Origin of the sequence: Azospirillum sp. A23 (assembly GCF_042938965.1) — a bacterium.
GTDB classification, from domain to species: Bacteria; Pseudomonadota; Alphaproteobacteria; order Azospirillales; family Azospirillaceae; genus Azospirillum; species Azospirillum melinis.
On record NZ_CP170666.1, the window covers coordinates 342121 to 397500 of the forward strand.

The window sequence follows — 55380 nt, forward strand, 5'->3', positions numbered from 1 at the left end:
AACCCGCCCGGATCGACTGACGTGCAGACCATTTCCCAATCCGATTTGAAGTCCGCCATGGCGGAGATCGCCCAGGCCGTCGAGATGAAGATCGGCGCCCTGCTGCCGACCACCGACCTGGCCGAGGCGCGCGTGTTCGACGCCATGCGCTATGGCTGCCTGAACGGCGGCAAGCGTCTGCGCCCCTTCCTGGTGATGCAGTCCTCCGCCCTGTTCGGGGTGAACCCGGACTGCGCCATCCGCGCCGCTGCGGCGGTGGAGATGGTCCACAGCTATTCGCTGGTCCACGACGACCTGCCGGCGATGGACGACGGCGAGCTGCGGCGCGGCCGGCCGACCTGCCACCGCCAGTTCGACGAGGCGACCGCCATCCTGGCCGGCGACGGGTTGCTGACGCTCGCTTTCGAGGTGCTGGCCGATCCGGCGACGCACGAGGACCCCAACATCCGTTGCCAGCTGGTGACGGCGCTGGCCAAAGCGGCCGGCGGCCACGGCATGGTCGGCGGTCAGATGCTGGACCTGATCGCGGAGCATGAGACGTTCGACCTGGGGACCACCACCCGGCTGCAGCGAATGAAGACCGGCGAGATGATCGCCTTCTCCTGCGAGGCCGGCGGCATCCTGGGCAAGGCGAACCCGCCGCAGCGCACCGCCTTGCGCGCCTATGCCCACGATCTCGGCCTCGCCTTCCAGATCGTCGACGATCTGCTGGACGTGGAAGGCACGGCGGAGGAGACCGGCAAGACCGTCGGCCGCGACGCCCAGGCGGGCAAGGCGACCTTCGTGTCGATCCTCGGCCGCGACCGTGCCCGGGCCCAGGCGGAAATGCTTGCCGATCAGGCTTCGCAGCACTTGGACATTTTCGATGGGCGTGCCGATATGTTGAAGGCCGTCGCCGACTTCGTTGTCGCGCGCCGCGCCTGACCAGAGCTTTGAGGACCATCACGACGTGACCGCCACCAAGACCCCGCTGCTCGACCTTTGTCCGACGCCAGCCAAGCTGCGGGCCCTCAAGCCCGAGCAGCTCCGCCAGTTCGCAGACGAGTTGCGCACCGAGACGGTGGATGCCGTTTCGGTGACCGGCGGCCATCTCGGCGCCGGTCTGGGTGTGGTCGAGCTGACGGTGGCGCTGCATTACGTCTTCGACACGCCCTACGACCGGCTGATCTGGGACGTCGGGCACCAGTGCTATCCGCACAAGATCCTGACCGGGCGCCGCGACCGCATCCGCACGCTCCGTATGGGCGGCGGCCTGAGCGGCTTCACCAAGCGGTCGGAGAGCGAATACGATCCGTTCGGTGCCGGCCACAGCTCGACCTCCATCTCCGCCGGCCTCGGCATGGCGGTCGCCAGCAAGATCAAGGGCGAGCAGCGCAACGTCATCGCGGTGATCGGCGACGGCTCGATGAGCGCCGGCATGGCGTACGAGGCGATGAACAACGCAGCCTCGACCAAGTCGCGTCTGATCGTCATCCTCAACGACAACGACATGTCCATCGCCCCGCCGGTCGGTGCGATGAGCGCCTATCTGTCGCGGCTGATCTCGTCCAAGCCCTATCTGTCCCTGCGCCATCTGGCGAAGGAGATCGCCGACCAGCTGCCGCGCCCGCTGCGCAATGCCGCCCGCCGGGCGGAGGAATATGCCCGCGGCATGGTCACCGGCGGCACCCTGTTCGAAGAGCTGGGCTTCTACTACATCGGCCCCATCGACGGGCACAATCTGGACCATCTGCTGCCGGTGCTTCAGAACGTCCGCGACGCCGACGACGACAAGCCGGTGCTGATTCACGTCGTCACCAAGAAGGGCAAGGGCTACGGCCCGGCGGAGGAGTCGGCCGACAAGCTGCACGCCGTCGCCAAGTTCGATGTGGTGACCGGCGCCCAGTCCAAGCCGAAGTCCAACGCCCCGACCTTCACCCGCGTCTTCGCCCAGAGTCTGATCGCCGAGGCGGCCGTCGACCCGACCATCGTCGGCATCACCGCCGCCATGCCGTCGGGCACCGGGCTGGACCTGTTCGGGGAGCGCTTCCCCGACCGCTGCTTCGACGTCGGCATTGCCGAACAGCATGCGGTGACCTTCGCCGCCGGCATGGCGACGGAGGGGTTCAAGCCCTTCTGCGCCATCTATTCCACCTTCCTCCAGCGCGCCTACGATCAGGTCATCCATGACGTGGTGCTTCAGCATCTGCCGGTGCGCTTCGCGCTGGACCGCGCCGGTCTGGTGGGCGCGGACGGGGCGACCCATGCCGGGTCGTTCGACACCGCCTATCTCGGCTGTCTGCCCGACATCGTCCTGATGGCGGCGGCGGACGAGTTGGAGCTGATGCACATGGTGGCGACCCAGGCCGCCATCGACGACCGCGCCTCGGCTCTGCGCTATCCGCGCGGCGAGGGTGTGGGGCTGGAACTGCCCGACCGCGGCAGCATCCTGCCCATCGGCAAGGGCCGCATTCTTCAGGAAGGCACCAAGATCGCCATCCTCAGCTACGGCACCCGGCTGGGCGAGGCCCGGCGCGCGGCGGCGGAGCTGGCGGCGCGCGGACTGTCGACGACGCTGGCCGACGCCCGCTTCGCCAAGCCGCTGGACGAGGATCTGGTCCGCCGCCTTGCGCTCGATCATGAGGTGCTGATCACCATCGAGGAAGGATCGGTCGGCGGCTTCAGCAGCTTCGTTCTGCACTTCCTGGCGACGGCCGGGCTGCTCGACGGCGGGCTGAAAATCCGGCCGATGGTTCTGCCGGACACCTATCTCGACCATGACTCGCCGGCCAAGCAGTATGAGGCGGCTGGCCTGAGCGCCCAGCACATCGTCCACACCGCGCTCCAGGCGTTGGGGATCGAGAGCGCCGCCGCCCGAGCCTGACCCTCAATGGCAGTACGCCTTCCGAACGTCGTAATGCCATTTGTCTAGCAAGGTTTCGGGTTGTTGGACTGGTGCGGAGCGCGAGCCACGCCTTACACTGTCCAGGCTGAAATGGTAGCCCACCGACACCGGAGGGAAAAGCCAGCGGCAGGATGGCTACGGGGTCAGGGGCGATGGCGCATATCATGGCGGTCACGGCATTCCGTAACGCGGAGTTTGGCACCGATCCGGGACCAGGACGGGTGGTCGGCACCGATGTTGCGGCCGGCGGTGCCGGCATCGATGATCCTGCGATGCTGCGTTGTCTGCTGGATCAGACGCCGACGCCCACCGCACTGGTGGAGGGGGATGCTGATCACTGTGTCTTCGCCAACGCCGCGTTCCGGGCGCTGGGGGTTGTTGCGGGGACCGGCCTGACGGAGCGCTTCCCGGCCCTGGCGGCCTCGCTGCTCGCCGAGGCGCGGCGGACCGCACAGCCCCAGCGCAACCGCGCCGCCGGCGACCGCTCGACTGAGGGGGAACGATTCTGGGATGTCCGCGTCACCCCGATGCTGGGCGTCAACGGCGTCGTCCGCGCCCTGATCGTCACAGCGGAGGAGACGCCGGAGTCGGTGGCCGAGCACGACCGCCGCCTACGCGACGTCAGCCACCGCCTGAAGAACACCTTGCAACTGGTCTCCAGCCTGCTGACACTTCAGACGTTGTCGAGCAAGGATCCGGAGGTGCGGCGGGCCTTGCAGAGCGCCGGCGGCCGCGTCGGTATCGTGACCCAGGCCCATCAGCGCACCCACGGCTCCCTGCGCGCCGGCACCCTCGACATGGCGGTCCATCTGCGCGAGCTGTGCCAGGAGCTTGAGGCGACGCTGCCCGGTGCCCACCGCGTTCAGGTCACCGCCGACTCCACCGAAATGCCGACCGAGGCGGTCATTCCCTTCAGCCTGATCGTCAGCGAGCTTGTCAGCAACGCGGCGCGCCATGCCTTTCCCTCCGGCACGCCTGGGGCCATCGACGTGCGGCTTGGCCGCAGCGAAGGGGGCAGCATCCGGCTGGAGGTGGTCGACCGCGGCGCCGGCCTGCCGCCCGGCCTCGACCTGTCCCGCGCGACCACGCTGGGGTTGAAGGTGGTGCGTGCCTTTGTCGGCCAGCTGCGCGGGAAACTGACGGCGGACAGCAGCCCCTACGGCACCCGTGTGGCGGTGGAGTTCCCGCCCGCCTGATCCTTGCCTGACGTTCGCTCCCAGGAAGCGGGGCTTGCCCTTCCGGCCGTTCCGCGTCAGGAATGCGCCATTGCGGGATTGCGAAGGGCGGCGGCATGGCACGGGTAAGGGTTGATGTGGCGCTGGTGGAGCGTGGGCTGGCGGAGAGCCGAGCCAAGGCGCAGGCGCTGATCCTGGCCGGGCTGGTCTATTCCGACACCAGGCGCATCGACAAGGCCGGCGACCAGATCGCGGCGGAGGCCCCGCTTGCGGTCAAGGGGCAGGACCATCCCTGGGTGTCGCGCGGTGGGTTGAAGCTGGTGAAGGGGCTGGATGTCTTCGCCATCGACCCCACCGGCCTGACCGCGGTCGATGTCGGCGCCTCCACCGGCGGCTTCACCGATGTGCTGCTGACCCGCGATGCCGCCAAGGTCTATGCCGTCGATGTCGGCCACGGCCAGTTGGCCTGGAAACTGCGCACCGACCCGCGCGTGGCGGTTCTGGAAAAGACCAACGCCCGCCACCTGACCGCCGCCGAAATCCCCGACCCCATCGACCTCGTGGTGTGCGACGCCAGCTTCATCGGGCTGGAGATCGTGCTGCCGGCTGCGCTCGATCTGGTGGTGCCGGGCGGCCGGCTGGTCGCCCTGATCAAGCCGCAGTTCGAGGTCGGCAAGGGGCGTGTCGGCAAGGGCGGCGTCGTGCGCGAACCCGAACTGCACCAGGAGGTTTGCGACCGCATCCGCGGTTGGCTGGACTCGCTGCCGGGCTGGCGGGTGCTGGACATCACCGAAAGCCCGATCACCGGGCCGGAAGGGAACAAGGAGTTCCTGATCGGCGCGGTGAAGGACCGGGGCTGATTCCGCTTGCCAAGCTCTGTCGCGTCGGCGGGTCTTTCGGTCGCGGCCCCGTTCAGCGCGGGGAGGTCTCCAGCTGATGGTCCAGGAAGAAGCGCAGCATTTCCGCCGTCGCGTCCGGACCTTGCGGGTCGGTGTAGGAGCCAGATGGACTGCCGCCGGCCCAGGCGTGCCCGGCGCCGTGGATCGTCCAGTGCTCGCACAAGGTCCGCCCATCGGGATCGCGGAGGATGTTGCGGTTGTAGGCGTGGCCGCCCGGGCTTTGACCCTGCTGCACCTCCGGCCGCAGATTGGAGCCGGTGGTGGCCTGTGCGATAACGCCGTCGCCGTTGCTGGGATGGACGACATGGTCGCGGTCGCCGTGAAAGACGATGGTGGGTACCCTGCGGTTGCCCCGAATCGCCGCCCGCGGGCTTCGGCTGCCACCCTGGCGCATCGCGGCGAGGGCGGATGGTAGGTCCTGCGCGGCGCCGGCCGGCAAGCCGGAATGCACGCCGACCGCGGCGTAGAGATCCGGATAAGCCGCCGCCATATTCGCTGCCGCCGCACCGCCGGCTGACAGTCCGGCGATGTAGACTCGTTCCGGATCGACCCGATGGTCACGCATGATCTGTCGCGTGATGCCGGCAAGCAGCGAAGGTTCGCCCTGGTCGCGCCGCTGGTCTTCCGGTTTGAACCAGTTCCAGCAGCGCTGTGCGTTGGCCGAAGCCGGCTGTTCAGGGTAGGCGACGAGGATGCCGTGCCGCTCGGCGAAAGCGTTCATCCGGGTTCCGGAGGCGAAATCGTCGGGCGACTGGGTGCAACCGTGCAGCATCACCACCAGCGGGCGCGGTCGGTCGTCTGCCGCGGCTGGCACATAGAGCTTGTAGGCCCGTGTTCCGGCCGGCCCGCTGTACGAGAGCGTTGCGAAGGACGCTCCGTCAGGCAATGGGGCGGGGGCCGGTCGCGGGGTGCCGCCATGAAGACCGTTCGGAGTGAAGCGTGCGGCGAGGCCGCGCAGGGTCTCGCCCAGTCCGGTGCGCGGCTTGGCTCTGGACCTCTGCCCCCCACTGTCGTTGGCGGGCTGCGGGCCGGCGTCCTTCGCCGAAGGCGTGGGGTCGAGCCTTACGAACTCCCCCTCCAGGGTGGCCCCAGGTGCGGTTGTGTCCGGTGCCGGCGCCGGCTCGCCCTTGCCGTCCCCCCGCAGCAAGCGCTGGAGGAGGGTCGTCGCCTCGCCGAGCTTGCCGGCCCGTGTCAGGCGGGCAGCTTCGGCCATGCCGGGAAGCATGCCGGGTAGTGTGGTGTGGCGCATGTCCATACTTTCCTGGTTCGCATCGGGCGCAGGCGGTGGCCCGCGCCGAAAGACTTTCAGCGGATGCGGTCGGCGAGGGCCGCCTTGACCGCGGTCGGCGCATGCAGCGCGCCCAGCACGCTCAGCGAAGCGATGGCGGCACGGGCCAGCTCGGGGGTCACGTCCTGGGCGATGGTGGCGAGGCCGAGGACACGGATATCCAGCATCTGTCCCGCTGCCTGAGCCGCTTCGAGATCCGCCCGGGTGAAGTGGCGCAGGCCGAGATCGACGCTTTTGCGTGCCACCGTCTGCCGGACGACGTCGGCGTGCCGGTCGACCTGATTGCGGATGGCGGTGCGGATGAAGTCGGTGCGGTTGGAATAGAACCCTTCCTCGACCAGCAGGTCGATGTGGCCAAGGTCGACATAGCCGAGATTGATCGTGATCTTCTCGCTGTCGCCGGTTTTCGATTTCAAGCTCTGTTCAGTCTCGGCCATCGCTTTGCCATCCATAAACCATCCGTGTGGATGGTATATAGATGGCGCTCGTGACTCATTCAAGAGCGCGCCCGCCAATTCGGCAGACTGCTGCCCGGTGTCAGCCACAAAGGCGGCAATAAAAAAGCGCGGTCCTGAAGGACCGCGCTTGATCGGATCGTTATGCTCGGAAGCGACCGGCTGCAATCAGCCGAGCAGCCCGATGTCATGGGTAGGGATGTGGTCGAAGCCCAACCCGTACACCGCGGAGTCCGATGCCAAGCTGAAATCGTGCGCACCCGGATTGACGAAGCTCGGGTCCAACTGCACCGAACCGCTGTCGTAGCCGGCGGCCTTCCATTCCGCCAGATCGCCCTTGCCGCCGCCCGACATCACCTGCGGCCACACATCGAACATATCCTTGGAGGCGTCGAGGTTGCTGTAGAAGTTGTTGTGGATGTTGCCGACATTGGCCGGGCCGTAGATATGGACGGCCGTGCCGTCACGGACATCGACGACGTTGCCGGAGATGTCGTTGCCGCTCATCTGATGGCCCTGCCAGCCGCTCCAGGCGACCGGCTGCTGAAGGCCGATCTGGGCGCCGCTGTTGTCGGCGATCACGTTCTCGGTGACCTTGTTGTCCCAGCCGCCATGCAGGAACACGCCCCCGATGTTGCCGTGGACGATGTTGCCCTTCACCGTGGCGCCGCTGGTCCAGTCGTCCAGATAGATGCCCCAGCTGGCGACGTCGCCCGACGGGTTGGTCGCGGTGGTGCCGGTCACCTCGTTGTTGACCACGGTATGGTCGGTCAGATCCTGCTGGCGGTTGATCAGATAGATGCCGCCGCCGTCGTTGGACTCCAGATTGGCGTCGACCACCTTGTTGTTGGCGATGGTGACCCGGTGGGTGGCATCGCTGCCGTCCGTCTGGACCGAGCCGACGGCGATGGCCTTCTCCGGCGAATCCTCGACGAGATTGTGGGTGACCTGCACGTCGGAGCTGCCGTTGATCCAGATGCCGGCGTCACCGCGGTCGGCAGCGTTCGGGTGGGTGATGTGGTTGTCGGAGACGACCGTGGCGTTGGAGCCGGCCTTGACGAAGATGGCCTCCGCGCCGGTGCTGTCGAACTGGTTGCCGATGACCTTGCTGTCGGCGCTGTTCTGCACAGTGATGCCGTAACCGCCGCCCTTGACCGCATTGTTGGCGAAGGTCAGGCCGGACGCATTGTCGGCGAAGACATAGTGGCCGCCCACCACGCCATCGGCGAAGGTCAGGCCTTCGATGGTGACGTTCTTGGCGCCGCCGAGGCCGAAGGACACGCTGGCGTTGGAGCCGCCGTGGATCACCGCCTTCTCGCTGCCGTAGCCGGTGAAGGTCACACCGGAATCCTGGCCGTCCAGCCACATCCCGTTCTGGTGATAGTCGCCGCCGCGGATATAGGTGGTGTCGATGTTGGGGTCGGCGCGCATCGCGGCTTGCGCCTTTTGCAGCGAGGCGAAGGGGCCGTCGGTCCCGTCGGCATTCGGAGCCGCAAGCTTGCCCGACCAGCTGTCGTTGCCGTTGGTGGCAACATAGAATCCCGGATCGGTCGGCTTCGGGACGGTCGGCGCCGGCGTGGACGGCGTCGGGTCGTTCGACGGCGCTTCGCTGACCGGTGGGATGGTGGGGGGCGTCACGCTGGAGGTGGGGAAATAGCTCTTGTCGGCATCGACGACCAGTGTGCCGTTCCACCACATGCCGGCCTGACCGTCGGCGACGTCGTGGCCGTCCAGGGCACCCTTGTCATAGGTAACATGGTCGTCGGTCGGCAGGACCGACTTGCCGTTGATCGTGATCTCGTTGACGATCAGGTTGCGGTCGGTCCCGTGAAAGATACCATCATTGTCGTACTGGACCTGCACCTTGTGGCCCTGGCCCTCGACGATGTCCGTCTTGAAGACGAAATCCTTGGCCGTGGCATCCGTGGTGCCCTCACCGATCTTCTTGCCGTCGACCAGCAGGTTGAAATGCGCGTCGAGGGTGCCCTTCGCGCTCACCGTGATGGTCGAGTTCCCGGAGGTCGTGGCCATTGGTCCGTATCCTTAGCGGTTTTGATGCGGCGCCAAGATGGTCAAGTCGGCTGGGGCAATAGTGAGGCATTTTCCATGGAATGGACGAATAAGGGGTAAAATCCGTTACAATCCTGCGACCAAAGATAAAGTATCTTTGGGTATAATACGCATAAACCTGTCTTCATTCAGTATGTGGTGCCACCGCAGACGGTGGAATGCCATCATTTCTCTGAGCAACAATGTGCCTTGAATAACGGCTGTCTGCCAGATTGCTTGAAAAGATGATCCGGCGGAGGCCGGCGAGGCAGCTTTCCTCTGTCGAATGCTGCTTGCCGCCGGTTCCACTGGACCCCCGGTGACGTCCCTTAAACGCCTTCCCCCTGCTGTCCCTGCTGGGTCAAGGTGGCGATGAAGCGCTGGGTGCGTTCACGGGTTGGATGGGTGAACAGCGTTTGCGACGGTCCGGATTCCACCACCTGTCCGGCGTCGAGGAACACCACCTCATGCGCGATGCGCGATGCGAGACGCAGATCGTGGGTCGCCATCACCATGGTGGTGCCCTCGGCCGCCAAGGTACCGAGCACCTCCACCACTTCGCCCGACAGTTCGGGATCGAGGGCCGAGGTGGGCTCGTCGCACAGCAGGACGCGCGGCGACGGAGCAAGCGCGCGGGCGATGGCGACACGCTGCTGCTGCCCACCCGACAGGGTCGCAGGCCAGGCATCGGCCTTGTGGTCCATGCCGACCTTGCGCAGCAGAGCCATGGCACGGTCGCGCGCCTTCTCCGCCGGCCATTTCTGCACGGTCACCAGCCCTTCCATCACATTCTCGACCGCGGTGCGGTGCGGGAAAAGCTGGAAGTTCTGGAACACCATGCCGGTCTGGCCGCGCAGCCGCTGGATGTCCTTCCATCCGGGCTTGCCGCCGGGCTGGAAGGACAGCTCCTCCTCGCCGATGCGCACGGTGCCGGAGGTCGGGATTTCCAGCAGGTTGATGCAGCGGAGCAGCGTGCTCTTGCCACCGCCGGACGGACCGATCAGGGCGGTGACACGGCCTTCGGCCACGGTGACCGACACGCCCTTCAGCACGGTGAGGTCGCCGAAGCGCTTTTCGATGTTCGACAGCCGGATCACGACTTGGCCTCCAGGAAACCGCCATACTGGTTGAGCCGCCGTTCCAGCCGGACCTGCAACGCCGACAGGACGGAACTGAGCGCGAGATAGATCAGCGCCGCCTCCACATACAGGATCAGCGGTTCGTAGCTGGTGGCGACGATGCGCTGGGCGGCCTGGAACAGCTCCGGCACGGTGATGGCGGCGGCGAGCGAGGTGTCCTTCACCAGCGAGATGAAACTGTTGGACAGCGGCGGCACGGCGACGCGGGCGGCCTGCGGCAGGATTGTGCGGCGCATCGCCTGCGACCAGCTCATGCCGATGGAATAGGCGGCCTCCCACTGGCCCTTCGGCACCGAGCCGATGACGGCGCGGATGATCTCCGAGGTGTAGGCGCCGACATTCAGCGTGAAGCCGATCAGGGCGGCCGGGAAGGCGTCCAGCACGATGCCGGCGCTGGGCAGGCCGTAGAAGATCAGGAAAAGCTGCACCAGCAGCGGCGTGCCGCGGATGATCCAGACATAGAAGCGGACGATGGCGGCCAGCGGAGCCGGCCCGAACAGCCGGACCACCGCGGCCACCAGGCCGACGACCAGGCCGAGCGCGAAGGAGGCCAGCGTCAGCGGAACGGTGAAGACCAGCGCCGCCCACAGCAGCGACGGAAGCGAGTCCGCCATCAGGGTAAGCCAGTGCAGCACGGGGAAGGTGCCTCTCGTGAAGATGGAACGACAATGCCCCCGGCCCGGATGGGGCTGGGGGCATTGTGGCGGGCGTTAACGTGAGACGGGAAACTAGTCTGAAAACGTCACTTGGAAACGTCGGCGCCGAAATACTTCTGCGAAATCGTCCCATAGGTGCCGTCGGCCTTCATGGCGGTCAGCGCCTCGTTGATGGCGGAGACCAGCTTGGCCTCGCCCTTGCGGACGATTATGCCTGACTGGTCGGCATTGTCCTGGGTCGCGGCGATCTTCACGTTGGCGTCGGGCTTGTGCTTCTTGAAATCCAGGAAGGACAGGCTGTCGTTGACCGTCGCATCGGCCCGGCCGTTCAGCACCAGCTGGATCGACTGGTCGAAACCGTCGGTGCCGACCAGCTGTGCACCGGATGCCTCGGCCAGCTTGCCGAAGTTGCTGGTCAGCGACTGGGCCGACTTCTTGCCCTTGAGGTCGGCGAAACTTTTGATCGCGCTGTTGTCGCCCTTCACGATCAGCACGGCGCGGCTGGTGATGTAGGGGTCGGAGAAGTCGTACTTGGCCTTGCGTGCCTCGGTGATGCCGACCTGATTGATGACGGCGTCATAGCGGCGTGCGTCCAGGCCGGCGATCAGCCCATCCCACTTGCCTTCCAGGAACTCAGCCTTCACGCCGATGCGCTTGGCGATCTCGCGCCCGATCTCCACATCGAAGCCGACGAGTGCGCCCGAGGCGTCGTGGTAGGTGAAGGGAGCATAGGTGCCCTCCGTGCCGATCTTCAGCACGCCGTCGGCCTTGATGCGGTCAAGGTCGGCCTGAGCGTGGGCGGCGGCGACGGCGGCGACCTGCATAAGGCCGGCGACGAGAAGCGATTTCAGCCATTTCATCGGTTGATGCCCGGTGTTTCTTGAATGGGTTGGGTTGGTTCGCCGCCTTCGGCACGTTGCGGCCGACGCTTGTTCCGGCGTTGGACGGCTCGGGTCACGCTACATGAATGAATACTCTCTAACAAGAGTATATCATATATATTTAGCGCATAACAACTGTACATACTGCGTACCGCGTTCGGGTTCCGGAGGGAAATGAGCGCCGAACGATGCATGCCCTCTGCCATGGTTCCTGAACTGGCATCGGGGAAGGCGCCGCCCGACTGTCTTCGGAGCGGTAACGCGAACGGGGTGGCGGATATGACCATTGGGTCACACGCTGCCCTGTCTCCAGTTGCCCTGACGCTTCATCCCCTTATGATCATCGGCAATGACCGCCTGGACGGTCTCCCAAGATGAGGGGTCAGGACATGAGTGACGCAACGGCTGCCGGCTGGATCGAACTGACGGCGGCGGACGGCCACCGGATGCGCGCCTATCGCGCGCCGGCCAAGGGCGAGGAGATCGGGCGCCTGATCGTGGCTCCGGAAATCTTCGGCATCAACCATCACATCCGCAGCGTCTGCGACGGCTTCGCCCAGCAGGGCTTCACCACCGTGGCGCCCGACCTGTTCGACCGGGCCGAGCGCGGGGTCGAGCTGCCTTATGACGATGCCGGCATTCAGCGGGGCATCGTGCTCAAGGGAGCGGTGGCGACCGCCGACGCCTTGCAGGACATCGCTGCGGCGCTGGCCCATCTCGGCGGTGACGGGGCCGCGGCCATCGTCGGCTATTGCTGGGGCGGCAGCATCGCCTGGGCATCGGCGGCGGCGCTGCCGGTGCGCGCCGCCATCGGCTATTACGGCGGCGAGATCGGCAAGTCGCTGGACAGCGCCCCGCGGGTTCCGACCCTGCTGCATTTCGGCGAGCAGGACCACGCCATCCCGCTGTCGGTCGCCGAGGGGGTCAAGGCCCGCTATCCGTGGGTGCCGGTGCATGTCTATCCGGCCGGCCACGGATTCAACTGCGACGAACGGGGGAGCTTCCATCCGGAAAGTGCGGTGCTGGCGCTTCGCCGGACCGTGGGGCTGCTGCGGGCCGTGTTCTGACCGAGGCTTCCTTCCGTCGACCGTCCTTCCGCTGCCCGAGCCGGATCGGCCAGCGGCGGAAGGCGAGCAGCCCGACACAGATCAGCGCATAGACGAGCGGCGCCGTCTGCCAGCCCTTCACCAGCATGATGAAGTGCAGGCAGCCGGCCAGCCCGGCGACGAAGACGGCCTTGTGCAGCGCACGCCAGCGCTTGCCCCCCAACCGCTTCACCATGCCGTCGGAGGAGGTGGCGGCCAGCGCCGTCAGGATCAGGAAGGCCCCCATGCCGACCGTGATGTAGGGCCGCTTGACGATCTCCTTCCAGATCGCCGGCCAGTCGAAGAACTGGTCCAACCCGACGTAGGTGGACAAATGGACGGCTGCATAGAAGAAGGCGAACAGTCCCAGCATCCGCCGGAATCGCGCCAGCCCGGCCACCCCCGTCAGCATGCGCAGCGGTGTCAGCGCCAGCGCGATCAAAAGGAAACGCAAGGCCCACAGCCCACTCGCCTTGACGCTTTCCAGCACCGGCTCCGCCCCCAGCTCGCCGGTGTAGGCGAGCCAGACGGTCCAGACCAGCGGAACCAGGGCGATGGTGAAGACGACGGGCTTTGCCCAGCGCGAGGTGAGGGCGGCGTTCGCGGCGGCGCGTACATCGACGCCGCCAGCGGAGGCGAGGGGGGCGGCCATGGTCAGTAATTCGCCTTCAGGTCCATGCCGGCATAGAGCGACGCGACCTCTTCGCCATAGCCGTTGAAGGGCAGGGTCTTGCGGCGCGAGAATTCACCGACCCGCCGCTCGGTCGCCTGGCTCCAGCGCGGATGGTCGACGTCCGGATTGACATTGGAATAGAAACCATATTCACGCGGCTGCGACTTGTTCCAGGCGGTCGCCGGCTGGTCCTTCACCAGCGAGATCTTGACGATCGACTTGATCGACTTGAAGCCGTACTTCCAAGGAACCACCAACCGGATCGGGGCACCGTTCTGGTTGGGCAGCACCTCGCCATACATGCCGACAGCCAACATGGTCAGGGGATGCATCGCCTCGTCCAGCCGCAACCCTTCGGTATAGGGCCAGTCCAACACCCAGGAACGCAGGCCCGGCATCTGTTTTGGGTCGTTCAGGGTCTGGAAGGCGACATATTTTGCGTTGCCGGTCGGTTCCACCCGCTTCAGCAGTTCCGCCAGCGGGAAGCCGACCCAGGGAATCACCATCGACCAGCCCTCGACGCAGCGCAGGCGGTAGATGCGTTCCTCCATCGGGACCTTCAGCAGATCCTCGATGCCGATGGTCATCGGCTTGCCGACCTCGCCGCCGATGGCGATCTCCCAGGGGCGGGTCTTCAGCGTGCCGGCATTCTCGGCCGGATCGCTTTTGCCGGTGCCGAACTCATAGAAGTTGTTGTAGGTGGTGGCCGACTTCATCGGCGTCGTCGGATCGAATTTCGGATCGGCCGGCTTGATCGTGGTCGCCGCCTGGAAGGGGCCTGCCAGCGCGCTTCCGCTCCACACCGGCAGGCTGCCCAGCGCCATGGCGGCGGCGCCACCGGCGATCAGGCTGCGGCGCGACAGGAACAGCTCCCGCGGCGTCACCTCATCTTCGCGTGCCTGCGACGCGGTGGGAAACTTGAACAGCATCGACCCTCTCCCGAACGGACCATTCCTGCCACTAACCATAGGGCTGCGGCCGGCCGTCGGCAAATCACAGGGTCTACACAATTGCGTGAACGGATCTGCGCACTACGCGATCAGCGCCGGCCGAGCGGGATCACCACGGCCGGACCGCTGAAACCGCCGCCACGCGCCGTGCGCCGTGTGCGAAAGGGCAGCACGTCGGCCGGTGGGCGCGGCGGGGGCAGGAGCGGCATTCCGGTGAAGGAATGGGCAAGGGCAGCTCCCTGCTGGCAGGCGCGCATCCAAGAGAGCATGCAGCACATCGAAGCCTGCATGGAAAACGTCCAAAGATTCATCGCCAAGCCCCAGCTTGTAATGTGTCGGGTCGTCTTGCCCTGCGGAAGGCGGCCGGCGCCGAAATATCCCGCCATGACTGGATCCATAACGATGTCCGCCATCGAATCGTTCCGAAGCCTGAGCTTCGCATTATGGACGGTCAACTGAGTTAAGCCGGTGTCAAGGCCGGCTAAGGTCAAGAAAATGCTCACTTCATCCTAAGTTATAGGCATAGTCCTTATGCCGGAAGGCGGAGTGCCTACGAAAGGCCAAGTTGACCCGAATAGCCTTTACTTCATCGTGCGGGGCTGTAGGACTGCGCAGTCACGCTCCGGATGAGGATGGAGTGCGCACACTGTCGGTGCGGACGTTCGGAATCCCGGTTGTGTTGGCCTACGTTTTCTTCGACCGCGCAGTTGAGCGGTCCTGGGGATGGGCAGAGCGCGGTCCATGGTGGGCACGGCGCGCGGATTGGGGAACGGCATGACGGCGATGGTCGAGACGGCGGACGCGTTGGATCCGAAGGTTCTGCTGATGGCCTTGCGGCAATTGCGCAAGGGTGAATTCTCGGTGCGGCTGCCGCTGGACCTCACCGGAATCGACGGCGAAATCGCCGCCGCCTTCAACGACGTGGTCGAACTGAACCAGAACCTGACCGCCGAGGTCAGCCGACTCAGCGTCGCCATCGGCAAGGAAGGCCGCATCAGCCAGCGCGCCAAGCTGAACAATGCGTCCGGCGGGTGGGAAACCTGCGTCGACAGCATCAACACGCTGGTCGGCGACATGATCCAGCCGACGACGGAAATCGCCCGCGTCATCGGCGCGGTCGCCAAGGGCGACCTGTCCAAGACCATGGCGCTGGAGATCGAGGGCCGGCCGCTGCAGGGTGAATTCCTGCGCACCGCCCGCAACGTCAACACCATGGTGGACCAGCTCGTCACCGTCACCACCGAGCTGACGCGCGTGGCGCGCGAGGTGGGGATCGAAGGCAAGCTGGGCGGTCAGGCCCAGGTCAAGGGCGTTGCCGGCACCTGGAAGGATCTGACCGAGAACGTCAACGTGATGGCGGCCAACCTGACCGGTCAGGTCCGCAACATCGCCGAGGTGACGACGGCGGTCGCCAAGGGCGATCTGTCGAAGAAGATCACCGTCGACGTGAAGGGCGAGATTCTTGAGCTGAAATCCACCATCAACACGATGGTGGACCAGCTGAACAGCTTCGCGTCGGAAGTGACGCGCGTTGCGCGCGAGGTAGGCTCGGAAGGCAAGCTGGGCGGTCAGGCGAAGGTCGAGGGTGTCGGTGGCACCTGGAAGGATCTGACCGATAATGTGAACATGATGGCGGAAAACCTGACCGGTCAGGTGCGCAACATCGCCGAAGTGACCACCGCGGTCGCCAAGGGCGACCTGTCGAAGAAGATCACCGTCGATGTGAAGGGCGAGATCCTCGAGCTGAAATCGACCATCAACACGATGGTGGATCAGCTGAACAGCTTTGCCTCGGAAGTGACGCGCGTGGCGCGCGAGGTGGGCTCGGAAGGCAAGCTGGGCGGTCAGGCGAAGGTCGAGGGCGTCGGCGGAACCTGGAAGGACCTGACCGACAGCGTGAACATGATGGCGGCCAACCTGACCGGTCAGGTCCGCAACATCGCCGATGTGACCACCGCGGTCGCGACGGGTGACCTGTCGAAGAAGATCACCGTCGACGTGAAGGGCGAGATCCTCGAGCTGAAATCGACCATCAACACGATGGTGGACCAGCTGAACAGCTTTGCCTCGGAGGTGACGCGCGTGGCGCGCGAGGTGGGCTCGGAAGGCAAGCTGGGCGGTCAGGCGCGAGTGGAAGGCGTCGGTGGGACGTGGAAAGACCTGACCGACAGCGTTAATCTGATGGCGGCGAACCTGACCGGTCAGGTTCGTAACATCGCCGACGTGACGACCGCCGTCGCCAACGGCGACCTGTCGAAAAAGATCACCGTGCCGGTGAAGGGCGAGATCCTTGAGTTGAAGAACACCATCAACACGATGGTGGACCAGTTGAACAGCTTTGCCTCGGAGGTGACGCGCGTTGCGCGCGAGGTGGGTTCGGAAGGCAAGCTCGGCGGTCAGGCCCAGGTGAAGGGTGTCGGCGGCACTTGGAAAGACCTGACCGACAGTGTGAACGCGATGGCGACCAACCTGACGGGGCAGGTGCGCAACATCGCGGAGGTGACGACGGCGGTCGCGAATGGCGATTTGTCGAAGAAGATCACCGTCGACGTGAAGGGCGAGATTCTTGAGCTGAAATCTACCATCAACACGATGGTGGACCAGCTGAACAGCTTTGCTTCGGAGGTGACGCGCGTTGCGCGCGAGGTGGGTTCGGAAGGCAAGCTGGGCGGTCAGGCCCAGGTCAAGGGCGTCGGCGGTACGTGGAAGGATTTGACCGACAACGTGAACGCGATGGCGACCAACCTGACGGGGCAGGTGCGCAACATCGCGGAGGTGACGACGGCGGTCGCGAATGGCGATTTGTCGAAGAAGATCACCGTCGACGTGAAGGGCGAGATCCTCGAGCTGAAATCCACCATCAACACGATGGTGGACCAGCTGAACAGCTTCGCGTCGGAAGTCGCCCGCGTGGCGCGCGAGGTCGGCATCGAGGGCAAGCTGGGCGGTCAGGCCCAGGTCAAGGGGGTTGCCGGCACCTGGAAGGATTTGACCGACAACGTGAACATGATGGCGGCCAACCTGACCGGTCAGGTCCGCAACATCGCCGAAGTCACCACCGCGGTCGCCAAGGGCGATCTGTCGAAGAAGATCACCGTCGATGTGAAGGGCGAAATTTTCGAGCTGAAATCGACCATCAACACGATGGTGGACCAGCTGAACAGCTTCGCGTCGGAAGTGACGCGCGTTGCGCGCGAGGTGGGCTCGGAAGGCAAGCTGGGCGGTCAGGCGAAGGTCGAGGGTGTCGGTGGCACCTGGAAGGATCTGACCGACAATGTGAACATGATGGCGGCCAATCTGACCGGTCAGGTGCGCGGCATCGCCAGCGTCGTCACCGCGGTCGCCGACGGCGACCTGAAGCGCAAGCTGGCGGTGGACGCCAAGGGCGAGATCGCGGCGCTGGCCAACACCATCAACGGCATGATCGACACGCTGGCGACCTTCGCCGATCAGGTCACCAACGTGGCGCGCGAGGTGGGCATCGAAGGCAAGCTGGGCGGTCAGGCCCGCGTGCCGGGCGCCGCCGGGCTGTGGAAGGATTTGACGGAGAACGTGAACCAGCTGGCCGCCAACCTGACCACCCAGGTGCGCGCCATCGCCGAGGTCGCCACCGCGGTGACCAAGGGCGACCTGACCCGCTCGATCACCGTCGAGGCGATGGGCGAGGTCGCGGCGTTGAAGGACAACATCAACGAGATGATCCGCAACCTTCGCGACACAACGCTGAAGAATGCGGAACAGGATTGGCTCAAGACCAACCTCGCCAAATTCACCCGCATGCTGCAGGGCGAGCGCGATCTGGTCACCGTCTCCAACATGATCCTGTCGGAGATCGCCCCGCTGGTGAACGCCCAGCACGGCGTGTTCTATGTCGCCACCCGCGACCGCGACGAGCCGCTGCTGGAGCTGGTCGCCAGCTACGCCTTGAAGGAACGCAAGAACCTGTCCAACCGCTTCCACCTGAAGGAAGGTCTGGTCGGGCAGTGCGCCTACGAGAAGAAGCGCATCCTGCTGACCAACGTGCCGCGTGACTATGTCTCCATCAGTTCCGGCCTGGGCGAGGCGCCGCCGCTGAACATCATCGTCCTGCCGGTGCTGTTCGAGGATGACGTGAAGGCGGTGATCGAGCTGGCGAGCTTCGGCCGCTTCAGCGAGACGCACCAGAGCTTCCTGGAGCAGCTGACCGAGAGCATCGGCATCGTGCTGAACACGATCGCCGCCAACATGCGCACCGAGGGCCTGCTGAAGCAGTCGCAGCGCCTGACCACCGAGCTGCAGAGCCAGCAGGAGGAGTTGAAGACCACCAACGAGCGGCTGGAGCAGCAGGCCGCCTCGCTGCGCAAGTCGGAAGAGCTGCTGAAGGCCCAGCAGGAAAAGCTGACCACCACCAACGAAGCGCTGGAGGAGAAGGCCGAGCAGCTCGAGAAGCAGAACATCGAGGTGGAGCGTAAGAACCGCGAGGTCGTGTTCGCCAAGGCGGCGCTGGAGGAGAAGGCCGAACAGCTTGCCCTGACCTCCAAATACAAGTCGCAGTTCCTGGCGAACATGAGCCATGAGCTGCGCACGCCGCTGAACAGCCTGCTGATCCTGTCGAAACTGCTGGCCGACAACCCCGACACCAACCTGTCCGACCGTCAGGTGGAGTTCGCCCGGACCATCCATTCCGCCGGCTCCGACCTGCTCGGCCTGATCAACGACATCCTCGATCTGTCGAAGATCGAATCCGGCACGGTGACGCTGGAGATCGGCGAGGTCGTGCTGGGCGACCTGCGCAACCATGTGGAACGCACCTTCTCGCAGCTGGCGCAGGAGAAGAAGCTGAACTTCGCCATCGAGATGGACGAGGCGCTCCCCGCCAGCATCCAGACCGACGAGAAGCGGCTGGCCCAGGTGCTGAACAACCTGCTGTCCAACGCCTTCAAGTTCACCGAAAGCGGCGGCATCACCTTCCGCGTCGCCCCGGCGACGGAAGGGTGGAGTGCCGCCCACCCGACGCTGGACGCCGCATCCTCGGTGCTGGCCTTCACCGTCATCGACACCGGCATCGGCATCCCCGAGGACAAGCAGCGCATCATCTTCGAGGCGTTCCAGCAGGCCGATGGCACCACCAGCCGCAAATATGGCGGCACCGGCCTCGGCCTGTCGATCAGCCGCGAGATCGCCCGTCTGCTGGGCGGCGAGATCCGCGTCGCCAGCACGCCGGGCAGGGGCAGTGCCTTCACGCTGTTCGTCCCGCGCAGCTACGACATCGTTGCGGAACCGGTCGCGCAGCTCGGCACGCCCGTCATCGCCGCGGCCAGCGCCGCCATGCCGCCCACCGCGCTGCTGCCCAAGCGGACCGAGACGGCGACCCGCCCGGTGGTGGCCTCCGGCCCGCAGGAGGGGCTGGCGCTCCTGGACATGCAGCAGCCGGCCGGCGACGACCGCGAGCGCCTGCGGCCCGGTGAACCGGTTGTGCTGATCGTGGAGGACGACAACACCTTCGCCTCCATCCTGATCGATCTGGCGCGGGAGAAGGGCTTCCGCACCATCCTGTCCAGCGGTGGCTCGGCGGCGCTGCCGCTGGCGCGTAAATACCGGCCGGATGCCGTCCTGCTCGACATCGGGCTGCCGGACATGGATGGCTGGGCGCTGCTCGACCTGCTGAAGCGCGATCCGCAGACCCGGCACATCCCGGTCCATGTCATCTCCGCCAAGGACGAGCGGCGGCGCGGTCTGGCGATGGGCGCCTTCGATTATTCGGAAAAGCCGGTGGAGCGCGAGGCGATCTTCGACGCCCTGAACCGGGTCAAGAGCTTCCGGGAGCGCGACCACCGCAGGCTTCTGGTGGTGGAGAAGGACAGCCCGCAGCCGGGCGGCGTCGCCGCCCTGATCGGCAACGGCGATGTGGAGACGCACACCGTCACCTCGATCGAGGCCGCGATGGCGGCACTGAGCGCCGACCATTTCGACTGCATGGTGCTGGATCTGTCGAGCCCGACCCTGGCCGGTCCGGTGACGGTGGATTTCGAGCTGATCGAATGGCTGCGCACCCGCGACACGCTCGCCTGGATGCCGGTGGTGATCTATGTCGCCGCCGACATCGCGGCGGAGGACGAGGCGCGGCTGCGCCGGCTGGCCGAAACCGTGGTGCTCAAGAGCGCCCGGTCGCCGGCCGGGCTGCTGGACGAAACCGCGCTGTTCCTGCACCGCGCCGTCGACCGGCTGCCCGACGAGAAGCGGCGCAGCATCCTGGACCTGCGCCAGCACGACCCGTCGCTGGCCGGCAAGCGGGTGCTGGTGATCGACGACGACATCCGCAACATCTTCTCGCTGGCCAGCGTGATGGAGGCCCACAAGATCGAGGTCCTGCATGCCGAGAGCGGACGCGAGGGCATCGAGCGGCTGCGTGCCGACCCTGGCGTCGACGTGGTGCTGGTCGACATCATGATGCCGGAAATGGACGGCTATGAGACCATGCGCACGATCCGCAGCATCGACGAGTTCCGGACGCTGCCGATGATCGCCGTTACCGCCAAGGCGATGAAGGGCGACCGCGACAAGTGCATCGAGGCCGGCGCGACCGATTACATCGCCAAACCGGTGGACATCGACCATCTGCTGTCGCTGTTGCGGATCTGGACCGCCAAGAACAACCGGCAGCAACAGCGCGGTGGGGTGCAGGCATGACCCGGCGCAAGCTCCAGCCCGTTCGGGCGGTGCGGCGCGCGCCGTTCGTCCCGTCGGCCGCCAGCCCGGTGCCGGCGGCCCGCCGGTCGCGCCTGCTCGGCACCGCCAGCGCCCAGCCGGCCGGCGTCGACGCCGTCTGTAAGCCACCTCTGCCGCCGGCGGCAGCCGCGGTGGAAGCGGCGCCGGCCCCTGCGGCTGTTCCTCCCGCCACTGTGACGCCACCGCCGGCCGCCGTTCCCGCGGGATGCGAAAGCGGAACCATGACCACCGACTCACACCCGCAGCCCGACAAGGCGGACGTCGCGATCCTGATCGTCGACGACGACCCGCGGAACCTGTTCGCCGTGCGGGAGACGCTGGAGGATCTGGGGGCGCAGCTGGTGCTCGCCCGGTCGGGGGAAGAGGCGCTGAAGCATCTGCTGCGCCAGGACTTCGCCCTGATCCTGCTGGACGTGCACATGCCGGGGATGGACGGCTACGAGACGGCGGGTCTGATCCGCCTGCGCGAGAAGTCACGCCATATCCCGATCATCTTCCTGACCGCCATCAACAAGGACGAGACGCACATCTTCCGCGGCTATGCCACCGGCGCCGTGGATTACATGTTCAAGCCGGTCGACCCGCAGATCCTGAAATGCAAGGTGTCGGTCTTCGTCGACCTCTACCGCAAGACGGAGGAGGTGAAGCGCGAGGTCGAGGCCAAGCAGCGCCTGCTGGACGAGAACGAGCGGGTGCGGCGCGAGATGCGGCAGGCCGAACAGGCGCTGCGCCGGTCGGAGGAGCGGCAGGCGATGATCCTGGGCCAGCTTCCCATCGTGCTCTACACCGCCGACCTGACACCGGGCATTCCGTTCCGCTACCTGTCCGACACGACGCAGACGGTGCTGGGCTGCCCCGCTGCCCGTTTCATCGAGGATCCGAATTTCTGGGAATCCGGTCTGCATCCGGACGACCGCAACCGCGTGCTGCGCCAGTTGGCGTCGATCCACGATGCCGGGCTGACCACGGTGGAATATCGCTGGCGCGGTCCGGACGGCGGCGAGCGTCATCTGCTGGACCAGGCTGTTGTCGTGCGCGACGAGGACGGCCGGCCGGCCGAGCTGTTCGGCACCATCATGGACGTGACCGAGACGCGCCAGGCCCAGCAGCAGCTCGCCCACGCGCAGAAGATGGAGATGGTCGGCCAGCTGACCGGCGGCATCGCCCACGATTTTAACAACATGCTGATGGTGGTGATCGGCAGCCTGGAGCGGCTGGTTCCCGGCCTTGCCGACGATCCCAAGGCGGCGCGGCGGGCGGAGATGGCGCTCCAGGCGGCGCTGCGCTGCTCCGACATGACGCGGCGGCTGCTGACCTTCGCCCGGCGCCAGCAGCTTCACCCGGAACCGGTGGATCTCGGCGATCTTGTCGCCGGTATGGGCGAGCTGATGGAGCGCACGCTGGGCGGCGGTGTCGCCATCGCCATCGAAGCGCCGCCGGCCGATGCCGAACCGCTGTGGATCGCCTCAGTCGACCGCTCCCAGGCGGAATCGGCGTTGTTGAACCTCGTCATCAATGCCCGCGACGCCATGCCCGGCGGCGGCACTCTGCGGATCAGCACGGCGAACACCCGGTTCACAGAGCCGCAGACCGGAAACGGCATGTCGGTGCCGGCCGGCGACTATATCATGCTGTCGGTGGCGGACAGCGGATGCGGCATGCCGGCGCACGTGCTGGAGCGGGCCTTCGAGCCCTTCTTCACTACCAAGGAGACCGGGAAGGGCACCGGTCTGGGCCTTGCCATGATCCATGGCTTCGTCAAGCAGTCGGGTGGACTGATCGGTATCGACAGCAAGCCCGGCAGTGGCACCGTTTTCCGCCTCTACCTGCCGCGGGCGGCGATGGACAGCGCCCATGGCGTGTCGGCCGACGAGGATGACGGCCATGAAGCCTTCGCCGGCCGTGGCGAGACCGTGCTGGTGGTCGATGACGATGCCGATGTGCGGTCGGTCGCGGTGCAGGCGGTGTCGGCATTGGGGTATCGTGTGCTGGAGGCCGACGGTGCCGAAGCGGCGCTGACCCTGCTGGACCGGCAGCCGGTCGATCTTCTGTTCACCGACATCGTCATGCCCGGCGGTCTGAACGGGCGCGAGCTGGCGCTGGAGGGGTTGCGCCGCCATCCCTCTTTGCGGGTGCTGTTCGCCTCGGGCTATGCCAACGGAACCTCTGCGCCGGGACCGGAGGCCGGCGCGTCCACCGACGCCGGCGGCACCGCCGATCCCGGCGCCGTTCTGGGGGCTGTGCTGAGCCGGGCGGAAACGCTGTCCAAGCCATACCGTGACGGCGATCTGGCCCGTGCCCTGCGGCGCGCGCTGGATCTGCAGGCCCCTCTCGCCCCGGCGGAGGCCGTCCGGGGGTGATGAGGGGGATCGAGGGCGGCGTTACCCCACGCCGCCGGTTGTGCATATCAGGTCAGGTTCTGGTTCATGGTTTTGTCCGATGATGCGCTTACCCTGTTGCGAGGTTCGATCCGGTCTGTCTGGGCGTTGGAGCTTCTTCTTCTTCTGCGGCGGACTCCCGACCGGGACTGGTCGAATGGCGATCTGGTCAGCGAGTTGCGTGGCAGCGACGTGGTGGTGCAGGAGGCGCTGGCCGGGTTCCTCGGCGCTGGCCTGCTGGTGGCACAGACCGACGGCCGCCACCGCTACCGGCCGGCTTCCCCGCTGCTGGACCAGTGGGTGGAGGAGATCGAGCAGGCCTACGCCACCCGTCCGTCCGCCATCATCCGGGAGATCTTCGCGGCTCCCGGCAACAAGGTGCAGATCTTTGCCGATTCCTTCCGCTTCCGCCTCAACGATTGATCTCAGTGAATGAAATGACTGCGGACTACCTAGTCAGGAATGCGTGCCGTCCTCTGCGGGGGGAGAGCGGGGTGGGAGCAGCGACATGGATGTCGTGAAGTCGGCGGTCTATCTGCTGTGCTTCGCCGCCAGCCTGCTGTGCATGGTCCTGCTGCTGCGCAGCTATTTGCGTTCCCGCAGCCGGCTTCTGCTGTGGAGCACGCTGTGCTTCGTCGGGCTGGCCGTGAACAATCTGCTGCTGTTCATCGATGTCGTCGTTCTGCCGACGCAGGTCGACCTGCTGCCACTGCGCCAACTCTCCGCCATGGCCGGCGTGGGCGTGCTGCTGTACGGCTTCATCTGGGATGCCGAGTGATGCTGCCCACCACCTCCAGCTTCTTCACCGGCGTGCTTGCGGCGCTCTATGCGGTGGCCGGGCTGTTCTTTCTCGGTTTCTGGAAACGGACGAGGGACGCGCTGTTCGTCAGCTTCGCACTGGCCTTCCTGCTGCTGGCGCTGAACCAGATCGTGCTGGCGCTCGGCGGGCTGGAGCGCGAAGAGCAGAGCTGGGTCTATGTGCTGCGCCTGCTGGCCTTCCTGCTGATCATCGGCGCCATCGTCCGCAAGAACCTGGAGGGGCGGCGGCGCTGAACCCTATTCGGACGGCTGCCTTCTACTTGCGGCCGTCACCGAAGCGGCGGCAGTCCCGTTCGTCGGTCCCGGCTTCGGCCCGCCCGCCATTGGAGGTGCGGTAGCGCGAATCGTCGCATTGGCCGTTGCCGGCATAGCGGTTGTAGCCGCCGCGGCCCTCATAGCCGCTCGCATAGCCATTGCCATAATAGCCGCTGTTGTCGTAGCCGCCGCGATGGCGCTGATGCCGTCCGCGGTTGCGGTCGCCGTCGTCGTCGTCCCCGCCGGCGGTGGCGGCCAGCACGCCCAGCCCGACCACCGCGGCACCGATCAGCAGGGCGCCGGCCATGTCGTCGTTGCCGTTGCCGGCACAGCCCGGCAATGCCAGCGAGCCGGCCAGGCAAACGGCCATCAGGGTCCTGCCGCCGAAGAACCCGCGCCTTGCTGCCGCTTGTGTGGTCGTTGCCATTGTCGCCTCCCGAAACAGGGGTTCATTTACGCATGAACACATGAGCGGAGTTTTTCATCCGCTACCATTATAATTTCTTTTTAGAAATATTTATGCAGCCTCGCTTCCGCTTGGCGGCTGCATACGGGGGGCTTACGGCGGGGCTTGGCCCGGCTGGCCGGAAGCCCTATGGTCGGTCAGCTGTCGCCAATATCGCCAGCTGTCGCCAATATCGGGAGTGCGTCGATGTTCACCGCCAGGATCCTGCTGCTCGGCTCCGGGGAGCTGGGCAAGGAATTCGTCATTGCCGCCAAGCGGCTGGGCTGCGAGGTCATCGCCTGCGACAGCTACGCCAACGCGCCGGCGATGCAGGTCGCCGATCAGGCGGAGGTGTTCTCCATGCTGGACGCCGACGCCCTGCGCGCCGCCATCGCCAAGCACCGTCCCGATTATATCGTGCCAGAGGTCGAGGCGATCCGCACCGAGGTGCTGCACGAATTCGAGGATGCCGGCACCATTGTCGTGCCGTCGGCCCGTGCCGCGACCATGACGATGAACCGCGACCGCATCCGCGAGGTCGCGGCGACGGAACTCGGTCTGCGCACCTCACGCTACCGCTATGCCGAGAGCCTGGAGGAGGTGCGCGCCGGGGCGGAGCACACCGGCTTCCCCTGTGTCGTCAAGCCGGTGATGTCGTCGTCCGGCAAGGGGCAGAGCACGGTGCAGGACGCCGCCGGGCTGGAGGCCGCCTGGGATTATGCGGTGGCGAACATGCGCGGCGACCGCCGCAAGGTGATCGTCGAGGAGTTCGTTCCCTTCGAATATGAGATCACGCTGCTGACCGTTCGCACCCGCGACGGCATCCTCTATTGCGAGCCGATCGGCCACCGGCAGGAGCGCGGCGACTATCAGGAATCCTGGCAGCCGGTCGCCATGCCGCAGGCGATGCTGGACGATGCCAAGGCGATGGCGGCGCGCGTCGTCGACAATCTCGGCGGCTACGGCATCTTCGGCGTCGAGTTCTTCGTCACCGCCGATGAGGTGATCTTCTCCGAACTGTCGCCGCGGCCGCACGACACCGGCATGGTCACGCTGCTGTCGCAGAACCTGTCGGAGTTCGAACTGCACGCCCGCGCCATCCTGGGCCTGCCGATCCCGAACATCCTGTGCCATGCCCCGTCGGCCTCCGCCGTCATCCTGGCCGACCGTGAGGCGGAGAATTTCCGCATCGAGGGGCTGGCGGACGCGCTGCGCCTGGGGGCCGCCGAGCAGGAGGTCGACGTCCGCCTGTTCGGCAAGCCGACCACCCGCAAGAACCGCCGCATGGGCGTGGCGCTGGCGACCGGCACCGACACCGACGATGCGCGGGCACGGGCCAAGCAGGCCGCCGGCAAGGTGACGATCCGGTATTTGTGAGGCTTCATTTCGGCCAGCGTGGGCGGGGATGGCTGCTCCGCCCGCACTGGGGCAATGTTCAGGTGGCGGCGGCCAGCATTGTGGACGGCACATCAGATGCCAGCATCGATGCCCCCCGTCCGGTGGTGGTCAGCGGCGTGATCGAGCGCCCTTCGCGATAGCCGAACGCCACGTAATGAGCAGTTGCCGCCGTCTCGCTGCCACCCAGCGTACGCTGTAGATCGGGGTTTCGCGCCAGATAAGCCGTGGCGTTGAAGGCCGTGGCCCGTCCCTCCAGCCGTCCGCTTGTGGCATAATGCAGGGCCGCGGCTGCGGTGTTTCCGCCGAAAGCGCGGATCAGGTCCGGGTTCGCCGCGATATAGCTCATCGCGTTGAAGGACGAGCTTCGTCCTTCGAGCCACCCGGTGATGATGTAATGCCGGGTGGCGGCAACGGTGTTCGTCCCGAAGGCCGCAGCGAGATCCCGGTTCGCCGCCAGATACCCGACCGCGTCAAAGCTGGTGGAACGGCCTTCGGTATAGCCGCTCTGGACATAATGGTTGAACGCCGCCGCCTCGTCTGTGCCGAGTGCGGCCGCAAGGTCGCGGTTGCTTGCCAGATAGCCCAGGGCATCGAAGCCCGTGGCGCTTGTAGGCGCCACCGTCCGGTCGTAGAAGCGAATGTAATCTACGTTCGTCAGCAAATCCGTGCCATTGCTGCGGTCGAGAACGGCGAGTTGCCCATTGAAGGCGATGAGCTTGTCAGGAGTGTAATACTGGTTGCTGATGACGATGTCCGTGCCATCGCCGCCGTCGATGATGTCGAACCCATTCCCACCGTTGATGGTGTCGTTACCGCCGCCACCGGCGATATAGTCGTTGCCCGAATAACCATAGAGGGTGTCGGATTGGGCCGAGCCGAAGATCTGGTCGTTGCCCGACAATATCGTCGATGAAGTCAGAGCGTTTGCAAGGCCATAGACGCTGGAAAAGCTCAGATTGGCATTGCTGAACGAGACCATGAGTGTGCCGTTCGGCTGAGTCGCCGTCAGGGACGTTATTCTGCCCGAAGCACTGTAGTCGGTGATGTTCAGAACTCCGCCGATGGAGACGTCCATAACCGGCGCGCTGTTCAGCGTGTAGCGGAAAGATATTTGTGAAGGACTTTGGGAAACAAGGTAGTAGTTATCATAGTTAATTCCGGCGATATCCCCGCTTTCTGACAAGTTGATGGCAACATTACCGATAACAATGCTCATCTTGAATCCCTTTTTGAATTTCTAAATTCGAACTCTGACCAGAACCTTTCGCCCTGTTCAGTGTTCATTATTTCACAAGGCGAGAGTATGATTATTTGGGAATCGAACTGAATTTACGATGGGGCTGCTTGGCGACATCACTCTCCTTCCGTTCTCGACATGGCTTTAAGAATGCTGCGCGCCGAATACACCTCAAGTATAAACTTCATTGTTTTAAAATTCTAGGGTTGAAGAGCGCTTTGTATTCATATGCTGCAATGTGTAATGAAGTCTTCATTGCTACCGTCCGAGCAGCCGGTCCACCCGCCGCAGCGCCGGGAACATCGCCGCCCACAATCCGGCGAGCCCGACTGCGCCGACGCCGCCCAGCACAACCGCCGGCACCGCACCGATCAGTGCCGCGACACTGCCGGATTCGAACTCGCCCAACTGGTTGGACGCGCCGATGAACAGAGAGGTGACGGCGCCGACCCGGCCGCGCATCTCGTCGGGGGTGGACAACTGGACCAGCGTCTGGCGGACGAACATGCTGACCTGATCGGTGGCGCCTACCGCCAGCAGGGCGATGAAGGACAGCACCGGATCGGCCGACAGACCGAAGGCTATGGTCGCGACGCCGAACCCGGCCACCGCGATCAGCATCCAACGCCCGGCATGGCGCTTCACGCCGCAGCGGGTGATGACCATCGCCATGGCGAGCGCCCCCAGCGCCGGCGCCGAGCGCAGCAGGCCGAGCCCCCACGGTCCGACATGCAGCACGTCGCGCGCATAGATCGGCAGCAGCGCCGTCGCCCCGCCCAGCAGCACCGCGAACAGATCGAGCGAGATGGCGCCCAGAATCTCCGGCCGGCTGCGGATGAAGGCGGCGCCGGCCAGCATGCTGGTCAGGCTCATGGCACGCTTGGTCATGGTGACGGGGCGCGGCCGGCAGGCGGCGATCAGCAGGACCGACAGCAGCAGCATCGCCGTGCTGACGCCATAGACCGCCGCCGGACCGGCGATGTAGAGCAGTCCGCCCAGCGCCGGACCGGAGATCTGCGCCACCTGCACGCCCGACGACTGCCAGGCGACGGCGTTGGGCAAATCCTCCACCGGGACGGTCGCGGACAGGATCGCCTGGTTGGCCGGACCCTCGAAGGATTTGGCGAGGCCGATCAGCGCCACCACGGCGAAGATGGCGTGGGGCGACAGGGCGTCGGCCATGGTCAGCAGGAACAGGGCGGCGACCGCGATCATCTCGACCGACAGGGCGCCGAACAGGACCGTCTTGCGGTCGTTGTTGTCGACCACATGGCCGGCCACCAGAACCAGCGCCAGCGAGGGCAGGAACTGGAACAGACCGACCAGCCCGAGGTCGAGCGGGTCGCCGGTCATGGCATAGACCTGCCAGCCGACCGCCACCACCTGCATCTGGATCGCCAGCATCGAACAGACCCGCGCGCTCCAGAACAGGGCGAACGCGCGGTGACGGAAGGCCGACCGGAAACTATCCCCGGCCGCAGGGGCGCTGGTCATTCAAACTGGCTCCAGAAGTGTGGCGAGCCCCAGCCCGCCGCCGATGCCGAGCGTGGCGAGGCCCCGGCGGGGCGCACGGCCCGCAGCCGGGAACAGCATTTCGGTAAACAGGCGCGTCACCAGGATCGCCCCGGATGCGCCATAGGGATGGCCGAGTGCCAGGGCGCCGCCGCCGACCGACACGCGCGATTGGTCGATGCCAAGCGCATCGAGGCTTGCCAGCACCTGGGCGGCGAAGGCCTCGTTGAATTCGACGAGATCGATGTCGGCGATTGTAAGGCCGGGATTGCGGGCCAGCAGCTTTCCCACCGCCGGTATCGGGCCGGTGCCGAGCAGCTTGGGATCCACGCCCGCCGCGGTGCTGTCGACCACCGCCAGCCCATGGCGGAGGCCGAGCGCGCGGAACTTCCGCTCGGACACCACCGCCACCACGGCGGCGCCGTCATTGACCGGGCAGGCGTTGCCCGCGGTGACCGTGCCATCGGGCCGGAGGATGGGCCGCAGCGCCGCCAGCTTTTCGAGGCTGGTATCGGCGCGCGGGCAGTCATCGAGGGCGACGAAGCGGCCGTCACGGAGACCCAGCGGAACGATCTCGCGGTCGAAGCGACCGGCGGCCTGCGCGGCCACGGCCTTGCGGTGGCTGTCCAGCGCGTAACGGTCCTGGCGGGCGCGGTCGATGCCGTAGGCCGTGGCGACAGTCTCCGCCGCCTCGATCATCGACGGGTCGCCGACCTCGTCGGGGGCGAAGCGGGCGCGGTCGTAGAAGGTCGGGCTGCGGTAGAGGCTGGACGGCTTGGCGACGCGCCACGGGGCAGTGCTGGTGCTCTCCACACCGCCGGCCAGGACGACGTCGCAGGCGCCGGACTGTACCAGCCGGGCGGCGAGGTTGACCGCCTCCAGCCCCGATCCGCACTGCCGGTCCACCGTGACGCCGGGCACCAATACCGGCAGCCCGGCCGCCAGAGCCGACAGCCGTGCGACATTGCCGCCGGGACCGACCGCATTGCCCAGCACAACCTCATCCACCTCCGCGGGATCGAGGCCGGCGTCGGCCAGCACGGCACGGATGACCGGGGCGGCCAGATCCTCGACGGGAAGCTCGCGCAAGCTGCCGCCGATGCGGCCGACCGGGGTTCGCCGGGCGGCAACGATGATGGGGTGGCTGGTCATGCCACCACCTCCAGCTCGCCCGCATTCGCCCGCTCGCGCACATCGGCGCGGGCGATCTTGCCGCTGCCGGTCAGGGGTAAGTCGGACGCGGCGAAGATCCGCCGCGGCGCCTTGTAGCCCTCCAGCCGGTCCTGGCACCAGCCGCGCAGGTCGGTGAGCGAGGAGCGCGCGCTCCCGCGCCACCACACGACGGCGGACAAGACGTCGCCCCAATAGGGGTCGGGCAGGCCGAACACCACCGCCTCCGCCACCGCGGGATGGGCGCGCAAAGCCGCCTCAACCTCCGCCGGGTAGACGTTCAGGCCGCCGGTGATCACCATGTCGCCGGCCCGCCCGACCAGCCGCAGCCAGCCCCCGCCGTCGATCCAGCCGTAATCGCCGACCGTGCCCCAGCCGTCCCGCTCGCGGTAGCCGGCGCCGTCGGTGACACCAAGGTAGCCGTCGCTCAGCATGCCGCTGCGCACCCAGACGGTGCCGGGTCGGCCGCGCTCCACCGGATGGCCGTCATCGTCGCGCAGGCTCAGCTCCACCCCATGGAAGGGTCGGCCGACGCTGTCGGCGGGGGCTCCTTCGCGGGACGCGCGCAGGCTGACGAAACTCAGCTCGGATGCGCCGTAATATTCCAGCACGGCGGCGTCGGGGCAGAGGGCGGCCAGCCGTTCGTGCACCGCGGGCGACAGCTTGGCGCCGGAACAGACCACCCGGCGAAGGGCGGGGAAGCGTCGGCCGTCGCGCTCGGCAGCGTCGAGGATGCCGACCAGCATCGTCGGCACCAGCACCAGCGTGGTGATGCCGCGCTCCGCCAACTGCGCCGCCGCGTCGGTTCCGTCGAATTTTAGCTGCACCCGCACCGTGGCGCTGGCCGAAAGCCCCTCCACCGCGCCGTAGAGGCCCAGGCCATGGACCAGCGGACCCGGCACGAGAATGACGTCCTCGGCGCCGATGCCGAACTCCACCCGGCTCGCCTCCAGCGTCGCCAGCCAGGAGCCCTGGTTGCGGATGAAGGCCTTGGGCCGGCCGGTGGTGCCCGAGGTGAAGCCGACCAGGAACGGCGTTTTCGGATCGACGGCGGGAATGGTCCAGCCTGCCGGCTGCGCTGCGATCCAGGTGGCGGCAGTCCCGGCCGTCAGATGCAGATCGGGGCGGAAGGTCTCGATGGCGGCGGCGGTCTGCGCGGCGCTCCATTTCGGGTCGAGCAGACCGACGATGCCGCCGGCTGCGACGATGCCGAAGAACAGCGCCAGCAGTTCCGGCCGGTTGCCCAGGCTGAGCGCCACGCGCGGCGGTGCTCCATCCCGGCGCAGGGCAGCCACACCGGCACCGGCCCGCCGCACCTGCTCCAGCAGCGCGCCATAGGCCAGCGTCTCGTCGCCGAGGATCAGCGCCGGACGGTCGTGTACCCGTTCGGCGGCCAGCGCAAAGGGGCGGACGAGGTTGTCCGCCCCCAAATAGCTGCCGGTCGGCAAGGGCTGCTCCGGAACCATTCCCTTTGGCACCATTCTCTCAGGCGCCATTCTCTCAGGCATGGATCGGCAGGATGCCGGCGCGGCGGACGCCCGAGGCGGCGACGGCGGCGATGCCGGCCTTGATCAGGTCGCCCGGCACGAAGGCCAGCGATCCGAACACGGCCTTGTCGATCGGCAGGCCGGCGACCAGCCACAGCCAGGGGATGCCGCCGGCATAGACGACCAGGATGCCGCCAAACACGCTGACTGCGAACAGGCGGATCGGGTTGGCGGTGGTGGCGAAACGCTCGGCCAGCCAGCCGGTGACGAAGGCACCGACCGGCCAGGACAGAACGAAGCCGCCGGTCGGCCCCATCAGGACACCGATGCCGCCGCGACCTCCGGCCAGCAGGGGCAGGCCGGCCGCGACCAGCAGCACGAACAGCAATGCCGCGATGCCACCGCGTTTGGCGCCCAGGATGGTACCGGCCAGCATGACGCCCAGCGTCTGCGCGGTGACCGGCACCGGCAGGAAACCGAGAGGGATCGGCGGCGCCATGCCGAGTCCGCCCAGCAGGGCGGCGAACAGGGCGCAGAGTACGAGGTCGCGGGTGGACAACATGGCGAACGCTTCCTTCGGCTGGTGACGTTATCGTTGAGTATCGTTTTTGGCTTTGGTGTCGTTCGTACCGGCATCCGCCGGGTCATAACCGCGCGCTTCCAGTGCGGCGGTCAGATCATCGGCCATGGTGAGGATCTTGACCAGCAGCGGAACGAACAGGGCGGCTATGTTGCGCTCCACGCCGCGGGCGCGCTGGGCCATCCGCACCTCGCGCACCTGTTCGCCCAGCAGCGGGATGAAGCGGATGGTCAGGGCCAGCATCAGCGCCATCTTCGCCGGGTTGACCCCGACCGGGCGCAGCAGGCCGAACAGCCGCTCGAACAGATCGACCATGTCCATGACGCGGGTGGTCAGCGTGACCAGGGTCGCCAGCAGGATCAGGGCGGCGAAGCGGGCGACGGCGACCGCCGTCTCCTCCCACCCACCGCCGGCCAGCAGCGCCTGGAAGCCGAACAGCAGGGTCAGCATCAGCACCGGCGCCCGCAGCTCCATCAGCACCCGCCTGGCCGGCAGCCTTGCCGCCACCAGAACCGCGGCACCGATCGATCCGGCGGCCAGCGCTCCCCAGCCACCGGGCAGGGCGAGCACCAGAATGGTCAACAGCAGCAGGCCGCCCAGCTTCGTCCCTGCCGGCAGGCGGTGAACGACCGACTCCCGATGCAGGTAGAGGCCCAGCATCAGCCGAGCCGCTCGATGTAGGCCGGCACGGTCTCCGCCGGCGGGCCGTCGGCGACGACGCGGCCATCCTCCAGCACCAGCGCCCGGTCGAAATCCTTCACCATGTCGAGGTCGTGGGTGACGACGATCACCGTCTGCGGCAGGCCGCGCAGCAGGTCGATCACTTTGCGGCGGTTGCGCAGGTCGAGGAGCGTGGTCGGCTCGTCGAAGATCACGTAGGCTGGTTCCAGAACCAGCACCCCGGCGATGGCGAGCAGCTGTTTTTCACCGCCGCTCATCCGGTGGGCCGGCTGGTGCCGGTAGCGGTCTAGGTTATAGCGCTCCAGCGCCCCGGCGACGCGACGGGCGATCTCGTCCTTCGGCAGCTTGCGCGCCTTCAGCCCGAAGGCGAGGTCCTCTTCAACTGTCGGGTAGACGATCTGGGTATCGGGATTCTGGAAGACGAAACCGATCCGCTGGCGCACAGCCCGGCCGTCGCTGCGGGTATCCAGACCATCGACCGTGACGGTGCCGGCGGCCGGCACGATCAGCCCGTTCAACAGGCGGGCTAGGGTGCTCTTGCCCGAGCCGTTGCCGCCGAGAATGGCAATGCGCCGCTCGGCCAGCCGCAGCGACAGGTCGTGCAGCACGGGGCGGTCGCCATAGGCGTGGGTGACGGACCGGAGTTCGATCATCGACGGAGCCAGGGCTTTCGCGTTGCAGTTCTGTTGCGCGTGCGAAAGGTTCTTAGCGGGTTTGCGGGCTGGGTTCCAGGGGGAGCGTGGCTGTGGCAGAGGAGACTTGAAAGATGTCCATATTTCTGTACATAGTGCGATCGGCAGAAGCCTCGATGAAAATTGAAGTGCTGCGCGGCCTTACGGATTTGGTAGGCGCTTTAAAATGGGTCACATCAGCTACACCGATCTTAGAAACAACCTTGCCAGCGTGATGGACGAGGTCTGCGACAGCCGTGCACCATTGACCGTCACCCGACAAAAGGGGCGTTCGGTGGTGATGATTTCCGAAGAGGAGTTCGAAGGACTGATGGAGACGCTCCATCTCCTGAAAAGCCCCAAGAATGCGGAACGGCTGCTCAAGGGTATCGTCCAACTCGATGCTGGAAAAGGCGTCGAGCGGGATATTCTGAATGAAGAAAGTTTGGACTGACGGCGCCTGGGAGGATTATTTATACTGGCAGAAGAATGATCGAGCCTTATTAAAGAAGATTAACGATCTGATCCGCGATACCGAGCGCAATCCATTTTCAGGATTGGGCAAGCCTGAACCTCTCAAGGAAGGACTTGCCGGCTGGTGGTCGCGCCGAATCACCGGCGAGCATCGGCTGGTCTATCGGGTGACCGGGAGCGGCGAGGCTCAGTCGCTTGAAATACTGGCCTGCCGGTATCATTACTGAGCCGCCACGAAGGCCGCCCCAATTTGGGCGGCCTTTCTTCATCAGCGAACGGCGATCAGAAGCTATTGCGCTCGTGATAGGTCTGCAAGAACTGTTGCACCCGCGGTTCCGTCGATTCGTGAAAGACCTCGCGCGGGGTTCCGAAGGCGGCGATGCGGCCGCGGTCGAGGAAGGCGACCTTGTCGGCGACATTGGCGGCGAAGCCCATCTCATGGGTCACCACCACCATGGTCATACCGTCGGCCGCCAGATCGCGCATCACCTGCAACACCTCGCCCACCAGTTCGGGGTCGAGCGCCGAGGTCGGTTCGTCGAACAGCATCAGGTGGGGTTCCATCGCGATGACGCGGGCGATGGCGACGCGCTGCTGCTGGCCGCCGGACAGGCGGGCAGGATAGCTGTCGGCTTTGGCGGAGAGGCCCACCCGGTCCAGCATCCGGCGGGCATGGGCGGTGGCGGCGGCCTTGTCCATGCCGCGGACCTGCACCAGCGCCTCTGCCACATTCTCCAGCGCGGTCATGTGGGGCCACAGGTTGAACTGCTGGAACACCATGCCGACGTTGCGGCGCAGATCGCGCAGGTCGCGGTTGGACAGGCGGCGGCGCGGCATGTCCTCGCTATAGCCGACCAGCTTGCCTTCGATGCGGATCTCGCCGCGGTCGTAGACCTCCAGGAAGTTGATGCAGCGCAGGAGCGTGCTCTTACCCGATCCGCTGGGGCCGATCAGGCAGACGACCTCCGACTTGTTGACGGTCAGGTCGATGTCGCGCAGCACCTCGTTGGTGCCGAAGCTCTTGCCGACGCCGCGGATGGAGACCATTGGCACGGTATCGCCCTGGACCACAGTGCGCGATGGGGTGGCGGTTTGGGAAACGGCGGTCATCACGCCCTCGCGGTTGCAGTCTCGGACGACCCTTGCGGCGAGGCGTGGGTCAGGAAACGGGTGACGCGCGCCTCCAGCCGGCGGCCCAGGCGCGACACCACCTCCACCAGCAGCCAGTAGAACAGCGCCATCCCCAGGATGGTCTCGAAGGTGGCGAAGGTCTCCGCCGCCATCGTCTGCATTTCGTACATCAACTCCGGCACGGTGATGATCGACAGCACCACCGTCTCCTTGGTCAGGATCGCCATCATGTTGACGATGGCCGGGATGGTCGACACCAGCATCGCCGGCACGATCACCCGGCGCAGGATGGCACCGTAGGACATGCCGAGGCTGAGCGCCGCCTCCACCTGCCCCTTCGGCACCGCCTGATAGCCGGCGCGGAAGATCTCGGCGAAATAGGCGCTGCCATAGATGCCGAGGCCGAGGATGCCGGCGGTCGTCGCCTCCAGCCGCAGGCCGATGGCCGGGCCGCCGCTGTAGAGCAGGAACAGCTGGATCAGGAAGGGCGTGCCGCGGATCACCTCGATATAGGCGCGGATGATCCAGCGCAGCGGCTTCACCGGCAATTGCCGCAGCAGCATGAGCGCGAAGCCCAGCACCATGCCGATCAGGCAGCCGGCACCCCAGCACAGGATGGTGACGCCGAAGCCGCGCAGCAGCGCCGGGCCGTACTGGACGAGAAGGGAAAGGTCCAACATCGGGTCAGGCCTGTTGCAGGCGGCGTTCGACCAGCGTGCCGAACAGGGCCAGCGCGCCGTTGATCGCCAGATAGATGAGGCCGGCCGCCAGATAAATCTCGAGCGGGCGGTAGTTGCTGGCCGAGATGGTCTGGCTGGTCCGCGTCAGCTCCGCCACCCCGACGACGGAGATCAGCGAGGATGCCTTCAGCAGCAGGATCAGCTCGTTGACCAGTGCAGGGACCGAGATGCGGAAAGCCTGCGGCAGCAGGATGCGCGTCCAGATCGACGATCCGGGGAAACCCAGCGCCAGCGCCGCCTCCGACTGGCCGTGCGGGACGGCATTCAGCGCGCCGCGGTAGATCTCCGACACATAGGCGCCGGACGCGAGGCCGAGCGCCGCGATGGAGGCGACCAGCGGCGGCACGTCGATGCCGATCAGCGGCAGCATGTAGTAGATCAGCAGAAGCTGGATCAGCAGCGGAACACCGCGGAAGAAGCTGACATAGACACCGCCGGCCATGTCGGCAGCCCGGCCACCGGACTGGCGCGCCACGCAGACGACAACGCCGATCACCTGCCCCAGCAGCACGCCGAGCAGAGAGACCCAGATGGTCGTGACGGCCGCTCCCAGCAGATAGGGAAAGGCGTCGATGATGACGCTGAACTTCATCGTGTGGGCCTTGGTCGGGCGATCCTGTCCCTCTCCCGCCCGAAAGGCGGGAGAGGGAAGGTCATGCGTTCCTTAGAGCTGCGGTTCCGGAACGGTAGTCGGCAGCTCCTGCGAGACGCCGAACCACTTCTTCTGGATGGCGGCCATGCGGCCGTCCTTCTGGATCTTGACCAGGGCGGCGTTGACCGCCTCGATCAGGCTCTTGTCGTCGTCGCTGGGACGGCCGACCCACGAGAAGTAGGAGGGCTTGCCGAAGGGCGGCAAGACGACGGCGAAGGTCTCCTTGCGCTGGGCGGCGGCGAAGTTCAGGTTCGGCAGCGAGTTGACCGAGGCGTCGACGCGGCCGGCGGCCAGATCGGCGTAGGACTGGTTGCTGTCGACATATTCGCGCACGTCCGGCGGGGTCGGCAGCGTCTGGCCGAATTCCTTCACCTGGGCCAGCTGCGAGGTGCCCTTGCCGCCGCCGACCTTCTTGCCGGCGATGTCCTCCGGCTTGTTGATGGTCTTGTCGTCGGCGCGCTTCATCAGGGCGGCGGTCGCCTCGGAAATCGGAACGGTGAAGGAGTAGCGCTTCATACGCTCCTTCGTGATGGTGACCGGGGCGATGACCAGATCGAACTTCTTGGCTTCCAGGCCCGGCAGCACGCTGGTCCAGGGCAGGTCCATGTACTTGGCCTTGACGCCCAGCTCCTTCGCCACTTCGTCGAACAGATCCTTGTCGACGCCCTTGTATTCGTTGTTTTCAAGGAAATCGAAGGGCGGGAACTGCATCTCGGTGGCGACGGTGAAGACGCCCGCCTTTTTCACGTCGGCCAGCGTGTCGGCCATCGCGGTCCCGGCAGCGGCACCGGCGACCAGCAGGGTGGCGCCCAGCAGCGCCGTCTTGAGCATCGTCCGAACCATAGCCTTGCTCTCCATCATGAACACACCCCTGTTGCGGCCGGCGCCTGTCGCCGGTCCTTTTGTGTTTACAAATTCAACTCGGTCGCGCTGTCGGTGATCGACGATCCGCTGAGGCTGAAGCGGTCGCCGACCGAGAGGAAATGAACCAGCGTCACCGGTCGGCTGAGATGCATGGTCTGCCGCCGGATCGACAGGCAGGCCGCGCCCGCCTCCACCCCCAGCAAGGCAGCCATCTCCGCCGTCGCGTTGACCGCGCGCACGGTGTGGTCGGCCGATGACCAGGGAACCCGGTCGACCAGCCATCGGCTGGGTGCCACGACATCGAAGGATTCGTCAACCACCTCCGGCACGACGTCGAGATTGACCAGCCGGCGTTCGTGCTGGATCGGCGTGCCGTCGCTGAAATGCAGGCATTCCAGCGTCAGGATCGGCGTTCCGTCGGGCAGGTCGGGCCAGCGGATGCCCTCGCCGTTGCGAAAAATCTTGCGGTCGCGGATGCGGAATTCGTAGACACGCCCATCCCGCGCCACCACGTCGCCGATGTCCTCGATGGGCAGGGCGAAGCGGTCGCGGCGACCGGTGGCGACGAAGGTGCCGGCACGGCGACGGCGGACCAGGAAGCCCTCCCGCGCCAGCAGGGCGATGGCCTTGTGTACGGTCTGGCGGGAGACGCCGTAGAGGCTGGACAGTTCCGCCTCGTTGGGAAGGCGCTGGCCCGCCTGCCAGCGTCCGCGCAGGATCTGGCCGGCGACGGCGCGCTTGATCTGGTCGAACAGGGGGCCGCGGCCGTCGAGGGTGCTGTCCTTCGGGACGCTGTCCGGAGCGAGGCCGGTCTGCGCCGGGCCGGCTTGCAACGGATGTTCCGGCGGGGACGCCGGTCCGTTACCGCGGTTCTGTCCGGTCAGGCCTTGCCGTACCAACCCCTGCACCCCGCTCTCCGCGCCGCGTTGCGATGTGACGTTTCGGCGATAATGTATGTACATAATCTTTCGGTCAATCGCGAATTCCCGAACGTGACACAGGCCATGTTGCAATGCGGCGGAATTCCGCCTATCCGCTTCGCGGGGGCTTGCGCCAACGCTGATAAAAGCCAATTGGAGAGCGGGTTTCGTCGGCTGGAAGGTTTGCGTGCGTGCATGTCGGTTGGAACGGGCAAGGAAGGGTTGAGGGTGCCGGCGGTGGAGAGTCGTGACGATCTCGTCGCCTGCCCCGACTGCGGCCGCCTGCACCGCGTCCGCCTGCCGGCGCCGGGGCGCCGGGCCGAATGCACGCGCTGCGGCGCAGTTCTGTTCCGGAATGGGCGCGGCGGCGTCCGCCACGCGTTGCCAATGGCGGTCGCCAGCGCCCTGATGTTGCTGCTGATCGCCGCCAACCCGCTGATGGGCGTGAACATCCAGGGCAACGACCGGACCAGCCTCGTCACCACCGGGGTCGAGATTCTGGCCGACCAGGGCATGTGGCCCTTGTCGCTGCTGGTCGGCGCGCTGGTGCTTGCCGCCCCCTTCGCCCGCATCATGGCGGTGATCGCCGTGCTGCAACGGCTGCATGATGGGCGCCCTCCCGCCCAGGTGCGGGAGACGGCACGGCTGTTCGCCTGGGCCGAGAAGCTGCGGCCCTGGGCGATGCTGGACGTCTTCCTGCTCGGGCTGCTGGTCGGCTATTCGCGGCTGAAGGGCTTTGCCAACGCGGAATTCCTGGCCGGCGGGCTGGCGCTGGGCGGCTTCGTGCTGGCCGGCACGCTGATGGATCTGGCGCTCGACAGCCGCCGGGTCTGGCAGGCGATCGACCATGTGCCGCCCAGCGATGCGCCGGCGCCCAGGCGCTGGGTCGCTTGCACCGTCTGCCAGCGGGTCCATGGCTGCGACCATGGGCCGGCACCGGACCGCTGCACCCGCTGCCACAGCCGCCTGCACCCGCGCGAACCGAACAGCCTGGAGCGCACCGCGGCGCTGGTGTCCGCCGGTGCCGTGCTCTACATCCCGGCCAACCTGCTGCCGGTGATGACCGTCGTCAATTTCGGCCAGGGTGCCCCCAGCACGATCCTCAGCGGCGTGCATGAACTGGCGGAGGCCGGGTTGTGGCCGCTCGCCCTGCTGGTCTTCGTCGCCAGCGTCGCCGTGCCGGTGCTGAAGCTGGTGGGGCTCGGCTGGTTCCTCCTGGCCGCATGGCGGCGTTCGGCCGCGAGGTTGCATGCCCGGACGCGGCTGTACCGTATCATCGACGCCATCGGGCGCTGGTCCAACATCGACGTGTTCATGATCGCCATCCTCACGGCGCTGGTGCAGTTCGGCGCCGTCGCCTCCGTCCGCGCCGATCCCGGCGCCATCGCCTTCGCCGGCGTGGTCGTGCTGACCATGATCGCAAGCCACATCTTCGACCCGCGGGTGATGTGGGACCGTGCGGAAGAGGGCGCGCCCGATGCGACGCAGAACGAACAGGCTGGAATGACGCGGCATGGCTGACGAGACCCGAGACAACGACCGGCCGGACACCCATTCGCCGGAAAGCCGCCCGTCTGCCGGCCACCCGCCTGCCGATCATCCGCCCGAGGTCGCGACACCGCCGCGCCGGCGGCTGTCACCCCTGTGGCTGCTGCCGCTGGTGGCGGCGCTGATCGCCGGCTGGCTCGGCTGGCGCTGGTTCGAGGAGCGCGGGCCGCAGATCGTCATCACCTTCCAGTCCGGCGACGGGCTGGAGGCCGGGCGGACCCGCATCAAGCACAAGAACGTCGATCTGGGCGTGATCGAATCGGTGCGGCTGTCCGATGACCTGTCGCAGGTGATCGCCACCGCGCGCATGGACCGCACCGCCGGCCGCCATCTGAAGGATGGCACCCGTTTCTGGATGGTGGCGCCGCGCCTCGGCCTCGGCGGGGTGTCGGGGCTCAGCACCGTGGTATCCGGCACCTATGTGGAGATGGAGCCCGGCGGCGGCGATGACCGGCGGGAGTTCGACGCGCTGGACGAGCCGCCGGTGGTCCGCGCCGACGTGCCGGGCCGCAGCTTCAACCTGAAGACCGAGCAACTGGGGTCGCTGGCCCAGGGCTCTCCCGTCTATTTCCGCGGCGTCCAGGTGGGCGAGGTGATGGGCTACAACCTGTCGCCGCAGGACCGCAGCGTGTCGGTGGCGATTTTCGTCCGTGCCCCCTATGAGGGCCTGGTGCATGAGGGAAGCCGCTTCTGGCGCTCGTCGGGCATCCAGTTCTCCGCCGGGGCCGACGGCATCAAGTTCCAGACGGAATCGCTGAAGTCGCTGGCGCTGGGCGGCGTGGTGCTGGAGACCCCGCCCGATCCGGAGGCCGGGGCACAGGCGCTGGATTGGGCCAGCTTCACGCTCTACGAGGATCAGGCGTCCGCCGCTGCGGCACGCGACCGGCTGCGCGTGCGCTACCGGCTGGAATTCCCCGGTTCGGTGCAAGGGTTGCAGGCCGGAGCACCGGTGCTGATGCGCGGCCTGACGGTGGGCCATGTCGCCGCCGTGCGGCTGGTGTATGACGAGGCCAAGGAGGAACTGCACATCCCCGTCGACATCGATTTCGAACCCGATCTGGTCGCCCGGACCTATGCCGTGATCGATGGCAAGCCGATGGACGAGGCGGCGGTGCGCAAGCTGGTCGCAATGCAGGTGCAGAAGGGGCTGCGGGCCCGGCTGGCCTCGGGCAACCTGATCACCGGGCAGAAGCTGGTGTCCTTCGACTACGCTCCCGGGGTGCCACCCTCGCCGGGGTCGGAGCGGTCGGAGTTGCCGACGGTGGCCTCCAGCGACCTCGATTCGATCATGGCCTCGGCCGGGGTGGTGATGGAGAAGATCTCCGCCCTGCCGCTGGACGCGCTGATCGCCGACCTGCGCGGCACCTTGCAGTCGGTGGGCGGGCTCGCCGGATCGCCGGACCTCGCGCGGTCGCTGGCCGCACTCGCCAAGGCGCTGGGCAGCGCCGATGCGCTGATGCGCGACGCCGACCGGCAACTGCCGCAACTGGTGAAGAGCCTGCGCGGGGTGGCGACCGCGGCGGAAGGCACGCTGAAGAACGCCAACGGGCTGCTCGGCGGTGGGAGCGGACAGGCGGACCTGCCGGGCGTGATGCGGCAGCTGAACGATGCCGCGCGGTCCTTCCGTGTGCTGGCCGACTATCTGGAACGTCACCCTGAAGCGCTGCTGCGGGGCAAGAAATAATGGGACGGGGAGCAGAGGGAATGAAGGTGATGCGCGGATTCCGGAATGCTGCGCTGGCGCTGCCGCTTTTCATGCTGGCGGCCTGCCAGTCGACGCCGGACAGCCGGCTCTACACGCTGGCGGTGATCCCGCCGGCCGGTTCGGCGCAGCCGGCAGCGACAACGTTCCGGACCCTGGCCTTGGGCTCGCTCGACCTGCCCATGCTGATCGATCGGCCGCAGATCGTCCGCCGCATCGACGGCAACCGGGTGGAGACGCTGGAGTATGACCGCTGGGCGGAGCCGCTGGCCGACGGCCTGCGCTCCACCCTGGCCGGCGATCTTGCGGCGCGGTTGCCGGGGACGACGGTGCTGCCGGTTGCCGGCAGCGGGCTGGCCGAGGGGACGCCGGTGCTGGCCGTCACCGTGCTGCGCTTCGATGCCGACGCCACCGGGCGTGTGGTTCTGGATGTGCAATGGACCTTGTCGTCCGGCAGCGGGTCCGGCGGGCGCAGGATCGCGCCGGCGCGCGAAACCGTCGAGGTGCCGTCCGGCGGTGCAGAGGCCGATGCGCAGGTTCGGACGATGAGCCAGGCGGTCGGCCGGCTGGCGGATCGCATTGCCGCGGGATTGCGGCACTAGGCTGCACGCGCGGAACCGCCTCAGTGCAGCAGGGTGGCGCCGCGGTCGGCGGTGGGGCTCGGCCTGTCCCGCGGCCTGTCCCGCTGCCTGTCGATGGGAGAGGCGGTCGGCCGGCTCGGCATCGGCGACGCCTGCGCAGGGTCCGGCAGCGTCAGGCCGGCACGGGCGAGGGCCGCGGCCAGGACGCAGAGCGGCGCCATCGCCATGCGCACGGCGGTCAGCGACAGCCAGTCGTTCATCAGCACCCCGGCCTCGCCATGCAGCCCTTGCTGGGCCAGCCGCAACATGTCGAGCAGCAGCGCCTCGTCGGTGCCCAGAGCCGGGCAGGGCGGACGGTGGAGGTCGAGCGGGCGGTTGGTGGCGGCGAGCACGATGCGCATCAGCGTGTCGAACGCCACCGCCGCATCGTTCGACAGTCCGGCCGCGGTCATTCCATCCTGCCAATGCGGATGCTGCCGCTCCGGTTCGCGCAGAGGCTCCGCCCACAGCCGCAGCACCGAGACGACCAGCGTCTCTGCATCGCACAGATCCTGGAAGCGCTCGCGACGAGGGGCGGCGCGGCGATGAAACTGCATGCTGGACATGGCGGACTCCGCTTGGGGTGGATCAGCGGAGAGTAGGATGCTCAAAATGCGAATGCAAGTCATTCGCAAATATAGTCGTGCCCGGTCTGTCTTCAGCGTTGCGACCATCGGGTCAGCCAGCCGGCGAGCCGGTCGAACCCGGCATCGATCACCACGGCGAGTGCGGCGACGATCAGCGCGCCCTGGATGACATAGGCCTGGTTGGACCCGTTCAGCCCGACGATGATCGGCAGGCCCAGGGTCTTGGCGCCGACGGTGGAGGCGATGGCGGCGGTGCCGACATTGATGATGACGGCGGTGCGGATGCCCGCCAGGATCACCGGGGCGGCCAGCGGCAGCTCGACGCGGAACAGCACCTCCGCCGGCCCCATGCCCAGGCCGCGGGCCGAGTCCAGCACCGGGGCCGGGACGCCGTCCAACCCGGCGACCGTGTTCTCCACCACCGGCAACAGGGCGTAGAGCGTCAGGGCGATCAGCGCCGGTTCGGGGCCGAAGCCCATCACCGGAACCGCCAGCGCCAGCACGGCCACCGGTGGGAAGGTCTGGCCCATGGTGGCGACGGTTTCCAGCAGGCCGCGGAATTCCCGCCCCCAGGGACGGGTGACGGCGATGCCGGCACCGCCGCCCAGCAGGATCGCGGCGAGGCTGGAGGCGCCGACCAGCGCCATGTGGTCGAGCGTCAGGCTGACGAAGCTCTCCGCCTCGTACAGCGGCCGGTCCAGGCGGGGGAACAACGTCGCGAACAGCGGCTTCAGCGACGGCATGCCCAGCACCAGCGCCACCAGCACCATCAGACCCAGCATCAGCCGGTCGGTCAGAAAATCCCGTGGGGCCATGCCGGCGCCGGTCATGCGGTGCCGCCGGGGACCGTTCCGCCGGAGGTGGGACGGACGAGGTCGGAGAGGTGCAGCACGCCGGCCGGCTGGCCATCGCCGTCCACCACCGGCAGCCGTTCGGTGCCGCGGGCGACCATCTCCGACAAGGCGCGGTGTAGCGGGGTCTCCGCAGTCAGCGGTTCGCCGGTCACGCTCTCCTGCCGGCGGGCGCGGTCGCCGACCGTCTCGACCGCCAGCCGCTTCAGACCCCATTCCTCGCGCCCGACGAGGTCGCGCACCAGCGGGCTGGCCGGATGGGTCAGGATGTCCAGCGGCGTGGCGCACTGGATCAGCCGGCCATGGTCCATCACCGCGATGCTGTCGCCAAGACGCAGTGCCTCGTCCATGTCGTGGGTGACGAAGACCACGGTGGTGCCGGTGCGGCGGTGGATGGCCGACAGTTCCGTCTGAAGGCTGGCGCGGGTGATCGGATCTAGCGCGCTGAACGGTTCGTCCATCAGCAGGATGCGCGGTTCCGCCGCCAGGGCGCGGGCGACGCCGACGCGCTGCTGCTGTCCGCCGGACAGCTGGTGCGGATAGGCGCCGCGGTACCGGCGGGGGTCGAGGTTCAGCAGTTCCAGCAGTTCCGTCACCCGGTCGCGGATGCGCGCCTTGGGCCAGCCGAGCAGGCCGGGGACGGTGGCGATGTTGCGTTCCACCGTCCAGTGCGGGAACAGACCGACCGACTGGATGACGTAGCCCATGCGGCGGCGCAATTCCTCCGGCTTCAGGGACGCGATGTCCTCGCCGTCGATGCGGATGGCGCCCTCGTCGGCGGGGATCAGCCGGTTGATCATCCGCAGCACCGTCGATTTGCCGGAGCCGGACGGCCCGATCAGCACGCGGAATTCCCCTTCCGCCACGGTGAAGGACACGGCATCCACCGCCGTCCAGGAGCCGAAGCGCTTGGTCACCCGCTCGAATTCGATCATGGCGCACTCTTTCCCGGCAGGACGCCGATGCTGTGGGTGGCGGCGGCAATGCCGATGGAAAGCAGGGCGTCGGCCGCCACTGCCAGCAGAATGACGGGAACGGCGCCCAACAGCACAAGGTCCAGCGCGTTGGCGAAAAGCCCCTGGAACATGATGGCACCCAGCCCGCCGGCTCCGATCAACGCCGCCACCGCCGCCAGCCCGACCGCCTGGACCACGGTGATGCGCAGTCCCGACAGGAAAACCGGCAGCGCCAGCGGCAGGTCGACACGCAGGAAGATCTGGCGCGGTGTCAGTCCCATGCCCCGGGCGGCTTCCCGTACCGGGGCGGGAACGCCGTCCAGCCCGACCGCGGTGTTGCGGACAATGGGCAGCAGCGAATAGAGCGTCAGCGCGATCACCGCCGGCAGCGGGCCAACCCCGCTGATCCCCGAACCCGGCAGCATCGCACCCAGCGCCGCCAGCGGTGCCATCAGCAGGCCGAACAGGGCGATGGACGGCACGGTCTGCACCACGTTCAGCACCGGGAACACCGCGCGCCCAACCGCCTGCACCCGGTGGGCCACGATGCCGAGAGGAATGCCGATCAGCAGGGTCGGGACCAGCGCCGCCGCCACCAGCGTGGCATGGCGCAGCACGGCGTCGGCGAAAATCTCGCGCCGGTTGGCATATTCCTTGAGGATCGACAGCGCGTCGAGATGACCGGATGCCAGTTGCAGCGCCACCAGCGCGGCGACCGCTCCCCCGACCGCCATCCGGCCGATGGCGCCCAGCTCCAGCCGGCGCGCCGCGTCGATGGCGGTCAGCAGACCCGCCGCCGCCATCACCCAGAAGCCGGAGGCGAAGGAGGTCCGCGCCGCTGCGGACGCTCCCTGCGCCAATGCCACCGCCTGCGCGCCCGCCAGCCAGACCAGCCCGGCGGTGAACAGTCCGCCCGCCGCGACGGTCAGGCCAAGCCCGGCACGGGTGGGCCGCAAGAACGGCGTCGCCAGCAGCACCAACCCCGGCAGCAGGGCCGCCGCCCCGTCCAGCCCCTGCACCGCCGCCCACAGCGGCACCGGCCGTCCCGACAGCAGACGGTTGGGTGCGAAGCCGAGAAAGGGCAAGGCCATGGCGGCGACCGCCGCGGCCAGCACCATCAGCAGGGCGACGCGGTTGTGCACGAGAAGTCGGCTGGTCACGTCGCCGGCTTATTTCAGGAAGCCCTTGGACTTCAGATACTCGGTGGCGACCTGCTTCTGGTCCTGGCCGTCCACCGAGATCTTGGCGTTCAGCCCGCGCAGGGTCTCTGCATCGAGGCTGGAGAAGACCGGGTTCAGCAGATCGGCGATCTTCGGGTTGGCGGTCAGCACGGCGGCGCGGACGGTCGGCGCCGGCTCATACACCATCTGGGCGCCCTTGGTGTCGGCCAGCACGACTAGGTCGAGTGCCGCGATGGCGCCGTCGGTGCCGTAGACCATGGCGGTGTTGACGCCGGACGTCTGTTCGGCCGCCGCACGGATGGTGGCCGCGGTGTCGCCGCCGGCCAGGATCAGCATCTGGTCGGGCTTGAGCGCGAAGCCGTAGGTCTGCTGGAAGGAGGGCAGGGCGGCCGGGCTCTCCACGAACTCCGCCGACGCGGCGACCTTGGCCTTGCCGCCGCCGCCGACCCACTTGGCGAAATCCTCCATGGTCTTCAGCTTGTTGGCGTCGGCCACATCGCGCCGCACGGCCAGCGCCCAGGTGTTGTTGGCCGGGGCCGGCTTCAGCCAGACGATGCCGTTCTTCTCCTGATCGAGCTGCCGGACCTTGTCGTAGCCGGCGCCGGCATTCTTCCAGACCGGATCGCTGTCGACATTGAAGAAGAAGGCGCCGTTGCCGGTATATTCGGGATAGATGTCGATCTCGCCGGACAGCAGGGCGCCGCGCACGATCTTGGTCGGACCCAGCTGGATTTTGTTCTCCGTCGGGATGCCGCCCGCCTGCAAGACCTGCAGGATCATGGTGCCGAGCAGACCGCTTTCGGCATCCAGCTTCGAGCCGACGCGGACCGCATCCGCCGCCTGTGCCGTGCCGGCGGCAAGACCGACCGCCAGAATTGCCGCACCCATGGCCGCACCCATGAAGGCGCGGCTCTTGTTGAAGATCGTGAACACCCCGGAACCTCCCCCTGAAAGCATTGGGAAAAGGATGGGTGACGGCTGCGCTTACGGCAAGCCGCGCTTTCCGTCTGTCCTGTCCCGGATATGAGTTTTCGCCTATTTCCCTGAGGAACTTCCCATCCGGCGAAACTGTTGAGCGGGAAACCCCCACAGCCCAACAGGAGGATCCGATGTCCCAGGGCGACAAGGACAAATACACCGACAAGCAGAAGCGCAAGGCCGAGCATATCGAAGAAAGTTACGAGAAGCGCGGCGTGTCGAAAGATGAGGCAGAAAGCCGCGCCTGGGCGACCGTCAACAAGCAGGATGGCGGCGGCAAGAAGGGCGGGTCGGGGCACGACAAGTGACGAGGGCGGTCAAGTAGGGGGAGGATCGAGGCCGATACTCCCCCTGACGCCAAACTCTTCTACAGTCCGCGATAGGTCCACTCCGTCCCCAGTGCCGCGGCGTCGCGGTCGCGCAGCACGGCGACCTCCGAATGGGCCGGCGACAGCTCGCAAACCGGGTCGGTCGCATCGGCGCTGCCCGCCAGCGCCAGGGCCTGACAGCGGCAGCCGCCCCAATCCTCTTCCTTGTGGTCGCAGGATTGACAGGGCTCCGGCATCCAGTCGGTGCCGCGGTAGCGGGTGAAGGCCGGACCATCGCGCCAGATGTCGGACAGGCTGCGGTCGTGCACCGTCTCGAACATCATCCCTGGAATCGTCTCCGCCGCATGGCAGGGCAAAACCCGGCCGCGCGGGGTGACGTTCATGAAACGGCGCGCCCAGCCGCCCATGCAGCTCTTCGGCCGGCGGGCGTAATAATCCGGCACGACGTAATCGACGACGATCCGCCCGGCCAGTTCGGGCAGCCGGGAGCGCACCGCCGCGTCCATCGCCAGCAACTGCTCACGCGACGGCATCAGGGCCGCGCGGTTGGCGAGCGCCCAGCCGTAATACTGCACGTTGGCGATTTCGATCCGTCCGGCACCGAGATCCATCGCCAGATCGATTACGTCATTCACCCGGTCGATGTTGTGGCGGTGCAGAACCGCGTTGATGGTCAGCGCCATACCCTGCCGGACCACCGCCCGTGCCACCTCAAGCTTCTTCACGTGGCCGCCCTTGAAGCCGCCGACACGGTCGGCGCCGGTCGCTTCGGCATCCTGAAGGCTGATCTGCACGTGCTGAAGCCCGGCGCGCTGCAACCGCTCCAACCGGGCCCGGTCGAGCAGCACGGCGGAGGTGATGAGGTTGCTGTAGAGCCCGATCTCCGTCGCGTGGGCGACCAGTTCCTCCAGATCCTTGCGGACGCAGGGTTCTCCGCCGGAGAAATGCACCTGGAGCGCACCGACCTCCGCCGCCTCGTCCAGCACGCGCTTCCAGGTGGCGGTGTCCAGTTCCGCGCTGGCGGACTCGAGCGCCACCGGGTTGGAGCAATAGGGGCAGCGCAGCGGGCAGCGGTGCGTCAGCTCCATCAGCACGGCGAAGGGCGGAGCCGGTTCGGCGGCCGAAGATGCCGCGAAGGCGGGCAGGGCGCAGCTCATTGGACACACCTCCTGGAGACACACCTCCCGGGGCATCTCATGTGACGACATAACCCTTGTTGCGCAGGTCGGTCAGCATCTCGAGCACGTCGGCGGCGACCTCCGTGCGCGGCGCGTCGTATTCCACGGTCAGCCGGTCGATACCGGTGGCCACATCGGCGATCTCTGCACCGACGCAGGTGCGCACCACCGCCAGCGCCATCTCGTCCAGCACCAGAAGCCGCTCTGGCCCCATCAGCATCCACTGGTCGCGGCGGCGGTCGTTGCGCAGCATGACGCCGGGGGCCAGCCTCAACCGGTCGGTCTCGGCAATGTGGGGAGCGACGGCGTTCACCGGCTGTACCGTGTCGGTTCCATGTCCACCGGCACGAAGGCGCCGGGCGGAATCAGATTGGGGGTGACATAGGCATGGTGCAGGGCATCCAGCTGCGCCCACAGCAGTTCGGTCTTGAAGCGAAGGGCGCGCAGGCATTGCCGCTGCTGCTCCGCCGTATGGGCATTGGTCAGCACATAGTCCAGCCCGAACTCCACGTCGCGCGGCGCCTCGTCCAGACGCTTGCGGAAATAGGACAGCGTGCTGTCGTTGGCGAAGGCGTAGTTGCGCTCGAACCCGGCGATGCGCTCACGGTGGATCGACGGTGCGAACAGCTCGGTCAGCGAGGATGCCACCGCCTCAAGCAGCGAATGGTCGCGCACGAAGTTGACATAGGCATCCACGGCGAAGCGGGTGGCGGGCAGGAGACCCTCCAGCGACTTCACATAGTCGCGATCCAGCCCCAGCCCGTCGGTCAGCCGCAGCCAGCGCTCGATGCCACCGACCTTGGTCTCGTCCAGTTCACCGGTCTGGGTCAGCCCGTCATGGTCCAGCACGCGCTGCAACCAGGCGCGGCGCAGCGCCGGATCGTCCATGCGCGACATGATGGTGAGATCCTTGCGCGGGATCGACACCTGATAATAGAAGCGGTTCAGCGCCCAGGCCTGGATCTGCCCCTTCTGCAGCTTGCCGCCGTGCAGCAGCTGATGGAACGGGTGGAGGTCGTGATACTGCCGCTCGCCGATGGCATAGAGCGCGGCACGGAACTCCTCGCGGGACATCAGCTCAGTCATAGGGTCAGCTCCAGCCCGTCATGGGCGATGCGCCAGCCGGCCGCCTCGGCCTCCGCCCGTTCGGGCGAATCCTCCAGCAGGGCGGGGTTCGTGTTGTTGATGTGGATGTAGAATTTGCGGGCGACGCTCAGCGGCGCGAAGGCGGCCATGCTGCCGGCCGGTCCCGACATCGGCATGTGGCCCATGCGTGCCGCCGTCTTCACCCCGGTGCCGCTGCGGATCATCTCGTCGTCGGTCCAGGTGGTGCCGTCGAACAGCACGAGCGGCGCCCCATGCAACCGGTCGGCCAGCCAACCCGGCATGCCGGCGCAGCCGGGGATGTAGAAGAAGCCGTCGCTGGACCCGTCGCTTGGGCGGATGCGCAACGCCACCGTGTCCTCGGCGACGGAGCCGAAGCCGGGGCCGGCCGACGCGTCTTCCAGATAGAGCGCCACCTTGCCCGGCACCGCGAACGCCTCGACCTCCAGTCCCAGCGGCCGGCCGTCGGCGCCGGCGGGCTGGAAGGGTTCGCCCAGCGCCATCGGGCGGCGCGCGACCAGTTCGGGATTCAACACGTTGAACACGCTGTTGCCGGCCAGCACGCCATGGACGCGCGGGGTGGCATAAACGGCGAAGGGATGGGATTCGCGAAGGGTCAGCAGGCCCGCCACATGGTCGATGTCTGCATTGGTCAGCAGCGCCGCGCCGATCGGATTTCCGCGCAGGCCATTCCGGGGATGCAGCTGCGGGTTGGCGAGCGTTTGCGCGCCGAGATCGGGCGAGGCGTTCAGCAACAGCCAGCGTTCGCCGTCGGCGGTCACCGCCAGCGACGATTGGGTGCGGGGCTTGGCCGCCGGATCGCCGGAACGGGCACGGCGGCAACCCTCGCAGGCGCAGTTCCATTGCGGGAAGCCCCCGCCGGCTGCCGAACCGAGTACGAGAATCTTCATGACCACCGTCTTGAGCGCGTCTTAAGCGCGGTCCTTGGGAAAAAGGCCCTATGGAAGGCAGGTCCGGGGAAGAGCTGTCACGCCGTGCTTCCCCGGCCCCGGTTCGTCCGGCTTACAGGCCGGCGCAGGCGTAGGCGTTGATTTCGGTGCCGACGGCGATTTCGGTGGTCTTCGGTTTGCGCCAGGTCTTCATCGCGTGATACTCCTGCTTGCTGACTGTTGCTTACCAGGATGGTTGGCAAGATGAAGAGTAGCGGTCGGAGGCGGAGGGCCGCCATGCTACCATGGTGTAATCCGCCATCTCCTTCGGTGCCGACCCGCCCCCGATATCAGGGGGTGGGGGCAGCGGGAGGCGGTAGCGGATGGGCCTCCTCTGTCGGCAGACCGGCTTCCATCCAGCCGTCGATGCCCGTCGGGTACCAATGGACACGGGCATACCCAAGCAACACCGCTCGCTTGGCCGCGTTCCATGACAGCCAGCAATCGGACAGGCAGTAGAACAAAAGATCGCGGGAGTGGTCGCCGCCGGTCAGCCGATCCAGTTGGGACTCGAACCATGCCAGCGTCGCCGGATCGGGGGCGCCCACCCCCACATTGGGCAGCCAGACGCTGCCGGGTATTTGCCGGTAGGGCTTCGATTGCAGCCAGGGGCCGCCGGGCAGCGTGCTGCGCTCCAGGCGCTGGACGAAGACCGGAATTAGACGGCCTTGCGACAACAGCGCCTGCACCGCAGGGGTGTCGACCGTTTCCGCCCCGACGACCCCGTCCGGCGTGGGGGAGCGGTAGTCTGACAGGCGGTAGCCGTCCGGCTGTGGAATGCCGGCGGCAAGGGTGGGGGTGGTGAGGGCGAGGGTGAGAAGAAGAACGGCGACTGTTGGGAGGGTGGATCCCCACCTGACCTCCCTCGCCGGGCGGGGTGGGGACAAGTGCGCACAGGCCCTCACCGCCGGTCGGCCAGCACACGGTTGGCAATCACCACCGCCTGGGTGCGGCTGTAGACCTTCAGCTTTTGCAGGATCGCCGAGACATGGGCCTTCACCGTCGTCTCGGTGATGCTGAGGTCGAAGGCGATCTCCTTGTTCAACTTGCCGGTGCCCAGAAGCTCCAGCACCCGCAGCTGCTGCGCGGTCAAGGTGGAGATGCGCCGCGCGATCTCCGCGGTCTCAGCATCCTCGGCCTCGTCGGCGGTCGCCTCGTCCGCGGCTTGGGGAGGAACGTAAAGCTCGCCGTTCAGGACCTGGCGCAGGGCGGCGGCGATGGCGTCGCGCGGGGTCGATTTCGGAATGAAGCCGGCGGCCCCGCTCTCCATCGCCTCGCGCACCCAGCGGCGTTCCTCGTGGGCGGAGACGACGACGACCGGCGTCGCTGGAAAGCGCTGGCGCAACGTGCGCAGCCCGCCCAGGCCGTTCATGCCCGGCATGTTAACGTCGAGCAGCACGAGATCGAGGTCGCCCCGCTCCTCCAGCGCCTGCATGACGCTGTCGAGCCGGTCCGCCTCCATCACGTCGGTCGCCTGGCAGGAATAGAGCACCGCGCTGCGCAAAGCGTCGCGCACCATCGGATGGTCATCGGCAATCAGGATCCGGGTCATGGCCTGCGGTTCCTTGCACAGCAGCAGAAAAGATGAAGGCTGGGACAGCGTCCCGCCTCCATTGTGTCAGAGCGAAATGGACGGGCGCAACAACGCGAACGACCCGAATTGTTTTGTGCGCGAACATGTCGCACCGCCATCGGATGTACTCCCCTTCGGTTGGAGTGGGCCGTCACTCCTCGTGCACGGTTTCCAGCCAGGAGCGGATCGACCACAGCGCCTCCTGCCCCAAGGCGTCGCCGAATTTCGGCATGTAGGTGACGCCGTTGCGGATCGAGCCGTTGGTGACGCGCTCCTTGAACCACTCGTCGCCGCCGTCGCCCTTCTCCAGATAGCGCAGGTCGGGGGCGATGCCGCCGGACACCGCCCCCAGCCCATGGCAGCGCGCGCAGTTCTGGTTGAAGGCCGAGGCGCCGATCTCCACCGCGCGCGGGTTGCCGCGGTAGGGATTGCTGTCCCGCCATGTCTCGCCCAGCTTCTCCAGCCCGGTGGTGTCCACCGGCTGCGGGACGACGTCGCCATGGGCGAGAGCTTGGCCGCACAGTGCCACCGTCAACAGGCCGGCCAGGGCAAGCGGGGCAAAGGGGGCGAGCCGGCGGGACCGGATGGGCGGCTTGGCGGGCCTCTGCGTCATCTCTTGCGTCCTCTTCCTGCATCCGTCTTTGGGCTCCCGCTTTGTGCCGTGCCGCAGACTCCGCGTTTCGTGGAGGTGCTTGACGGTTGCAGGGCCGGATTGCGGCCGAGGATAGCAATCGTTCGTTCGCTTAATTATTCGACGATGGTACAAGACCCGCCAGCAAGGTCGGAATTGCGCCGCGGCGGCTTGGTCTATGGTCGGATGACGCAAAGGGCAAGCCACCGGGAACCCGCCGGGAACCCGCAGTCAGGTCAGCGGCGGCAGCCGCCCGGCATTGATCGCCGCCTTCACCTTCGCCAGCTGCCGCACCGCCGGATCGCCCAGCCGCAGCGCCACCCCCGTCGACAGCACGTCGATCAGCGTCAGGTGCACCAGCCGCGAGGCCATCGGCGTGTACATCTCGGTGTCCTCCACCGGCCGGCTGGCGATGACGACGCTCGCCATCGCGGCCAGAGGCGACCGCGGCGCGGTGATCGCCACCACTGCCGTGCCCTGCGACCGCGCCGCCGCCGCCAGTTCGTTGATCGTCCCGCTGCGCCCGGTGTTGGACAGCGCCAGCAGCACCCCGCCGGCCGTCATGTTGACCAGCAGCATGCGCGCCAGCACCGGGTCGGCGCAGGGCTGGGCGTCGGCGCCGAAGCGCAGCAGCTTGTGCGCCGCGTCCTGGGCCAGCGCGCTCGACCCGCCGGTGCCGACGCACAACACCCGCGACGCGCCCGCCAGGAGAGCGATGGCGCGCTCCAGTGCTTCGTCGTCCAGCGTGGACGATGCCGCGGTCAAAGCCGCAGCGCTCGATGAAAAAATTTTTCGCGCCAATGTTCCGACATCGTCGTCCGGCGCGACATCCTTGCTGACATAGGGGGTACCGCCGCGCACCTCGTCGCGCAACGCATCCCGTGCCTGGGATTCGGCAAGCCGCAGCTTGAAGTCCGGGAAGCCGGCGCAGCCGACGCTGCGGCAGAAACGCACCACCGTCGCCTCGCTGACCTCCGCCGCTTGTGCCAGCGACGTGACGTTCAGGTCGAGCACCCGCCGCGGATCGGCCAGCACCAGATCGGCGATCTGCCCTTCCGACCGTTTCAGCTCGCCTCGCAACCGGCGGATCTCATCCAATATATCCAATGGTGTAGGGGAGGCGGCTGTGCTGTTGACCGGGGATGTCATGGCGTAAAGTTACTTCCCTGGAAAGGGCCGATTCCGCGAGGCACCGGCCGCTGGACCATCGCGAAAGCGGCAGCGTCCGGAGCGGCGCTGCCGTCACTATGAAGAATTTTGCCGTGGATGGCGAGAAATCCAGCCGAGCCATCCCATTTATGAAAAAATTTTTCTTCACAGCCAGCCCTCCCAGGCGTATGGTCCGTTCCGGAAATCATCGCCTCCCACAAACGGTCGAGACGCGATCATGAGCAAGCCCGCCCCCCTGAATTCTGTCGTCGCCCGCGTGACGGAGCGTATTGCGGAGCGCAGCCGCGATCGCCGTGCTGCCTATCTGGCGCGGCTGGAAAGCGCTGGCGGAAAGCCGCGCCGCCATCGCCTGGGCTGCGCCAACCTCGCCCACGCCTTCGCGGCCTGCGGCACGAACGACAAGGCGGCGCTGCGCGGCGAGACGCAGCCGTCGATCGGCATCGTCACCGCCTACAACGACATGCTCTCCGCCCATCAGCCCTACGAGCGCTATCCCGCGATGATCCGTGAGTCGGTGCGCGCGGCCGGCGGCGTGGCGCAGGTTGCCGGCGGCGTGCCCGCCATGTGCGACGGCGTCACCCAGGGTTACGAGGGCATGGAGCTGTCGCTGTTCAGCCGCGACGTGATCGCGCTGGCGACCGGCGTCGCACTCTCCCACGCAACCTTCGACGGTGTCCTGTGCCTGGGCATCTGCGACAAGATCGTTCCCGGCCTGGTGATCGGATCGCTCGCCTTCGGCCATCTGCCGACGATCTTCGTCCCCGCCGGTCCGATGCCGTCGGGCCTGTCGAATGCCGACAAGGCCAAGGCGCGCCAGCTCTATGCCCAGGGCAAGGTCGGTCGCGAGGAACTGCTGGAGGCCGAGTCCAAGTCCTACCATGCCCCCGGCACCTGCACATTCTACGGCACCGCCAACACCAACCAGATGCTGATGGAGATCATGGGCCTGCACCTGCCGGGCGCCAGCTTCGTCAACCCCAACACGCCGCTGCGCGATGCGTTGACCGATGCCGCCGCCCGCCGGGTGGTGGCGATGACCGTCCCCGGCGCCGGCACCCCCATCGGCCGCATCGTCGATGAGCGCGCGTTGGTCAACGGCATCGTCGGGCTGCTGGCCACCGGCGGTTCGACCAACCACACCCTGCACATCCCGGCCATCGCCGCCGCCGCCGGCATCGAACTGAACTGGGAGGATTTTTCGGAGCTGTCGGCGGTCGTCCCGCTGCTGGCCCGCGTCTACCCCAACGGCAGCGCCGACGTGAACCGCTTCCATCAGGCCGGCGGCATGCCCTTCGTCATTGGTCAACTGATCGACGCCGGGCTCCTTCACACCGACATCTCCACCATCCATGGCGACGGTGGGCTGGAGCCGTACCGCAGCATGCCGGAACTGGACGAGGGCGGTGCCCTGACCTGGACCCGTGCCGCCACCGACCAGAGCGGCGACCCGTCGGTCGTCGCCACCACCGGGGCGCCCTTCGCCGCCGAAGGGGGCTTGCGCGTGCTGACCGGCAACCTCGGCCGTGGCGTCATCAAGACGTCGGCGGTCAAGCCGGAGCATCGTCTTGTCGAGGCCCCGGCCCGCGTCTTCGACAGCCAGGAGTCGGTCCAGACCGCCTTCCGCGCCGGCGAACTCGACCGCGATGTGATCGTCGTCGTCCGCTACCAAGGGCCCGGCGCCAACGGCATGCCGGAACTGCACAAGCTGACCCCGCCGCTGGGCGTGTTGCAGGACAAGGGCTTCAAGGTCGCGCTGGTGACCGATG

Annotated in this window: 55 protein-coding genes (2 of these 55 cut by a window edge); 19 read left to right on the top strand and 36 right to left on the bottom strand. The window is 67.0% G+C overall.

What is annotated here, in order from left to right:
• The 5 genes from ABNQ40_RS10565 to ABNQ40_RS10585 all read left to right on the top strand — a co-directional run.
• Nucleotides 1-20, top strand: partial view of an exodeoxyribonuclease VII small subunit gene (locus ABNQ40_RS10565; RefSeq protein WP_247879659.1) — the final stretch only. The gene continues 259 nt to the left of window position 1, outside the view; the window shows 20 of its 279 coding nt (coding positions 260-279); its start codon lies off the left edge, out of view; the stop codon is at nucleotides 18-20.
• Between the two features lies 1 nt (nucleotide 21).
• Nucleotides 22-924, top strand: coding sequence for a polyprenyl synthetase family protein (locus ABNQ40_RS10570; RefSeq protein WP_244592594.1), 903 nt, complete (start codon nucleotides 22-24; stop codon nucleotides 922-924).
• Between the two features lie 25 nt (nucleotides 925-949).
• Nucleotides 950-2863: a 1-deoxy-D-xylulose-5-phosphate synthase gene (dxs, locus tag ABNQ40_RS10575; protein ID WP_109490804.1), complete on the top strand. Its 1914-nt coding sequence runs from the start codon at nucleotides 950-952 to the stop codon at nucleotides 2861-2863.
• A gap of 242 nt (nucleotides 2864-3105) precedes the next feature.
• The gene (locus tag ABNQ40_RS10580) at nucleotides 3106-4080 is read left to right on the top strand and encodes a sensor histidine kinase (protein WP_247879658.1); all 975 of its coding nucleotides are present in this window, start codon (nucleotides 3106-3108) and stop codon (nucleotides 4078-4080) included.
• Between the two features lie 95 nt (nucleotides 4081-4175).
• Nucleotides 4176-4919: a TlyA family RNA methyltransferase gene (locus ABNQ40_RS10585; RefSeq protein ID WP_109490803.1), complete on the top strand. Its 744-nt coding sequence runs from the start codon at nucleotides 4176-4178 to the stop codon at nucleotides 4917-4919.
• Nucleotides 4920-4971: 52 nt separating this feature from the next.
• Here the strand turns inward: ABNQ40_RS10585 and ABNQ40_RS10590 are convergent, their stop codons facing one another.
• The 6 genes from ABNQ40_RS10590 to ABNQ40_RS10615 all read right to left on the bottom strand — a co-directional run bounded on the left by ABNQ40_RS10590 (nucleotide 4972) and on the right by ABNQ40_RS10615 (nucleotide 11405).
• Nucleotides 4972-6207, bottom strand: coding sequence for a PHB depolymerase family esterase (locus ABNQ40_RS10590; protein ID WP_109490802.1), 1236 nt, complete (start codon nucleotides 6205-6207; stop codon nucleotides 4972-4974).
• 56 nt (nucleotides 6208-6263) lie between these two features.
• The gene (locus ABNQ40_RS10595) at nucleotides 6264-6683 is read right to left on the bottom strand and encodes a CopG family transcriptional regulator (protein ID WP_109490801.1); all 420 of its coding nucleotides are present in this window, start codon (nucleotides 6681-6683) and stop codon (nucleotides 6264-6266) included.
• Nucleotides 6684-6869: 186 nt separating this feature from the next.
• Complete coding sequence (locus tag ABNQ40_RS10600) at nucleotides 6870-8732, bottom strand: right-handed parallel beta-helix repeat-containing protein (protein ID WP_109048707.1); 1863 nt, start codon at nucleotides 8730-8732, stop codon at nucleotides 6870-6872.
• A gap of 347 nt (nucleotides 8733-9079) precedes the next feature.
• Nucleotides 9080-9847, bottom strand: a complete 768-nt coding sequence (locus ABNQ40_RS10605) for an amino acid ABC transporter ATP-binding protein (protein ID WP_109048706.1) — start codon at nucleotides 9845-9847, stop codon at nucleotides 9080-9082.
• The gene (locus tag ABNQ40_RS10610; protein ID WP_109048705.1) at nucleotides 9844-10524 is read right to left on the bottom strand and encodes an amino acid ABC transporter permease; all 681 of its coding nucleotides are present in this window, start codon (nucleotides 10522-10524) and stop codon (nucleotides 9844-9846) included. The genes ABNQ40_RS10605 and ABNQ40_RS10610 overlap by 4 nt, the downstream gene beginning before the upstream one ends.
• A gap of 107 nt (nucleotides 10525-10631) precedes the next feature.
• Entirely contained in the window at nucleotides 10632-11405 is a 774-nt protein-coding gene (locus ABNQ40_RS10615) for an amino acid ABC transporter substrate-binding protein (protein ID WP_109048704.1), read from the bottom strand.
• Between the two features lie 410 nt (nucleotides 11406-11815).
• Between ABNQ40_RS10615 and ABNQ40_RS10620 the strand changes: the two genes are divergently transcribed.
• On the top strand, nucleotides 11816-12493 hold the full coding sequence (locus ABNQ40_RS10620) for a dienelactone hydrolase family protein (protein WP_109048703.1): 678 nt from the start codon (nucleotides 11816-11818) through the stop codon (nucleotides 12491-12493).
• On the opposite strand, the gene ABNQ40_RS10625 is transcribed toward ABNQ40_RS10620, so the two are convergent.
• The 3 genes from ABNQ40_RS10625 to ABNQ40_RS10635 form a co-directional block, all read right to left on the bottom strand.
• Nucleotides 12405-13163, bottom strand: a complete 759-nt coding sequence (locus tag ABNQ40_RS10625; protein ID WP_109048702.1) for a sulfite oxidase heme-binding subunit YedZ — start codon at nucleotides 13161-13163, stop codon at nucleotides 12405-12407. The two genes, ABNQ40_RS10620 and ABNQ40_RS10625, sit on opposite strands and share 89 nt — an antisense overlap.
• A gap of 2 nt (nucleotides 13164-13165) precedes the next feature.
• A complete protein-coding gene (gene msrP, locus ABNQ40_RS10630) occupies nucleotides 13166-14113 on the bottom strand; it encodes a protein-methionine-sulfoxide reductase catalytic subunit MsrP (RefSeq protein ID WP_109048701.1) in 948 nt (315 codons plus the stop codon).
• A gap of 110 nt (nucleotides 14114-14223) precedes the next feature.
• The gene (locus ABNQ40_RS10635) at nucleotides 14224-14547 is read right to left on the bottom strand and encodes a hypothetical protein (RefSeq protein ID WP_158285547.1); all 324 of its coding nucleotides are present in this window, start codon (nucleotides 14545-14547) and stop codon (nucleotides 14224-14226) included.
• Between the two features lie 370 nt (nucleotides 14548-14917).
• Here ABNQ40_RS10635 and ABNQ40_RS10640 point away from each other — a divergent pair, with 370 nt between their 5' ends.
• The 5 genes from ABNQ40_RS10640 (at nucleotide 14918) to ABNQ40_RS10660 (ending at nucleotide 24273) form a co-directional block, all read left to right on the top strand.
• A complete protein-coding gene (locus ABNQ40_RS10640) occupies nucleotides 14918-20803 on the top strand; it encodes a HAMP domain-containing protein (protein WP_391347407.1) in 5886 nt (1961 codons plus the stop codon).
• Complete coding sequence (locus ABNQ40_RS10645; protein WP_247879657.1) at nucleotides 20800-23202, top strand: response regulator; 2403 nt, start codon at nucleotides 20800-20802, stop codon at nucleotides 23200-23202. The genes ABNQ40_RS10640 and ABNQ40_RS10645 overlap by 4 nt, the downstream gene beginning before the upstream one ends.
• Before the next feature lie 66 nt (nucleotides 23203-23268).
• Nucleotides 23269-23643, top strand: a complete 375-nt coding sequence (locus tag ABNQ40_RS10650) for a hypothetical protein (protein ID WP_098737976.1) — start codon at nucleotides 23269-23271, stop codon at nucleotides 23641-23643.
• 85 nt (nucleotides 23644-23728) lie between these two features.
• Complete coding sequence (locus tag ABNQ40_RS10655; protein WP_199235262.1) at nucleotides 23729-23998, top strand: DUF5985 family protein; 270 nt, start codon at nucleotides 23729-23731, stop codon at nucleotides 23996-23998.
• Nucleotides 23998-24273 (top strand): DUF5985 family protein, encoded by a 276-nt coding sequence (locus ABNQ40_RS10660; protein WP_109048699.1) that lies wholly within the window; start codon nucleotides 23998-24000, stop codon nucleotides 24271-24273. Before ABNQ40_RS10655 ends, ABNQ40_RS10660 begins: the two co-directional genes overlap by 1 nt.
• Nucleotides 24274-24295: 22 nt before the next feature.
• Here ABNQ40_RS10660 and ABNQ40_RS10665 read toward each other — a convergent pair whose 3' ends face one another.
• On the bottom strand, nucleotides 24296-24721 hold the full coding sequence (locus ABNQ40_RS10665) for a hypothetical protein (protein WP_109048698.1): 426 nt from the start codon (nucleotides 24719-24721) through the stop codon (nucleotides 24296-24298).
• Nucleotides 24722-24946: 225 nt separating this feature from the next.
• Here ABNQ40_RS10665 and purT point away from each other — a divergent pair, with 225 nt between their 5' ends.
• A complete protein-coding gene (gene purT / locus ABNQ40_RS10670) occupies nucleotides 24947-26116 on the top strand; it encodes a formate-dependent phosphoribosylglycinamide formyltransferase (protein ID WP_109048697.1) in 1170 nt (389 codons plus the stop codon).
• A 58-nt stretch (nucleotides 26117-26174) separates the two neighbouring features.
• Here purT and ABNQ40_RS10675 read toward each other — a convergent pair whose 3' ends face one another.
• The 7 genes from ABNQ40_RS10675 to ABNQ40_RS10705 form a co-directional block, all read right to left on the bottom strand.
• Nucleotides 26175-27353 (bottom strand): hypothetical protein, encoded by a 1179-nt coding sequence (locus ABNQ40_RS10675; protein ID WP_109048696.1) that lies wholly within the window; start codon nucleotides 27351-27353, stop codon nucleotides 26175-26177.
• 279 nt (nucleotides 27354-27632) lie between these two features.
• On the bottom strand, nucleotides 27633-28868 hold the full coding sequence (locus ABNQ40_RS10680) for an MFS transporter (protein WP_109048695.1): 1236 nt from the start codon (nucleotides 28866-28868) through the stop codon (nucleotides 27633-27635).
• A complete protein-coding gene (locus ABNQ40_RS10685; RefSeq protein ID WP_109048694.1) occupies nucleotides 28869-30038 on the bottom strand; it encodes a thiolase family protein in 1170 nt (389 codons plus the stop codon).
• The gene (locus tag ABNQ40_RS10690) at nucleotides 30035-31504 is read right to left on the bottom strand and encodes a class I adenylate-forming enzyme family protein (RefSeq protein WP_247879656.1); all 1470 of its coding nucleotides are present in this window, start codon (nucleotides 31502-31504) and stop codon (nucleotides 30035-30037) included. The genes ABNQ40_RS10685 and ABNQ40_RS10690 overlap by 4 nt, the downstream gene beginning before the upstream one ends.
• Nucleotides 31505-31556: 52 nt before the next feature.
• Nucleotides 31557-32102: a biotin transporter BioY gene (locus tag ABNQ40_RS10695; protein WP_391347410.1), complete on the bottom strand. Its 546-nt coding sequence runs from the start codon at nucleotides 32100-32102 to the stop codon at nucleotides 31557-31559.
• 30 nt (nucleotides 32103-32132) lie between these two features.
• Nucleotides 32133-32783, bottom strand: a complete 651-nt coding sequence (locus tag ABNQ40_RS10700) for an energy-coupling factor transporter transmembrane protein EcfT (RefSeq protein ID WP_109048691.1) — start codon at nucleotides 32781-32783, stop codon at nucleotides 32133-32135.
• The gene (locus ABNQ40_RS10705) at nucleotides 32783-33457 is read right to left on the bottom strand and encodes an energy-coupling factor ABC transporter ATP-binding protein (protein ID WP_109048690.1); all 675 of its coding nucleotides are present in this window, start codon (nucleotides 33455-33457) and stop codon (nucleotides 32783-32785) included. The genes ABNQ40_RS10700 and ABNQ40_RS10705 overlap by 1 nt, the downstream gene beginning before the upstream one ends.
• Before the next feature lie 205 nt (nucleotides 33458-33662).
• Between ABNQ40_RS10705 and ABNQ40_RS10710 the strand changes: the two genes are divergently transcribed.
• Nucleotides 33663-33929 carry a type II toxin-antitoxin system Phd/YefM family antitoxin gene (locus ABNQ40_RS10710; RefSeq protein WP_109048689.1) on the top strand — a complete coding sequence of 89 codons (267 nt, stop codon included), beginning with the start codon at nucleotides 33663-33665 and terminating at the stop codon, nucleotides 33927-33929.
• Entirely contained in the window at nucleotides 33910-34176 is a 267-nt protein-coding gene (locus ABNQ40_RS10715) for a Txe/YoeB family addiction module toxin (protein ID WP_391346464.1), read from the top strand. The genes ABNQ40_RS10710 and ABNQ40_RS10715 overlap by 20 nt, the downstream gene beginning before the upstream one ends.
• 55 nt (nucleotides 34177-34231) lie before the next feature.
• Here ABNQ40_RS10715 and ABNQ40_RS10720 read toward each other — a convergent pair whose 3' ends face one another.
• The 5 genes from ABNQ40_RS10720 to ABNQ40_RS10740 all read right to left on the bottom strand — a co-directional run bounded on the left by ABNQ40_RS10720 (nucleotide 34232) and on the right by ABNQ40_RS10740 (nucleotide 38169).
• Nucleotides 34232-35059 carry an amino acid ABC transporter ATP-binding protein gene (locus tag ABNQ40_RS10720; RefSeq protein ID WP_109048687.1) on the bottom strand — a complete coding sequence of 276 codons (828 nt, stop codon included), beginning with the start codon at nucleotides 35057-35059 and terminating at the stop codon, nucleotides 34232-34234.
• Nucleotides 35059-35760 carry an amino acid ABC transporter permease gene (locus ABNQ40_RS10725; RefSeq protein WP_109048686.1) on the bottom strand — a complete coding sequence of 234 codons (702 nt, stop codon included), beginning with the start codon at nucleotides 35758-35760 and terminating at the stop codon, nucleotides 35059-35061. Before ABNQ40_RS10725 ends, ABNQ40_RS10720 begins: the two co-directional genes overlap by 1 nt.
• A 4-nt stretch (nucleotides 35761-35764) precedes the next feature.
• Nucleotides 35765-36412, bottom strand: coding sequence for an amino acid ABC transporter permease (locus tag ABNQ40_RS10730; protein WP_109048685.1), 648 nt, complete (start codon nucleotides 36410-36412; stop codon nucleotides 35765-35767).
• 72 nt (nucleotides 36413-36484) lie between these two features.
• Nucleotides 36485-37315 carry a transporter substrate-binding domain-containing protein gene (locus ABNQ40_RS10735; RefSeq protein ID WP_247879655.1) on the bottom strand — a complete coding sequence of 277 codons (831 nt, stop codon included), beginning with the start codon at nucleotides 37313-37315 and terminating at the stop codon, nucleotides 36485-36487.
• Between the two features lie 65 nt (nucleotides 37316-37380).
• On the bottom strand, nucleotides 37381-38169 hold the full coding sequence (locus ABNQ40_RS10740) for a GntR family transcriptional regulator (protein ID WP_247879654.1): 789 nt from the start codon (nucleotides 38167-38169) through the stop codon (nucleotides 37381-37383).
• A gap of 282 nt (nucleotides 38170-38451) precedes the next feature.
• Between ABNQ40_RS10740 and ABNQ40_RS10745 the strand changes: the two genes are divergently transcribed.
• The 3 genes from ABNQ40_RS10745 to ABNQ40_RS10755 are packed head-to-tail and all read left to right on the top strand — an operon-like array spanning nucleotide 38452 to nucleotide 42108.
• Nucleotides 38452-39777 carry a paraquat-inducible protein A gene (locus ABNQ40_RS10745; RefSeq protein ID WP_247879653.1) on the top strand — a complete coding sequence of 442 codons (1326 nt, stop codon included), beginning with the start codon at nucleotides 38452-38454 and terminating at the stop codon, nucleotides 39775-39777.
• The gene (locus ABNQ40_RS10750; RefSeq protein ID WP_109048683.1) at nucleotides 39770-41488 is read left to right on the top strand and encodes an intermembrane transport protein PqiB; all 1719 of its coding nucleotides are present in this window, start codon (nucleotides 39770-39772) and stop codon (nucleotides 41486-41488) included. Before ABNQ40_RS10745 ends, ABNQ40_RS10750 begins: the two co-directional genes overlap by 8 nt.
• A 29-nt stretch (nucleotides 41489-41517) precedes the next feature.
• Nucleotides 41518-42108, top strand: a complete 591-nt coding sequence (locus ABNQ40_RS10755; protein WP_247879652.1) for a membrane integrity-associated transporter subunit PqiC — start codon at nucleotides 41518-41520, stop codon at nucleotides 42106-42108.
• 20 nt (nucleotides 42109-42128) lie between these two features.
• Here ABNQ40_RS10755 and ABNQ40_RS10760 read toward each other — a convergent pair whose 3' ends face one another.
• The 5 genes from ABNQ40_RS10760 to ABNQ40_RS10780 form a co-directional block, all read right to left on the bottom strand.
• Entirely contained in the window at nucleotides 42129-42692 is a 564-nt protein-coding gene (locus ABNQ40_RS10760; RefSeq protein ID WP_109048681.1) for a hypothetical protein, read from the bottom strand.
• Nucleotides 42693-42784: 92 nt separating this feature from the next.
• On the bottom strand, nucleotides 42785-43543 hold the full coding sequence (locus tag ABNQ40_RS10765; RefSeq protein WP_247879651.1) for an ABC transporter permease: 759 nt from the start codon (nucleotides 43541-43543) through the stop codon (nucleotides 42785-42787).
• Nucleotides 43540-44499, bottom strand: coding sequence for an ABC transporter ATP-binding protein (locus ABNQ40_RS10770; protein WP_109048680.1), 960 nt, complete (start codon nucleotides 44497-44499; stop codon nucleotides 43540-43542). Before ABNQ40_RS10770 ends, ABNQ40_RS10765 begins: the two co-directional genes overlap by 4 nt.
• Nucleotides 44496-45638 carry an ABC transporter permease gene (locus tag ABNQ40_RS10775; RefSeq protein ID WP_109490795.1) on the bottom strand — a complete coding sequence of 381 codons (1143 nt, stop codon included), beginning with the start codon at nucleotides 45636-45638 and terminating at the stop codon, nucleotides 44496-44498. Before ABNQ40_RS10775 ends, ABNQ40_RS10770 begins: the two co-directional genes overlap by 4 nt.
• A gap of 51 nt (nucleotides 45639-45689) precedes the next feature.
• Nucleotides 45690-46601, bottom strand: a complete 912-nt coding sequence (locus tag ABNQ40_RS10780; RefSeq protein WP_109490794.1) for an ABC transporter substrate-binding protein — start codon at nucleotides 46599-46601, stop codon at nucleotides 45690-45692.
• Nucleotides 46602-46810: 209 nt separating this feature from the next.
• On the opposite strand from ABNQ40_RS10780, the gene ABNQ40_RS10785 reads away from it, so the two are divergent.
• Nucleotides 46811-46987: a hypothetical protein gene (locus ABNQ40_RS10785; RefSeq protein ID WP_174473776.1), complete on the top strand. Its 177-nt coding sequence runs from the start codon at nucleotides 46811-46813 to the stop codon at nucleotides 46985-46987.
• 59 nt (nucleotides 46988-47046) lie between these two features.
• Here the strand turns inward: ABNQ40_RS10785 and pqqE are convergent, their stop codons facing one another.
• The 9 genes from pqqE to ABNQ40_RS10830 all read right to left on the bottom strand — a co-directional run bounded on the left by pqqE (nucleotide 47047) and on the right by ABNQ40_RS10830 (nucleotide 53593).
• Nucleotides 47047-48165: a pyrroloquinoline quinone biosynthesis protein PqqE gene (gene pqqE / locus ABNQ40_RS10790; RefSeq protein ID WP_109048679.1), complete on the bottom strand. Its 1119-nt coding sequence runs from the start codon at nucleotides 48163-48165 to the stop codon at nucleotides 47047-47049.
• Nucleotides 48166-48202: 37 nt separating this feature from the next.
• Complete coding sequence (gene pqqD / locus ABNQ40_RS10795; RefSeq protein ID WP_109048678.1) at nucleotides 48203-48499, bottom strand: pyrroloquinoline quinone biosynthesis peptide chaperone PqqD; 297 nt, start codon at nucleotides 48497-48499, stop codon at nucleotides 48203-48205.
• Nucleotides 48496-49272 (bottom strand): pyrroloquinoline-quinone synthase PqqC, encoded by a 777-nt coding sequence (pqqC, locus tag ABNQ40_RS10800; protein ID WP_109048677.1) that lies wholly within the window; start codon nucleotides 49270-49272, stop codon nucleotides 48496-48498. The genes pqqD and pqqC overlap by 4 nt, the downstream gene beginning before the upstream one ends.
• On the bottom strand, nucleotides 49269-50201 hold the full coding sequence (gene pqqB / locus ABNQ40_RS10805; protein ID WP_109048676.1) for a pyrroloquinoline quinone biosynthesis protein PqqB: 933 nt from the start codon (nucleotides 50199-50201) through the stop codon (nucleotides 49269-49271). Before pqqB ends, pqqC begins: the two co-directional genes overlap by 4 nt.
• A gap of 112 nt (nucleotides 50202-50313) precedes the next feature.
• Complete coding sequence (gene pqqA, locus ABNQ40_RS10810) at nucleotides 50314-50394, bottom strand: pyrroloquinoline quinone precursor peptide PqqA (protein ID WP_014249839.1); 81 nt, start codon at nucleotides 50392-50394, stop codon at nucleotides 50314-50316.
• 136 nt (nucleotides 50395-50530) lie between these two features.
• Entirely contained in the window at nucleotides 50531-51127 is a 597-nt protein-coding gene (locus ABNQ40_RS10815) for a rhodanese-like domain-containing protein (protein WP_247879649.1), read from the bottom strand.
• A gap of 14 nt (nucleotides 51128-51141) precedes the next feature.
• Nucleotides 51142-51792 (bottom strand): response regulator transcription factor, encoded by a 651-nt coding sequence (locus ABNQ40_RS10820; protein WP_109048675.1) that lies wholly within the window; start codon nucleotides 51790-51792, stop codon nucleotides 51142-51144.
• Nucleotides 51793-51964: 172 nt separating this feature from the next.
• Nucleotides 51965-52426: a cytochrome c-550 PedF gene (pedF, locus tag ABNQ40_RS10825; protein ID WP_391346476.1), complete on the bottom strand. Its 462-nt coding sequence runs from the start codon at nucleotides 52424-52426 to the stop codon at nucleotides 51965-51967.
• A gap of 249 nt (nucleotides 52427-52675) precedes the next feature.
• The gene (locus ABNQ40_RS10830; RefSeq protein ID WP_109048673.1) at nucleotides 52676-53593 is read right to left on the bottom strand and encodes an SIS domain-containing protein; all 918 of its coding nucleotides are present in this window, start codon (nucleotides 53591-53593) and stop codon (nucleotides 52676-52678) included.
• A gap of 238 nt (nucleotides 53594-53831) precedes the next feature.
• On the opposite strand from ABNQ40_RS10830, the gene edd reads away from it, so the two are divergent.
• A protein-coding gene (gene edd / locus ABNQ40_RS10835; protein ID WP_391346479.1) for a phosphogluconate dehydratase crosses the window boundary here: on the top strand, nucleotides 53832-55380 show its 5' portion. Its footprint extends 290 nt past the window's final position; 1549 of the gene's 1839 nt are visible here — the first part of the coding sequence; the start codon lies at nucleotides 53832-53834; the stop codon falls past the right edge of the window.

Excerpts from the sequence above, each read along its gene's own strand:
- ABNQ40_RS10705 (WP_109048690.1), bottom strand. The coding sequence starts at position 33,457 with ATGATCGAACTCCGGTCCGTCACCCACGCCTATGGCGACCGCCCCGTG.
- ABNQ40_RS10700 (WP_109048691.1), bottom strand. The coding sequence starts at position 32,783 with ATGCTGGGCCTCTACCTGCATCGGGAGTCGGTCGTTCACCGCCTGCCG.
- ABNQ40_RS10585 (WP_109490803.1), top strand. The coding sequence starts at position 4,176 with ATGGCACGGGTAAGGGTTGATGTGGCGCTGGTGGAGCGTGGGCTGGCG.
- ABNQ40_RS10820 (WP_109048675.1), bottom strand. The coding sequence starts at position 51,792 with ATGACCCGGATCCTGATTGCCGATGACCATCCGATGGTGCGCGACGCT.
- ABNQ40_RS10675 (WP_109048696.1), bottom strand. The coding sequence starts at position 27,353 with ATGAGCATTGTTATCGGTAATGTTGCCATCAACTTGTCAGAAAGCGGG.
- pqqB (WP_109048676.1), bottom strand. The coding sequence starts at position 50,201 with ATGAAGATTCTCGTACTCGGTTCGGCAGCCGGCGGGGGCTTCCCGCAA.
- ABNQ40_RS10785 (WP_174473776.1), top strand. The coding sequence starts at position 46,811 with ATGTCCCAGGGCGACAAGGACAAATACACCGACAAGCAGAAGCGCAAG.
- ABNQ40_RS10680 (WP_109048695.1), bottom strand. The coding sequence starts at position 28,868 with ATGACCAGCGCCCCTGCGGCCGGGGATAGTTTCCGGTCGGCCTTCCGT.
- ABNQ40_RS10615 (WP_109048704.1), bottom strand. The coding sequence starts at position 11,405 with ATGAAATGGCTGAAATCGCTTCTCGTCGCCGGCCTTATGCAGGTCGCC.
- ABNQ40_RS10720 (WP_109048687.1), bottom strand. The coding sequence starts at position 35,059 with ATGACCGCCGTTTCCCAAACCGCCACCCCATCGCGCACTGTGGTCCAG.
- ABNQ40_RS10665 (WP_109048698.1), bottom strand. The coding sequence starts at position 24,721 with ATGGCAACGACCACACAAGCGGCAGCAAGGCGCGGGTTCTTCGGCGGC.
- ABNQ40_RS10625 (WP_109048702.1), bottom strand. The coding sequence starts at position 13,163 with ATGGCCGCCCCCCTCGCCTCCGCTGGCGGCGTCGATGTACGCGCCGCC.
- ABNQ40_RS10765 (WP_247879651.1), bottom strand. The coding sequence starts at position 43,543 with ATGACCGGCGCCGGCATGGCCCCACGGGATTTTCTGACCGACCGGCTG.
- ABNQ40_RS10830 (WP_109048673.1), bottom strand. The coding sequence starts at position 53,593 with ATGACATCCCCGGTCAACAGCACAGCCGCCTCCCCTACACCATTGGAT.
- ABNQ40_RS10725 (WP_109048686.1), bottom strand. The coding sequence starts at position 35,760 with ATGTTGGACCTTTCCCTTCTCGTCCAGTACGGCCCGGCGCTGCTGCGC.
- ABNQ40_RS10745 (WP_247879653.1), top strand. The coding sequence starts at position 38,452 with ATGTCGGTTGGAACGGGCAAGGAAGGGTTGAGGGTGCCGGCGGTGGAG.
- ABNQ40_RS10770 (WP_109048680.1), bottom strand. The coding sequence starts at position 44,499 with ATGATCGAATTCGAGCGGGTGACCAAGCGCTTCGGCTCCTGGACGGCG.
- ABNQ40_RS10620 (WP_109048703.1), top strand. The coding sequence starts at position 11,816 with ATGAGTGACGCAACGGCTGCCGGCTGGATCGAACTGACGGCGGCGGAC.
- ABNQ40_RS10775 (WP_109490795.1), bottom strand. The coding sequence starts at position 45,638 with ATGGTGCTGGCCGCGGCGGTCGCCGCCATGGCCTTGCCCTTTCTCGGC.
- pqqC (WP_109048677.1), bottom strand. The coding sequence starts at position 49,272 with ATGACTGAGCTGATGTCCCGCGAGGAGTTCCGTGCCGCGCTCTATGCC.
- ABNQ40_RS10760 (WP_109048681.1), bottom strand. The coding sequence starts at position 42,692 with ATGTCCAGCATGCAGTTTCATCGCCGCGCCGCCCCTCGTCGCGAGCGC.
- ABNQ40_RS10710 (WP_109048689.1), top strand. The coding sequence starts at position 33,663 with ATGGGTCACATCAGCTACACCGATCTTAGAAACAACCTTGCCAGCGTG.
- ABNQ40_RS10660 (WP_109048699.1), top strand. The coding sequence starts at position 23,998 with ATGCTGCCCACCACCTCCAGCTTCTTCACCGGCGTGCTTGCGGCGCTC.
- ABNQ40_RS10590 (WP_109490802.1), bottom strand. The coding sequence starts at position 6,207 with ATGCGCCACACCACACTACCCGGCATGCTTCCCGGCATGGCCGAAGCT.
- ABNQ40_RS10650 (WP_098737976.1), top strand. The coding sequence starts at position 23,269 with ATGGTTTTGTCCGATGATGCGCTTACCCTGTTGCGAGGTTCGATCCGG.
- ABNQ40_RS10755 (WP_247879652.1), top strand. The coding sequence starts at position 41,518 with ATGCGCGGATTCCGGAATGCTGCGCTGGCGCTGCCGCTTTTCATGCTG.
- pqqE (WP_109048679.1), bottom strand. The coding sequence starts at position 48,165 with ATGAGCTGCGCCCTGCCCGCCTTCGCGGCATCTTCGGCCGCCGAACCG.
- ABNQ40_RS10750 (WP_109048683.1), top strand. The coding sequence starts at position 39,770 with ATGGCTGACGAGACCCGAGACAACGACCGGCCGGACACCCATTCGCCG.
- ABNQ40_RS10655 (WP_199235262.1), top strand. The coding sequence starts at position 23,729 with ATGGATGTCGTGAAGTCGGCGGTCTATCTGCTGTGCTTCGCCGCCAGC.
- ABNQ40_RS10715 (WP_391346464.1), top strand. The coding sequence starts at position 33,910 with ATGAAGAAAGTTTGGACTGACGGCGCCTGGGAGGATTATTTATACTGG.
- msrP (WP_109048701.1), bottom strand. The coding sequence starts at position 14,113 with ATGCTGTTCAAGTTTCCCACCGCGTCGCAGGCACGCGAAGATGAGGTG.
- ABNQ40_RS10640 (WP_391347407.1), top strand. The coding sequence starts at position 14,918 with ATGGTCGAGACGGCGGACGCGTTGGATCCGAAGGTTCTGCTGATGGCC.
- ABNQ40_RS10780 (WP_109490794.1), bottom strand. The coding sequence starts at position 46,601 with ATGGGTGCGGCCATGGGTGCGGCAATTCTGGCGGTCGGTCTTGCCGCC.
- ABNQ40_RS10685 (WP_109048694.1), bottom strand. The coding sequence starts at position 30,038 with ATGACCAGCCACCCCATCATCGTTGCCGCCCGGCGAACCCCGGTCGGC.
- ABNQ40_RS10735 (WP_247879655.1), bottom strand. The coding sequence starts at position 37,315 with ATGGTTCGGACGATGCTCAAGACGGCGCTGCTGGGCGCCACCCTGCTG.
- ABNQ40_RS10600 (WP_109048707.1), bottom strand. The coding sequence starts at position 8,732 with ATGGCCACGACCTCCGGGAACTCGACCATCACGGTGAGCGCGAAGGGC.
- ABNQ40_RS10730 (WP_109048685.1), bottom strand. The coding sequence starts at position 36,412 with ATGAAGTTCAGCGTCATCATCGACGCCTTTCCCTATCTGCTGGGAGCG.
- ABNQ40_RS10635 (WP_158285547.1), bottom strand. The coding sequence starts at position 14,547 with ATGGCGGACATCGTTATGGATCCAGTCATGGCGGGATATTTCGGCGCC.
- pedF (WP_391346476.1), bottom strand. The coding sequence starts at position 52,426 with ATGACGCAGAGGCCCGCCAAGCCGCCCATCCGGTCCCGCCGGCTCGCC.
- pqqA (WP_014249839.1), bottom strand. The coding sequence starts at position 50,394 with ATGAAGACCTGGCGCAAACCGAAGACCACCGAAATCGCCGTCGGCACC.
- ABNQ40_RS10645 (WP_247879657.1), top strand. The coding sequence starts at position 20,800 with ATGACCCGGCGCAAGCTCCAGCCCGTTCGGGCGGTGCGGCGCGCGCCG.
- ABNQ40_RS10595 (WP_109490801.1), bottom strand. The coding sequence starts at position 6,683 with ATGGCCGAGACTGAACAGAGCTTGAAATCGAAAACCGGCGACAGCGAG.
- purT (WP_109048697.1), top strand. The coding sequence starts at position 24,947 with ATGTTCACCGCCAGGATCCTGCTGCTCGGCTCCGGGGAGCTGGGCAAG.